General features: G+C 71.0%; 49 protein-coding genes, 1 tRNA gene and 1 pseudogene (2 of these 51 cut by a window edge). 30 read left to right on the top strand and 21 right to left on the bottom strand.

The window, feature by feature from the left end:
• The 13 genes from tsf to lpxB form a co-directional block, all read left to right on the top strand.
• Positions 1-580: the 3' portion of a translation elongation factor Ts gene (gene tsf, locus DA075_RS02530; RefSeq protein ID WP_099951863.1), read on the top strand. Its footprint begins 344 nt before the window's first position; the window shows 580 of its 924 coding nt (coding positions 345-924); its start codon lies beyond the left edge, outside the window; its stop codon occupies positions 578-580.
• Positions 581-808: 228 nt separating this feature from the next.
• The gene (gene pyrH / locus DA075_RS02525) at positions 809-1,567 is read left to right on the top strand and encodes a UMP kinase (RefSeq protein ID WP_099951862.1); all 759 of its coding nucleotides are present in this window, start codon (positions 809-811) and stop codon (positions 1,565-1,567) included.
• A 141-nt stretch (positions 1,568-1,708) separates the two neighbouring features.
• Positions 1,709-2,272, top strand: a complete 564-nt coding sequence (gene frr / locus DA075_RS02520; RefSeq protein WP_099951861.1) for a ribosome recycling factor — start codon at positions 1,709-1,711, stop codon at positions 2,270-2,272.
• Positions 2,273-2,429: 157 nt separating this feature from the next.
• A complete protein-coding gene (locus DA075_RS02515) occupies positions 2,430-3,185 on the top strand; it encodes an isoprenyl transferase (RefSeq protein ID WP_414468181.1) in 756 nt (251 codons plus the stop codon).
• Positions 3,185-4,078: a phosphatidate cytidylyltransferase gene (locus tag DA075_RS02510; protein WP_099951860.1), complete on the top strand. Its 894-nt coding sequence runs from the start codon at positions 3,185-3,187 to the stop codon at positions 4,076-4,078. Before DA075_RS02515 ends, DA075_RS02510 begins: the two co-directional genes overlap by 1 nt.
• Positions 4,075-5,238 (top strand): 1-deoxy-D-xylulose-5-phosphate reductoisomerase, encoded by a 1,164-nt coding sequence (dxr, locus tag DA075_RS02505; protein ID WP_099951859.1) that lies wholly within the window; start codon positions 4,075-4,077, stop codon positions 5,236-5,238. The genes DA075_RS02510 and dxr overlap by 4 nt, the downstream gene beginning before the upstream one ends.
• Before the next feature lie 141 nt (positions 5,239-5,379).
• On the top strand, positions 5,380-6,540 hold the full coding sequence (gene rseP, locus DA075_RS02500; protein ID WP_099951858.1) for an RIP metalloprotease RseP: 1,161 nt from the start codon (positions 5,380-5,382) through the stop codon (positions 6,538-6,540).
• A 357-nt stretch (positions 6,541-6,897) separates the two neighbouring features.
• Positions 6,898-9,438, top strand: a complete 2,541-nt coding sequence (gene bamA, locus DA075_RS02495) for an outer membrane protein assembly factor BamA (protein WP_099951857.1) — start codon at positions 6,898-6,900, stop codon at positions 9,436-9,438.
• A 185-nt stretch (positions 9,439-9,623) separates the two neighbouring features.
• Positions 9,624-10,679: a UDP-3-O-(3-hydroxymyristoyl)glucosamine N-acyltransferase gene (gene lpxD, locus DA075_RS02490; RefSeq protein ID WP_099956353.1), complete on the top strand. Its 1,056-nt coding sequence runs from the start codon at positions 9,624-9,626 to the stop codon at positions 10,677-10,679.
• 216 nt (positions 10,680-10,895) lie between these two features.
• Positions 10,896-11,351 (top strand): 3-hydroxyacyl-ACP dehydratase FabZ, encoded by a 456-nt coding sequence (gene fabZ / locus DA075_RS02485; RefSeq protein WP_414468182.1) that lies wholly within the window; start codon positions 10,896-10,898, stop codon positions 11,349-11,351.
• The gene (lpxA, locus tag DA075_RS02480) at positions 11,348-12,166 is read left to right on the top strand and encodes an acyl-ACP--UDP-N-acetylglucosamine O-acyltransferase (protein ID WP_099951855.1); all 819 of its coding nucleotides are present in this window, start codon (positions 11,348-11,350) and stop codon (positions 12,164-12,166) included. The genes fabZ and lpxA overlap by 4 nt, the downstream gene beginning before the upstream one ends.
• Positions 12,167-12,179: 13 nt before the next feature.
• Entirely contained in the window at positions 12,180-13,064 is an 885-nt protein-coding gene (locus tag DA075_RS02475) for an LpxI family protein (protein WP_099951854.1), read from the top strand.
• Positions 13,061-14,248 carry a lipid-A-disaccharide synthase gene (gene lpxB, locus DA075_RS02470; RefSeq protein ID WP_244936486.1) on the top strand — a complete coding sequence of 396 codons (1,188 nt, stop codon included), beginning with the start codon at positions 13,061-13,063 and terminating at the stop codon, positions 14,246-14,248. The genes DA075_RS02475 and lpxB overlap by 4 nt, the downstream gene beginning before the upstream one ends.
• A gap of 7 nt (positions 14,249-14,255) precedes the next feature.
• Here lpxB and DA075_RS02465 read toward each other — a convergent pair whose 3' ends face one another.
• Positions 14,256-15,368, bottom strand: coding sequence for an aldo/keto reductase (locus tag DA075_RS02465; RefSeq protein ID WP_099951853.1), 1,113 nt, complete (start codon positions 15,366-15,368; stop codon positions 14,256-14,258).
• Positions 15,369-15,510: 142 nt separating this feature from the next.
• Between DA075_RS02465 and DA075_RS38480 the strand changes: the two are divergent.
• Together DA075_RS38480 and DA075_RS37340 are read left to right on the top strand one after the other, a co-directional pair.
• Positions 15,511-15,930, top strand: a pseudogene (locus DA075_RS38480) (LysR family transcriptional regulator); the annotation flags it as partial.
• Between the two features lie 83 nt (positions 15,931-16,013).
• On the top strand, positions 16,014-16,397 hold the full coding sequence (locus tag DA075_RS37340; RefSeq protein WP_164712192.1) for a LysR substrate-binding domain-containing protein: 384 nt from the start codon (positions 16,014-16,016) through the stop codon (positions 16,395-16,397).
• 2 nt (positions 16,398-16,399) lie between these two features.
• Here the strand turns inward: DA075_RS37340 and DA075_RS02450 are convergent, their stop codons facing one another.
• Positions 16,400-16,927, bottom strand: coding sequence for a peroxiredoxin (locus DA075_RS02450; RefSeq protein ID WP_099951850.1), 528 nt, complete (start codon positions 16,925-16,927; stop codon positions 16,400-16,402).
• A gap of 525 nt (positions 16,928-17,452) precedes the next feature.
• Here DA075_RS02450 and DA075_RS02445 point away from each other — a divergent pair.
• On the top strand, positions 17,453-19,075 hold the full coding sequence (locus DA075_RS02445) for a hybrid sensor histidine kinase/response regulator (protein WP_099951849.1): 1,623 nt from the start codon (positions 17,453-17,455) through the stop codon (positions 19,073-19,075).
• A 116-nt stretch (positions 19,076-19,191) separates the two neighbouring features.
• Here the strand turns inward: DA075_RS02445 and DA075_RS37070 are convergent, their stop codons facing one another.
• Positions 19,192-20,130, bottom strand: a complete 939-nt coding sequence (locus tag DA075_RS37070) for a GNAT family N-acetyltransferase (protein ID WP_099951848.1) — start codon at positions 20,128-20,130, stop codon at positions 19,192-19,194.
• Positions 20,131-20,372: 242 nt separating this feature from the next.
• Complete coding sequence (locus tag DA075_RS02435) at positions 20,373-21,281, bottom strand: DUF6662 family protein (protein ID WP_099951847.1); 909 nt, start codon at positions 21,279-21,281, stop codon at positions 20,373-20,375.
• 307 nt (positions 21,282-21,588) lie between these two features.
• On the opposite strand from DA075_RS02435, the gene DA075_RS36335 reads away from it, so the two are divergent.
• Complete coding sequence (locus DA075_RS36335) at positions 21,589-21,753, top strand: hypothetical protein (RefSeq protein WP_164712191.1); 165 nt, start codon at positions 21,589-21,591, stop codon at positions 21,751-21,753.
• A gap of 172 nt (positions 21,754-21,925) precedes the next feature.
• Here DA075_RS36335 and DA075_RS02430 read toward each other — a convergent pair whose 3' ends face one another.
• The 3 genes from DA075_RS02430 to DA075_RS02420 form a co-directional block, all read right to left on the bottom strand.
• The gene (locus DA075_RS02430) at positions 21,926-22,468 is read right to left on the bottom strand and encodes a cyclase dehydrase (protein WP_099951846.1); all 543 of its coding nucleotides are present in this window, start codon (positions 22,466-22,468) and stop codon (positions 21,926-21,928) included.
• A gap of 39 nt (positions 22,469-22,507) precedes the next feature.
• The gene (locus DA075_RS02425) at positions 22,508-23,680 is read right to left on the bottom strand and encodes a zinc-dependent alcohol dehydrogenase (protein WP_099951845.1); all 1,173 of its coding nucleotides are present in this window, start codon (positions 23,678-23,680) and stop codon (positions 22,508-22,510) included.
• A 163-nt stretch (positions 23,681-23,843) separates the two neighbouring features.
• The gene (locus tag DA075_RS02420; protein ID WP_099951844.1) at positions 23,844-24,761 is read right to left on the bottom strand and encodes a 50S ribosomal protein L11 methyltransferase; all 918 of its coding nucleotides are present in this window, start codon (positions 24,759-24,761) and stop codon (positions 23,844-23,846) included.
• Positions 24,762-25,049: 288 nt separating this feature from the next.
• On the opposite strand from DA075_RS02420, the gene DA075_RS02415 reads away from it, so the two are divergent.
• Positions 25,050-25,229 carry a hypothetical protein gene (locus tag DA075_RS02415; protein WP_099951843.1) on the top strand — a complete coding sequence of 60 codons (180 nt, stop codon included), beginning with the start codon at positions 25,050-25,052 and terminating at the stop codon, positions 25,227-25,229.
• A gap of 95 nt (positions 25,230-25,324) precedes the next feature.
• Here the strand turns inward: DA075_RS02415 and DA075_RS02410 are convergent, their stop codons facing one another.
• The 4 genes from DA075_RS02410 to DA075_RS02395 all read right to left on the bottom strand — a co-directional run bounded on the left by DA075_RS02410 (position 25,325) and on the right by DA075_RS02395 (position 28,293).
• Entirely contained in the window at positions 25,325-26,101 is a 777-nt protein-coding gene (locus tag DA075_RS02410) for an SDR family oxidoreductase (RefSeq protein WP_099951842.1), read from the bottom strand.
• A 185-nt stretch (positions 26,102-26,286) separates the two neighbouring features.
• Positions 26,287-27,471, bottom strand: a complete 1,185-nt coding sequence (gene argE / locus DA075_RS02405; RefSeq protein ID WP_099951841.1) for an acetylornithine deacetylase — start codon at positions 27,469-27,471, stop codon at positions 26,287-26,289.
• Between the two features lie 157 nt (positions 27,472-27,628).
• Positions 27,629-27,970, bottom strand: coding sequence for a DUF1491 family protein (locus tag DA075_RS02400; protein ID WP_099951840.1), 342 nt, complete (start codon positions 27,968-27,970; stop codon positions 27,629-27,631).
• A gap of 119 nt (positions 27,971-28,089) precedes the next feature.
• Entirely contained in the window at positions 28,090-28,293 is a 204-nt protein-coding gene (locus DA075_RS02395) for a hypothetical protein (protein ID WP_099951839.1), read from the bottom strand.
• Positions 28,294-28,751: 458 nt separating this feature from the next.
• On the opposite strand from DA075_RS02395, the gene DA075_RS02390 reads away from it, so the two are divergent.
• Together DA075_RS02390 and DA075_RS02385 are read left to right on the top strand one after the other, a co-directional pair.
• Positions 28,752-29,918, top strand: coding sequence for an MFS transporter (locus tag DA075_RS02390; protein ID WP_099951838.1), 1,167 nt, complete (start codon positions 28,752-28,754; stop codon positions 29,916-29,918).
• Between the two features lie 28 nt (positions 29,919-29,946).
• A complete protein-coding gene (locus DA075_RS02385) occupies positions 29,947-31,017 on the top strand; it encodes a spore photoproduct lyase family protein (protein WP_099951837.1) in 1,071 nt (356 codons plus the stop codon).
• Between the two features lie 22 nt (positions 31,018-31,039).
• Here DA075_RS02385 and DA075_RS02380 read toward each other — a convergent pair whose 3' ends face one another.
• Complete coding sequence (locus DA075_RS02380) at positions 31,040-31,348, bottom strand: ETC complex I subunit (protein ID WP_099951836.1); 309 nt, start codon at positions 31,346-31,348, stop codon at positions 31,040-31,042.
• 26 nt (positions 31,349-31,374) lie between these two features.
• Positions 31,375-31,451 (bottom strand) — tRNA-Pro (locus DA075_RS02375).
• Positions 31,452-31,974: 523 nt separating this feature from the next.
• Between DA075_RS02375 and DA075_RS02370 the strand changes: the two genes are divergently transcribed.
• The 3 genes from DA075_RS02370 to DA075_RS02360 all read left to right on the top strand — a co-directional run bounded on the left by DA075_RS02370 (position 31,975) and on the right by DA075_RS02360 (position 36,528).
• Positions 31,975-32,937 (top strand): hypothetical protein, encoded by a 963-nt coding sequence (locus tag DA075_RS02370; RefSeq protein ID WP_099951835.1) that lies wholly within the window; start codon positions 31,975-31,977, stop codon positions 32,935-32,937.
• 536 nt (positions 32,938-33,473) lie between these two features.
• Positions 33,474-34,631 carry an ISAs1 family transposase gene (locus tag DA075_RS02365; protein ID WP_167456062.1) on the top strand — a complete coding sequence of 386 codons (1,158 nt, stop codon included), beginning with the start codon at positions 33,474-33,476 and terminating at the stop codon, positions 34,629-34,631.
• Between the two features lie 472 nt (positions 34,632-35,103).
• Positions 35,104-36,528, top strand: coding sequence for a phosphohexomutase domain-containing protein (locus DA075_RS02360; RefSeq protein ID WP_099951834.1), 1,425 nt, complete (start codon positions 35,104-35,106; stop codon positions 36,526-36,528).
• 199 nt (positions 36,529-36,727) lie between these two features.
• Here the strand turns inward: DA075_RS02360 and DA075_RS02355 are convergent, their stop codons facing one another.
• Together DA075_RS02355 and DA075_RS02350 are read right to left on the bottom strand one after the other, a co-directional pair.
• On the bottom strand, positions 36,728-37,738 hold the full coding sequence (locus DA075_RS02355) for a TRAP transporter substrate-binding protein (RefSeq protein ID WP_099956351.1): 1,011 nt from the start codon (positions 37,736-37,738) through the stop codon (positions 36,728-36,730).
• A 158-nt stretch (positions 37,739-37,896) separates the two neighbouring features.
• Positions 37,897-38,832, bottom strand: coding sequence for a LysR family transcriptional regulator (locus DA075_RS02350; RefSeq protein ID WP_164712190.1), 936 nt, complete (start codon positions 38,830-38,832; stop codon positions 37,897-37,899).
• Positions 38,833-38,937: 105 nt separating this feature from the next.
• Here DA075_RS02350 and DA075_RS02345 point away from each other — a divergent pair, with 105 nt between their 5' ends.
• Positions 38,938-39,615, top strand: a complete 678-nt coding sequence (locus tag DA075_RS02345) for an NADPH-dependent F420 reductase (protein WP_099951832.1) — start codon at positions 38,938-38,940, stop codon at positions 39,613-39,615.
• Between the two features lie 4 nt (positions 39,616-39,619).
• Here DA075_RS02345 and DA075_RS02340 read toward each other — a convergent pair whose 3' ends face one another.
• Positions 39,620-40,870: an alpha/beta hydrolase gene (locus tag DA075_RS02340; protein ID WP_414468069.1), complete on the bottom strand. Its 1,251-nt coding sequence runs from the start codon at positions 40,868-40,870 to the stop codon at positions 39,620-39,622.
• Positions 40,871-41,212: 342 nt separating this feature from the next.
• On the opposite strand from DA075_RS02340, the gene DA075_RS02335 reads away from it, so the two are divergent.
• On the top strand, positions 41,213-42,004 hold the full coding sequence (locus tag DA075_RS02335; RefSeq protein WP_099951830.1) for a glycosyltransferase family 2 protein: 792 nt from the start codon (positions 41,213-41,215) through the stop codon (positions 42,002-42,004).
• A 222-nt stretch (positions 42,005-42,226) separates the two neighbouring features.
• Here the strand turns inward: DA075_RS02335 and DA075_RS02330 are convergent, their stop codons facing one another.
• The gene (locus tag DA075_RS02330; RefSeq protein WP_167456062.1) at positions 42,227-43,384 is read right to left on the bottom strand and encodes an ISAs1 family transposase; all 1,158 of its coding nucleotides are present in this window, start codon (positions 43,382-43,384) and stop codon (positions 42,227-42,229) included.
• Positions 43,385-43,640: 256 nt separating this feature from the next.
• On the opposite strand from DA075_RS02330, the gene DA075_RS02325 reads away from it, so the two are divergent.
• From DA075_RS02325 to DA075_RS02315, 3 genes are all read left to right on the top strand, one after another.
• Positions 43,641-47,336, top strand: coding sequence for a CheR family methyltransferase (locus DA075_RS02325; RefSeq protein WP_210207042.1), 3,696 nt, complete (start codon positions 43,641-43,643; stop codon positions 47,334-47,336).
• Positions 47,326-48,093, top strand: a complete 768-nt coding sequence (locus DA075_RS02320) for a Crp/Fnr family transcriptional regulator (RefSeq protein ID WP_099951829.1) — start codon at positions 47,326-47,328, stop codon at positions 48,091-48,093. The genes DA075_RS02325 and DA075_RS02320 overlap by 11 nt, the downstream gene beginning before the upstream one ends.
• Before the next feature lie 403 nt (positions 48,094-48,496).
• Positions 48,497-48,754 (top strand): hypothetical protein, encoded by a 258-nt coding sequence (locus DA075_RS02315; RefSeq protein ID WP_099951828.1) that lies wholly within the window; start codon positions 48,497-48,499, stop codon positions 48,752-48,754.
• 320 nt (positions 48,755-49,074) lie between these two features.
• Here the strand turns inward: DA075_RS02315 and DA075_RS02310 are convergent, their stop codons facing one another.
• The 3 genes from DA075_RS02310 to DA075_RS02300 form a co-directional block, all read right to left on the bottom strand.
• Positions 49,075-50,796 carry a sensor domain-containing diguanylate cyclase gene (locus DA075_RS02310; RefSeq protein WP_164712189.1) on the bottom strand — a complete coding sequence of 574 codons (1,722 nt, stop codon included), beginning with the start codon at positions 50,794-50,796 and terminating at the stop codon, positions 49,075-49,077.
• A gap of 118 nt (positions 50,797-50,914) precedes the next feature.
• Positions 50,915-51,154 (bottom strand): hypothetical protein, encoded by a 240-nt coding sequence (locus tag DA075_RS02305; RefSeq protein WP_099951826.1) that lies wholly within the window; start codon positions 51,152-51,154, stop codon positions 50,915-50,917.
• Between the two features lie 161 nt (positions 51,155-51,315).
• Positions 51,316-52,854 (bottom strand): tannase/feruloyl esterase family alpha/beta hydrolase, encoded by a 1,539-nt coding sequence (locus DA075_RS02300; RefSeq protein WP_164712188.1) that lies wholly within the window; start codon positions 52,852-52,854, stop codon positions 51,316-51,318.
• A gap of 121 nt (positions 52,855-52,975) precedes the next feature.
• On the opposite strand from DA075_RS02300, the gene DA075_RS02295 reads away from it, so the two are divergent.
• On the top strand, positions 52,976-54,613 hold the full coding sequence (locus tag DA075_RS02295) for a GMC family oxidoreductase (RefSeq protein WP_099951824.1): 1,638 nt from the start codon (positions 52,976-52,978) through the stop codon (positions 54,611-54,613).
• A 16-nt stretch (positions 54,614-54,629) separates the two neighbouring features.
• Here the strand turns inward: DA075_RS02295 and DA075_RS02290 are convergent, their stop codons facing one another.
• On the bottom strand, positions 54,630-54,920 hold the full coding sequence (locus tag DA075_RS02290; RefSeq protein ID WP_099951823.1) for a ribbon-helix-helix domain-containing protein: 291 nt from the start codon (positions 54,918-54,920) through the stop codon (positions 54,630-54,632).
• A 202-nt stretch (positions 54,921-55,122) separates the two neighbouring features.
• Between DA075_RS02290 and DA075_RS02285 the strand changes: the two genes are divergently transcribed.
• On the top strand, positions 55,123-56,397 hold the 5' portion of the coding sequence (locus tag DA075_RS02285; protein ID WP_099951822.1) for an amino acid permease. It continues 198 nt past the right edge of the window; the window shows 1,275 of its 1,473 coding nt (coding positions 1-1,275); its start codon is at positions 55,123-55,125; the stop codon falls past the right edge of the window.

Here is a 56,397-nt window from a genome sequence, read left to right as displayed (position 1 = left end):
CCCGGGCGCCGAGACCACCGTGAAGGACAAGCTGCAGGAGCTGATCGCCACCATCGGCGAGAACATGACTCTGCGCCGCGTCGCCAAGCTCTCGGTCGAGAAGGGCGTCATCGCGACTTACGTGCACAGCCAGGTCTCCGAGGGTCTCGGCAAGATCGGCGTGCTCGTGGCCCTCGAATCGGCCGGCGACGTGACTGTCCTCAGCCAGCTCGGCCGCCAGATCGCCATGCATGTCGCGGCGACTAACCCGGTGGCGCTCGACGCCTCGGGCGTCGACGCGGCCACGGTCGAGCGCGAGAGCAACATCCTGCGCGAGAAGAACGCCGGCAAGCCCGACCACGTGATGGCCAAGATCGTCGAGAGCGGCCTGAAGAGCTACTACAAGGAGGTCACCCTCCTCGAGCAGCCCTTCGTGCACGACTCGTCGAAGACCGTCTCCCAGGTGCTCAAGGAGTCCGAGGGCAAGGCCGGCGGCCCGGTCAAGCTCACCGGCTTCGTCCGCTACGCCCTGGGCGAGGGCATCGAGAAGGAAGAGGCCCCGGACTTCGCCGCCGAGGTCGCCGCCGCGGCCAAGGGCTGATCAAGGGTTGAGCACGCGCTGAGCGGCTTCGCTGCCCATCGCCCGAGGATTGAGGAGGGGGTCCGCCCGGCGGGCCCCCTTTTCTCGTGCCCGGATCCCGGCCATCGCCGGCCGATTCAAGGCCGGCAGCGCCTCGACGGGCCGGGATCGACAGGCTAGAACCCGGCCGACTTGACACGATACCCGACGCCGACAGCCGTCGCCCCGCGGGCGGCCAGAGGAGCGCCCATGCCCGAACATCCGTTGTCGGAAAAGCCGCTGCCGGAGCAAGGCCCGCCCCCCTTCCGCCGCGTGCTCGTGAAGCTCTCCGGCGAGGCGCTGGCCGCGCCCGACGGCTACTGGCTGCACCCGCCGACCCTGGCAGCCCTGGCCGACGACATCGTCCGGGCCGTGAGCGAGGGCTTCCAGATCGCTCTCGTGGTCGGGGGCGGGAACGTGATCCGGGGCGCCCGGGTCTCGGCGGCGGGCTGGATCGACCGCGCCACCGGCGATTCCCTCGGCATGATGGCGACGGTGATGAACTCGCTGGCGCTGGAGACGGCGCTGAACGCTGCGGGCGTGACGGCCCGCACCATGTCGGCGGTGTCGATGCCGACGATCTGCGAGACCTATGCCCGCCAGCCGGCCCTGCACCATCTCGACAAGGGCCAGGTCGTGGTGCTCGCCGGTGGCACCGGCAACCCGTACTTCACCACCGACACCGCCGCGGTCCTGCGCGCCGCCGAGCTGAAATGCGACGCGGTGCTGAAGGCCACGCAGGTCGACGGCGTCTACTCCGCCGATCCGAAGACCAACCCCGACGCCGTGCGCTACGACCGCCTGAGTCACGACGAGGCGATCGCCCGCGACCTCAAGGTGATGGACACCGCCGCCTTCGCGCTCGCCCGCGACGGCGGGCTGCCGCTGATCGTCGGCTCGGTCCACGCCCCGAGCTCGGTGACGGCGATCCTCACCGGACGCGCGCCCTCGACCCTGGTGGCGCCGTAAACGGCGTCGCACCCGGGCCGCTGCCGCGCCGGACGATTTGCGGCAGGTCAGGTTTTGGTTCATTGAAGCCGGATCAGGGCGGACCCGGCACGGGCGCGCCCTAACTCCCATTCTCCTCCAGACGCTTCGGGACGCGCAGGAATGGCCACTCCCAACTTCGACCTCAACGACATCAAGCGGCGCATGCAGGGCGCGCTGAACTCCCTGAAGCACGACCTCGGCTCGCTGCGCACCGGCCGGGCCACGCCTTCGCTCCTCGACCCGATCCAGGTCGACGCCTACGGCGCCGCCATGTCGATGGCGCAGGTCGCCACGATCAGCGTGCCGGAGCCGCGCCTGCTCAGCGTCTCGGTCTGGGATCGCGGCATGGTGACGGCGGTCGAGAAGGCGATCCGCGAATCCGATCTCGGCCTCAACCCGATGACCGAGGGCCAGACCATCCGGCTGCGCATCCCCGAGATGAACGAGCAGCGCCGCAAGGAGATGGTCAAGGTCGCGCACAAATACGCCGAGGAGGCCCGCGTCGCGGTCCGCCACGTCCGCCGCGACGGCCTCGACCTGCTGAAGAAGCTCGAGAAGGACGGCGCCATCAGCCAGGACGACGAGAAGCGCCAGGCCGATCAGGTGCAGAAGGCGACCGACCAGCACATCGCCGAGGTCGACCAGACCCTGGCGGCCAAGGAGAAGGAGATCATGCAGGTCTGACGAAGGCCGGCATGACGGAAACGAGCGCGTGGGGAGCGCGGAGCCGGGCAACGGCTCCGCCGGGGTCGGGGCCAGCATGGCAGGCGACAGCGAGACGGTGACCCTGCTGGAGGCAGGCCGGGACGAGGGCCAGGACCAGGGCCGAGATCAGGTCCACCTGGCACCCTGCCCGGCCCCGGCGAGCGGGTCCTCCCCCGGCGGGACGATGCCGACCCACGTCGCCATCATCATGGACGGCAACGGCCGCTGGGCCGCCCGCCGGGGGCTGCCGCGGGTCGAGGGCCATCGCCGCGGGGTCGAGGCGGTGCGCCGGGCCGTGCGCTCGGCGATCGACCTGCGGATCCCCTACCTCACCATCTACAGCTTCTCCTCCGAGAACTGGCGCCGGCCCGCCGCCGAGGTGGCGGACCTGATGGGCCTTTTGAAGCTGTTCGTGCGCCGCGACCTCGCCGACCTGCACGCCAACGGCGTCCGGGTGCGGATCATCGGCGAGCGCGACGGCCTGCCGGGCGACATCGCCGGTCTCCTGCGCGAGGCCGAGGAGCGCACCGCCCGCAACACCAAGCTGACGCTCGTGGTGGCGTTCAACTATGGCGGGCGCCAGGAGATCCTGCGCGCGGTGAGAAAGCTCGCCGCGGCCGTCGCCGAAGGACGCTTGGCGCCCGAGGCGATCGACGCCGCGGCGCTCACGGCCGCGCTCGACACCGACGGCATTCCCGATCCCGACCTCGTCATCCGCACCTCGGGCGAGCAGCGGGTGTCGAACTTCCTGACCTGGCAGACCGCCTATTCCGAGTTCGTGTTCGTGCCGGATTTCTGGCCGGATTTCGACCACGCCACCTTCCTCGCCGCGATCGGCGAGTTCCAGAACCGCGACCGCCGCTTCGGCGGCCTCAGCGCCCGGGCGGGGTGATGGCGGGCGACAATACGAAGGCGCCGGGCACCGGAGCACCCGGAACCGGCACCCCCGTGACGGGCCGCCCAGCCTGGCCGGCGACGGAGCTCGGCGCCCGCACGGTCTCCGGCATCGTGCTCGGCCTCCTGGTGCTCGGCGCGACGCTGAACGGCGGCTGGATCTTCGCGGTGGTCTGGTTCCTCGCCGGCCTCGCGGTGGTGGGCGAGTGGCTCGCCATCACCCGCACCGCGCCCCACCGGCCGCTCCTCGCCATCGCGGGCCTCGTCCTTCTGGGTGTCATGGCCGGCGCGCGGCTCGCCGCTCCCCTCCCCTGGCTCGCCGGGGCGGCGATCATAGGCCTCGCCCTCCTGGCGCTCCTCGCCCGGCCGGCCGCGGGGCGGATCTGGGCGCCGGCCAGCCTCGCCTGCGCTCTCGTGGTCGCCCTGGTGCCGGTCGCCTTGCGCGACGATCCCCGCATCGGGCTCGCCGGCCCGCTCTGGCTGTTCGGCGTGGTCTGGACCACCGACATCGCCGCCTACTTCACCGGCCGCTCCCTCGGCGGGCCGAAGCTGTGGCCCGCGGTGAGCCCGAAGAAGACCTGGTCGGGCTTTTGCGGCGGGTTGATCGGGGCGACGATCGTCGGTGGCGCGGTGGCCGCCGGCGCGCGCCATCTCGGCGCCACCGAGGCCCTGCCGCTGCCGCTGGCCTGCGCACTCTCGGCCCTCGGCTCGGTGATGAGCCAGGGCGGCGATCTCGCCGAATCGGCGCTCAAGCGCGCCTACGGCGCCAAGGATTCCGGCCGCCTGATCCCGGGCCATGGCGGCGTGATGGACCGCCTGGACGGCTTCTTCGCCGCGGCCCTCCTCGCCGGCCTCCTGCTCGTCGGCCTCACTCTCGCGGGATCCTCATGACCCTCACCGTCTCCGTCCTGGGCGCGACCGGCTCGATCGGGCGCTCCACCGCCGACCTGCTCGACCAGCACCGGGACCGCTTCCGGGTCGGCGCCGTGGCGGGCGGCCGCGATGCGCAGGCGCTGGCCCGCGTCGCCCGCGAATTGAACGCCGAGTTCGCGGCGATCGCCGATCCCGATTCCGGTCCGGCCTTGCGCGACGCGCTGTCGGGGTCCGGCATCGCCTGCGGCGCCGGCCCCTCGGCGGTGATCGAGGCCGCGACCCGGGACGCCGACCTCGTGGTGGCGGCGGTGAGCGGGGCTGCGGGCCTGAGCCCCACCTGCGCGGCGATCCGCCAGGGCCGCACCGTGGCGCTCGCCAACAAGGAGAGCCTGGTCTGCGCCGGCGACGCCTTCATGCGCGACGCCAAGCGATACGGCGCCCGCCTCCTGCCGATGGATTCCGAGCACAACGCGCTCGAGCAGTCGATCGGCACCGGCCGCATCGACGACATCACCCGGATGACCATCACCGCCTCCGGCGGACCGTTCCGGACCGCGACCCGGGAGCGGATCGCCGCGGCGAGCGCCGCCGACGCGGCCGCCCACCCGACCTGGTCGATGGGCATGAAGATCAACATCGATTCGGCCACCCTGATGAACAAGGGGCTGGAGCTGATCGAGGCTCACCACCTGTTCGGCATCGAGGCCGAGCGCCTCGACGCCGTGGTGCATCCGCAATCGATCGTCCACGCCCTCGTCACCTGGCGCGACGGCGCCGTGACGGCCGGGCTTTACGTCCCCGACATGCGGGTGCCGATCGCCCATTGCCTCGGCCTCGGCGAGCGCCTGTCGATCGCCCGCGGCAAGCCTCTCGATCTCGCGGCGACCGGCAGCCTGACCTTCGAGCGTCCGGACGAGGAGCGCTTCCCCTGCCTGCGGATCGCCAAGGCCGCGCTCGCCGCCGGCGGCGCGCAACCGACGGTGATGAACGCCGCCAACGAGATCGCGGTCGCGGCGTTCATCGCCGGCGGGATCGGCTTCTACGACATCGCCGCCCTGGTCGAGCGGGCCTGCGAGCATTTCGCGGCGCGCTTCCCCGCCGCTCCCGCCGACGTCGAGGAGGCCCTCGCCATCGACGCCGAGGTGCGGGACTGGAGCCAATCGGCCCTGGCCGCCTGACCGAGCGTTGACCTTCCGTTAAGTTAACCCTCGGCCGTTTCACGCTCTGTTCGCGAGCCCGCGGACTCTGTATGGTGGGGGGATCGGCAAGGCGGCCGCGCCGGGTCACGACAAGGCCCGCCGCGCCGCATCGAGGTGACCATGGATCTGCTCAACGTCGTCGGCGGTGCGACGACGAACCTGCTCGGCTACATCGTGCCGTTCCTGTTCGTTCTCACCGTCGTGGTGTTCATCCACGAGCTCGGCCATTTCCTGGTCGGGCGCTGGTGCGGCGTCGGGGTGACCAGCTTCTCGATCGGCTTCGGGCCCGAGCTCGTCGGTTTCAACGACCGCCGCGGCACCCGCTGGAAGCTCTCGGCGATCCCGCTGGGCGGCTACGTCAAGTTCGTCGGCGACATGAACGGCGCCAGCGTGCCGGACGCGGACGCGATGGCGCGCATGAACCCGGCCGAGCACGCGATCAGCTTCCACACCCAGAACGTCTGGAAGCGGGTCGCCATCGTGGCGGCGGGCCCGATCGCGAATTTCCTCCTCGCCATCGTGGTCTTCGCCGGCGCCGTCTACGCCACCGGCCGCTACGAGGTGGCGCCCCGGGTCTCGGCGGTGCAGGCGGGCAGCGCGGCCGAGCGCGCCGGCTTCCAGGCCGGCGACGTGGTGCTGACGATCAACGGCAGCCCCATCCACAACTTCGCCGACATGCAGCGCACCGTCTCGGGCGCTGCCGGCGACCGGCTCGACTTCACGGTGGAGCGCGGCGGGGTCCCCACCCCGCTCACCGCGACGCCGGACGTCTACGAGGACAAGACCCCGTTCGGCACCCAGCGCATCGGGCGGCTGGGGATCCAGGGGCCGCGCGACGCGGCCGACGTCAAGCTGGTGCGCTACGGCGCGCTCGATTCGCTGAAGATCGGCGTCACCGAGACCTACTTCGTCGTCGATCGCACCTTCAACTACATCGGCAAGCTGATCACGGGCCGCGAATCCGCCGACCAGCTCTCGGGGCCGATGGGCATCGCCCGGGTCTCGGGGCAGGCCGCCAAGGTCGGCGGCATCAGCGCCCTGGTGGGGCTGATCGCGGTCCTGTCGGTCTCGATCGGGCTCATCAACCTGTTTCCGGTGCCGATGCTCGATGGCGGCCACCTGATGTTCTACGCCGTCGAGATCGTGCGCGGCCGCCCCTTGAGCGAGCGGGCGCAGGAGATCGGCTTCCGCATCGGCCTCGCCCTGGTGCTGATGCTGATGCTGTTCGCGACCTGGAACGACATCCTGCATATCGGCGCCGCCTTCAACCGCGGCACCTGACGCTAGGGAATTTCTCCGGCTGCCGAGAGCCGCCCGCCTCGCGCGGGCGGCTCTTTTTCGTGGATCCCCCCAAGGGCCTCGAATCCCTCCAATTTTCGTAAAATGCGTGCCATTCCGGGGCGTTCGCGCCCGCGGGCCCTTCATCGCGCGCTGACTCTGGCTGGTGAAAAGCGTGGCCGTGGCCCGTGACAGGAAGGCAACGTCTGGGCAAAATCCCTGTCGGCTGGGAGCGTGGCGTTTGCTTCGCCAGGGATTCCCGATAGAAGCGGGGCTAGGACCAGGGGCCTTCGCCTTTGCAAGAGGGTGATCGTCTGCGGGTGTGAACCCGTGCCGACAAAAAATGAGACGGGCCATTTGATGATGTCGATGACGGGTAAGCGCCGGCGTGCGTCGGCGAAAGGCGCCATTGTCATGGCCGCCACCATCGCCGCCAGCGGCAGCGCCTTCGCGCAGCAGATTGTCGTTCAGGGCAATTCCCGGATCGACGCAGAGACGGTCCGTTCCTACGTGGTCGGCGTGTCGCCCGAGGAGGGCCGCCGCAACCTGATCGCCAGCGGGATGTTCTCCGACGTGCGCGTGGCGCACAATGGCGGGCGCATCATCGTGTCGGTGCGTGAGAACAACACGATCAACCGCGTCTTCTTCGAGGGCAACAAGAAGGTCGAGAAGGCGACGCTCGAGGGCATCGTCGAGTCGAAGGCGCGCGGGCCCTACAGCCAGGCGACCGTCAACTCCGATCTCGAGCGCATCCGCGAGGTCTACCGCCGCGCCGGCCGCGGCCTCGCCAAGGTCTCGGTCCGCACCGTCGACCTGCCGAACGGCCGCGTCGACGTCGTCTACGCGATCGACGAGGGCGACAAGACCGGCGTCAAGGAGATCCGCTTCGTCGGCAACCAGGTCTATTCGGACGGCCGGCTCAAGGACCTGATGACGCTGTCGGAGATGAACCTCCTCAGCTTCGTCAAGACCTCGGACGTCTACGATCCCGACCGGCTCGCCAACGACCTCGACCTGATCCGGCGCTACTACCTGAAGAACGGCTATGCCGACTTCCGGGTCGCCTCGGCGGATTCGCGCTTCGACGACGCTGCCGGCGGCTGGATCATCACCATCACGGTCGAGGAAGGCCAGCAGTACCGCGTCGGCGCGGTCTCGGTCGATTCCCGCATCCCCGGCGTCGACGGCACGGTGCTGCGCGACGAGCTGCGCACCGGCGTCGGCGACGTCTACAATGCCGAGGACGTCGAGAAGACGCTGACCGGCGTCACCACCTCGGTGGCCCGGTCCGGCCACCCCTTCGCCCAGGTCCGCCCGACCGGCGAGCGCGACCGTGCCACCGGCACCGTCGCCCTCGGCTACATCGTCGAGGACGGCCCGAAGGTCTACATCGAGCGCATCAACGTGCGCGGCAACACCCGCACGCGCGACTACGTGGTGCGGCGCGAGCTCGACCTGACCGAGGGCGACGCCTACAACCGCGTGCTGGTCGACCGGGCCGAGCGTCGGCTGAACGGCCTCGGCTTCTTCAAGAAGGTGCGGTTCTCCAACGAGCCCGGCTCGGCCCCCGACCGCGTCATCGTGAACATCGATGTCGAGGATCAACCGACCGGCTCGTTCTCGGTCGCCGGCGGCTACTCGACGGCGGACGGGATCATCGGCGAGGTCTCGGTCTCGGAATCGAACTTCCTCGGCCGCGGCCAGTATGTCCGCCTCGCCGGCACCGCCGGCCAGTATACCCGCGGCGTCGATTTCTCGTTCACCGAGCCGTACTTCCTCGGCTACCGCCTCGCGGCCGGCTTCGACGTCTTCAACAAGTACAGCGACCAGACCCGCTACTCGCGCTACGTGACCGACGTGGTCGGCGGCCAGCTCCGCCTCGGCCTGCCGATCACCGAGGAGTTCGGCATCACGCTGCGCTACTCGATCTACAACACCGACCTGAAGATCCCGAACACGATCAAGCGGCCGTACAACGACTGCTCGTTCCCGATCCCGGGCTACACCAAGACCTACGATCCGGGCACGATCCTCAACGGCCGGAACGTCGGCGGCCTGGCCCAGTACCCGAACTGCGCCTATGACGGCGAGGCGTCGATCGCCCTCAAGGAGGCGGTCGGCTCGACGCTGACGTCGCTCGCCGGCGTCACCCTGGCCTATTCGACCCTGGACAACCTGCAGCTGCCGCGCAACGGCTTCTACGGCGAGATCAAGCCCGAATATGCGGGCCTGGGCGGCGACTCGAAGTTCTTCCGCGTCACCGGCGAGGCCCGGTATTACAAGGAGCTGTACGAGGATGTCGTCGGCTTCGTGAAGTTCCAGGGCGGCCACGTCAGCCCGACCGAAGGCAATTCGCTCCGCGTCACCGACCAGTTCTTCCTCGGCCCGTCGCTGGTGCGCGGCTTCGCGCCGAACGGCATCGGCCCGCGCGACGTCGGCTCGGGCGATGCCCGCTCGAATGCGATCGGCGGCACGACCTATGTCGGCGCCTCGGTCGAGGTGCAGTTCCCGATCTGGGGCCTGCCCCGCGACCTCGGCCTGAAGGGCGCGGTCTTCGCCGATGCCGGTACGCTGTTCGGCTACAAGGGCCGCCGCGCCTTCGACGTCAACGGCGACGGCTTCATCAACGGCACAGCACCGGGCGGCGCGTGCAACTTCAACGCCCTCACCGTCGGCGTCGAGCCGGAATGCGTGAACGTCCGCGACAAGGCGACGATCCGTTCGTCGGTCGGTGCGTCGATCCTGTGGAACTCGCCGCTCGGCCCGATCCGCTTCGACTACGCCTACGCCCTCACCAAGGACGAAGGCCAGAAGGTCTTCGGTGCCGACGGCACCTATTTCGGCAAGGTCGGCAAGGACCAGACGCAGGCCTTCCGCTTCTCGGGCGGCTCGCGCTTCTAACAGAACCCACCCGGCGGGCGCCGACGGCGCCCCCGCTTCGTTCGACGGCCGCGGAGCGACGAGCTTCCGCGGCTGTTTTCGTTTGTGCCCCCCGGCTCAACCGGTTAGTCCGGGCGCCCTCCCCTCGACGGGAGGATGGCGGTCCGGCCCGAGCCGGCCCGTCGGGCCTTAGGCGGATGCAGGCGATGTCGGAACCGGTCTTCTTTCCCCTCGCGGGTCCCGTCAGCTTACGCGAGGTCGCTTCCCTCTCCGGCGCGGCCCTGCCACCGGAGGCCGACGGCGAGGCGGTGATCCGCGCCGCGGCGCCCCTCGAGAGCGCCGGTCCCGACGACCTCGCCTACATGGACAACGCCAAGTATGCGGACGCGCTCGGCACCACGCGGGCCCGCGCCTGCCTGGTCACCCCGCGCTTCGCCGCCCGGGTGCCCGAGGGCACGGTCGCGCTGGTGACGCCCCAGGCCTACCGGGGCTTCGCGACTGTGCTCGCCCGCCTGTTTCCGAGCGCGGCGCGCCCGACCTCCCTGTTCGGGGCCACCGGCGTGTCGCCCGGCTCCTTCGTCCACCCGACCGCCCGGCTCGAGCCCGGCGTGGTGGTCGATCCCGGCGTGGTGATCGGGCCCCAGGCCGAGATCGGCGCCGAGACGGTGCTGGCGGCGGGCTGCGTCGTGGGCCCGAGCGTGCGGATCGGGCGGGGCTGCGCCATCGGGCCCAATGCCTCGGTGCTGCACGCCTTCCTGGGCAACAGGGTGATCGTGCATGGCGGCGCCCGCATCGGCCAGGACGGGTTCGGCTTCGCCATGGGACCGGGCGGTCACCTCAAGGTGCCGCAAGTCGGCCGGGTCATCATCCAGGACGACGTCGAGATCGGCGCCAACACCACCATCGACCGGGGCGCCAGCCGCGACACGGTGGTGGGCGAGGGCACCAAGATCGACAACCTGGTGCAGATCGCCCACAACGTCGTCATCGGCCGCCACTGCGTGATCGTCGCCCAGGTCGGCATCTCGGGCTCGACGACGCTCGAGGATTACGTCGTGCTCGGCGGTCAGGTGGGCGTGGTGGGCCATCTGCGCATCGGCATGGGCGCGCAGGTCGCCGGATCGAGCAACATCAACAAGGACGTGCCGGCGGGTGCCCGCTGGGGCGGCACGCCGGCGAAGCCCGTGCGCGAGTGGTTCCGCGAGATGACGACGCTCAAGAACCTCGCGGCGCGATCCCGCGACGAGGCCGGCGAGGGCTGAGGTCCATGTCCCGGACTCGTGTCCCGCGAGGCTGGCCGGGCGCCGGACGTCCCGATCCCGAGCCGGGATATCCAGGGACACCGCCGTTGCCGTGCTCCCGCCGCAAATCGCTTGCATCCGCGCCGCTTCTCGCCAAAGACGGCGCACCGATGATCCGAGACCGATGCTCCGCGTGCGACTGGGGCAGCCATGAGGGAGCCTGACACCATGACCGAGATGCCTGCCGAGCTGGGCACGGCCGACATCATGCGGGTGATGGAGCTCCTGCCCCACCGCTACCCGTTCCTGATGGTCGACAAGATCGTGCAGATCGATCGGGACGAGAGCTGCATCGGCATCAAGAACGTCACGATCAACGAGCCGCACTTCACCGGCCACTTCCCGGCCGCCCCGGTCTTCCCGGGCGTGCTCCTGATCGAGGGCATGGCCCAGACCGCAGGCGCGATCTGCTGCGCCCACAAGCTCAAGGGCGACGCCAAGCCGAGCAAGGTCTTCTTCATGACCATCGACAAGGCGAAGTTCCGCAAGCCGGTCCTGCCTGGCGACGTGGTCGAGTACCACATGCGCAAGACCAGCAACCGCCGCTTCATGTGGTGGTTCAAGGGCGAGGCCAAGGTGAACGGCGTGCTGGTGGCCGAGGCCGAGATCGGCGCGATGCTGGTGACGGAATGAGCGACGACCGCGAGACCCGCATCCACCCGAGCGCGGTGGTCGAGGACGGCGCGGTGCTCGGCGCCGGCGTCGAGATCGGGCCGTTCTGCCATGTCGGGCCGCAGGCCGTGCTCGGGGACGGGGTGCGGCTGGTGAGCCACGTGGTCGTGGCGGGCCGCACCACGGTCGGGCCGCGCACCCGGATCTATCCGTTCGCATCGATCGGCCACCCGCCGCAGGACCTGAAGTTCCGCGGCGAGGACTCGACGCTGACGATCGGCGCCGATTGCCAGATCCGCGAGGGGGTGACGATGAACCCCGGCACGGCCGGCGGCGGCCTCGCCACGGTGGTGGGCGATGCCTGCGCGTTCCTGGCCAACAGCCATGTCGGCCACGATTGCCGGGTCGGCAACCACGTCGTGTTCTCCAACAACGTGATGCTGGCCGGCCATTGCCAGGTCGGCGACTACGCGATCCTCGGTGGCGGCGCCGCGGTGATCCAGTTCGCCCGGGTCGGCGCGCATTCCTTCGTGGGCGGCCTCTCGGGGCTGGAGAACGACCTGATCCCCTACGGCATGGCGGTGGGCAACCGCGCCCACCTGTCGGGCCTCAACATCATCGGGCTGCAGCGCCGCGGCTTCTCCCGCGAGGAGATCCACGCCCTGCGCAAGGCCTACCGCCTGCTCTTCGCCCTCGAAGGCACGCTGATGGAGCGGGTCGAGGACGTGGCGGCGGAGTTCGACCAGCACCCGATCGTGCAGGAGATCCTCGCCTTCATCCGCGAGGGCGGCAAGCGCTCGGTCTGCACGCCCCGCGAGGCCCCGGGTCCTGCCTGATGAGTCCCGCGTGATGGCCGCCGCGGCGGCACGCGCCGAGACCGAGGCGGGCCCGGTCGCGATCGTGGCCGGGGCCGGCCGGCTCCCGCTCCTCATCGCCGCCTCCCTCGACCGGGCCGGCCGCTCCTGCCGCGTGCTGGCCATCCGGGGCTTCGCCGATCCGGCGACGAGGCGGCGGGCCGACGCCACGATCGACCTCCTCGACGTGCGCGGCGCCCTCGACACCTTGAGCGCCTGGGCGCCCGTCGGCGTGACCCTCGCCGGCGCCGTGGCGCGGCCGAGCCCGGCGGCGCTCCTCAACACCCTCGCCGCCTATCGCAACCGCGAAGCCTTGCGCTCGCTCGCCTCGGGCGGCGACGACCACCTGCTGCGCGGCGTGCTCGCCCTCCTCGAAGAGCACGGCCTGGCGGTGCTCGGCGTGCGCGATCTCGCGCCGCACCTGATGGCGCCGCAGGGCCGACTCGGTGCCCTCGGTCCCGACGAGGCGGCGGAGGCCTCCGTCGCGGCCGGCCGGGCGCTGCTCGCCAGCCTGTCGCCGCACGATGTCGGCCAGGCCGCCGTGGTGGCGAGCCGGCGCGTGCTGGCGGTCGAAGGGCCGGAGGGCACCGACCGGATGCTGGCGCGCGCCCGGGCGCTGGCCCGCCGGCCCCTCGGCCTCGGGCGCCCCCCCGCCGGGATGGTGCTGGTCAAGCGCGCGAAGGACGGCCAGGACCTGCGCGTCGACCTGCCGGCCATCGGCCCGCGGACGGTGAAGCACGCGGCGGAGGCCGGCTGCCGCGGCATCGCGGTCGGGGCCGGCGACACCCTGGTGCTCGACCGGGCGGAGACGGTGGCGCTCGCCGACCGCCTCGGCCTCTTCCTCCTCGGCCTGCCGCCCGATCCGGAGCCCTCCCGTTGAGCGAGCGTCCCGACACGCAACGTCCCCTTGCGATCTGGCTGGTGGCCGGCGAGGAATCCGGCGACCAGCTCGGCGCCAAGCTGATCCGCTCGCTGCGCGCCCTCTCGGACCGGCCGCTCACGCTCGCCGGCGTCGGCGGCGACGCCATGGCGGCGGAGGGAATGGAGTCGCTGTTCCCGCTCGAGGACGTGGCGGTGATCGGCTACCTCGCGGTGGCGGCGCGCATCCGCCTCCTGATGCGGCGCATCCGCCAGACCGTGCGGGCCTGCGTGGCGGCCCGTCCCGACGTGCTCGTCATCATCGACAGCCCGGGCTTCACCCATGCGGTGGCGAGCCGGGTGCGCCGGCAGCTGCCGGATCTCCCCGTGGTCGATTACGTCAGCCCGAGCGTCTGGGCCTGGCGCCCGTGGCGGGCGAAGACCATGCGCGGCTACATCGACCACGTCCTCGCCCTGCTGCCGTTCGAGCCCGACGCCCATCGCCGCCTCGGCGGGCCGGCCTGCACCTATGTCGGCCACCCGTTGATCGAGCGCCTGGGCGAGCTGCGCCCCGGCCCCGCCGAGAGCGAGGCCCGCCAAGGCCCCTCGCCGGTCCTGGCGGTGCTGCCGGGCTCGCGCCGCAGCGAGATCGAGCGGCTGATGCCGATCTTCGGCGCGACGCTGGCCACGGTGCAGGCGCAGGGCCACGCCTTCACGGTCGAGCTGCCGGCGGTGTCGCGCCATCGCGCCCTGATCGAGCGCCTCGCCGGCACCTGGCCGGTGCGCCCGCGCCTGATCGACGGCGAGGCCGACAAGCTCGCGACCTTCCGGCGGGCCCGGGCGGCGCTCGCCGCCTCCGGCACGGTGACGCTCGAACTGGCGCTCGCCGGCGTGCCGATGGTGGTGGCCTATCAGGTGCCGAAGATCGAGGAGGTGATCGTGCGCCGCCTGATCCAGGTGCCGACGATCGTGCTGCCCAACCTGATCCTGGCCGAGAACGCCATTCCCGAGCTGATCCAGGCCGAGTGCACGCCCGAACGGCTGGCGGCGGCGCTCGGCCCGCTCCTGCCCGAGGGCCCGGCCCGGGCGGCGCAGGAAGCGGCCCTCGCCCGGCTCGACGCCACGATGCGGCTGCCCGACGGCGACGATCCGAGCCGCAGCGCCGCCCGGATCGTGCTGGAGGCAGGGCGGCACCGGCCGGCCTGAGCTCTCGTCAGGCGGGCCAGCCCCGGATGTCGGCGCCGCCGAACACGACCTGGTCGCGCAGGGGCGGGCGCGACAGCCCGTAGAGCATCGGCTCGCGCCCGCCGCTCGCGGCCTCGAGCGCCGCCAGGTGCTCGGCCGACAGCGTCAGACCGAGCGCCGCCACGTTGTCGGTCACCTGCCCGTCCCGGCTGACCCCCATCAGGGTCGAGGCGACGCCCGGGCGTCCGATCACCCAGGCCAAGGCCACGCGGGCGGGGGTTTCGCCGGCCTCCGCGGCGACGCGCGTCACGGCATCGACGATCCGCCAGTTCCGCTCCGTGAACAGGTTGTCGCCGAAGGGATTGTCGCCGTCGAGCCGCCCGCCTTCCACGAGGCCCGCCGGCCCGTGTCCGGTGGCCTCGTTCGGCGGGCCGCTCCGACGCGGCGGGCCCGCCTCCACGGCGGCCCGATCGTACTTGCCCGTCAGCAGGCCGTAGGCGAGCGGGCTCCAGGGAACGAGGCCCAGGCCGAAGGCCCGGCCGAGGGGGACGTGCTCGCTCTCGACCCCGCGCTCGACGAGGGCGTAGAAGTATTGCAGCCCGATCGGCCCCGGCCGGCCGCGCAGCCGCGCCAGGGTGGCGATCTCCGCCACGTACCAGGCCGGCGTGTTCGACAGGCCCCAGTAGCGGATCTTGCCCGCCCGGATCAGGGCCGTCATCGTCTCCAGCAGCTCCTCGGCCGGCGTGATGCCGTCCCAGACATGGACCCAGTACAGGTCGATGAAGTCGGTGCGCAGCCGCGCCAGCGAGCGGTCGAGCGCGGCGCGGACGTGCCGGGCGCCGTTGCCGCCCTCGTGCGGACCCCGGCCGGTCGCGAAGCCGGACTTCGTGGCGAGCACCAGGCGGTCGCGCAAGCCGCCCTCGGCGACGAAGCGGCCGACCATCTCCTCCGAGCGGCCGCCCGCATAGACGTCGGCCGTGTCGATGAAATTGCCGCCGAGCGCGACGTAGCGGTCGAACACCGCGCGGCTGCCGGCCTCGTCCAGGCCCCAGCGCGGCGTGCCGAAGGTCATCGTGCCGAGCGCGAGCGGGCTGACGAGGAGCCCGGACTGGCCGAGGGGGCGGAGGGATCGAAGGTCCATCGAAAGGTCCTGTCTCGTCGGGACGGTGCTCCGGCCGCGAGGGTCCGCGGCCGGTCACCCGGAGGGCGCACCGAGGATGGACCGGCGGAGGGCCGCGGATTAGACGGGGCAGGCCGCACGGGTTGCTGAAGGATTCTCAGCCGTGGATCGTGATCTCTGGTCCGGGCTCGCCGTCTTCGCGGCCATCGTCGAGGCCGGCAGCTTCGCGCGGGCCGCGACCCGGCTCGGCCTGTCGGCCTCCGCGCTCAGCCATGCCATGCGCACGCTCGAAGCGAAGCTCGGCACCCGCCTTCTCGACCGGACCACGCGGTCGCTGGCGCCGACGCAGGCCGGCGCGGACCTTTTGCTGAGCCTTCGCCCGGCCATGGCCGCCGTCGACGATGCGCTCGGCGCCCTGGACTCGACCCGCGCGCGGCCCACCGGCCGCGTCCGGGTCAACGCCCATCGGCCGGCGGCCATGCACGTCGTCCTGCCGCGCCTTCCCGGCTTCGCCGCCGCCTATCCCGACGTCGCGGTCGAGCTCGTCGTCGATGACGGCCTCGTTGACATCGTGGCCGGCCGGTTCGATTGCGGCGTCCGGCACGAGGGCGAAGTCCAGCGGGACATGATCTCGGTCCGCATCAGCGACGCCTTTCCCTCGCCTTCGTGGCCGCCCCCGCCTACCTGGCGGCAAGGGCGCCGCCGGAGGCGCCCGACGATCTCGGCCGGCATTGCTGCCTCTGCTACCGCTACACCTCGTCCGGGACGATCCACGTCTGGGAGTTCGCGAAGGACGAACACCGTTTCGCCCGCACCGTGCCGGGCTCGTTCGTCACCAACGACGTCGACCTGATGCGGGATGCCGCCGTCTCGGCCCTCGGCGTCGCCTGCCTGCCGCGGCCTTGCGTCGATCGCCAGATCGAGAGCGGCGCGCTGGTCGAGGTTCTCTGCGGATGGGCGCCGGTCCTGCCGCCGAACCAGCTCTACTATCCGAGCCGGCGCCAGCCGACCGCCGCGTTCCGCGCCTTCGTGGAGGCGCTGCGGATCTGACCCTACCGGCTCCTCAGGTAGTCGAGCATCGTCCCGGCATCCGAGACCGTCAGGCCGACCCCGGGCGGGTCATCGCGAAAACCTGGCTCGGCGAAGATCTTCCGGATCGTGCCGTCCTCGACATGCATGGAGTAGCGCCAGCTGCGCATCCCCATGCCCTGGCGGCCGCGCTTGACCAGCATGCCCATCTGGCGCGTGAAGTCGGCATTGCCGTCGGGCAGCATGAACACCTTCTCGATGCCCTTCGAGCGCGCCCACTGGTACATCACGAAGGCGTCGTTGACCGACAGGCAGATCACCTGATCGATGCCGAGCGACGCGAAGGCGTCGGCCTGCTGCTCGTAGCCCGGCAGGTGGTCGTCCGAGCAGGCCGGCGTGAAGGCGCCGGGCAGCGCGAACAGCACGATGTTGCGGCCGCCGAACACCTCGGCGGAGGTGAGGTCCTTCCACTCGAACGGGTTGGGACCGCCGAGGGCCTCGTTCCTGACGCGGGTATGGAAGGTCACGTCCGGGACGCTGGCGGGCTGCATCGAAACCTCTTGGGTGCGGGGAATCTTGGGCGAAACGTGTCTCGGGCGAGAAGAATCGTGGACGAGCGAAACGTGTGCCGCGAGCCTAAGCATCATTCGCCGAACTGGTCACCGGTTCGGCGGCAAAAATGATGCAAAAACCAGGAACTGAGCAGAGTTGCCCCGTGCACCTCTGCATAGCCCCGCGACGGGCCGGCGGTCACGGCGAAAATCGCCCTTGGCCGACGGCGGGCCGCGCGCCGGATGGCCGGTCCCAAGCAGCGGTCATCCCGAGACCGGAGCGCAGACGAAGCGGACATCCAGGGTTGAGGCGGACCCGTCGCCGCCAGACGAGTTCGGCCGCTGCCCGGTCACGTCCCGGCTCAATGCGTTCCGCGATGCGGCCGCGACATAGTCGCGCTTCTGGAAATCGTGCACTATCCTTTGGGGCCGGTTGATATCGGTCGCCGGCGCCTATCTGATCCCGGGCGACTGAGACCGGACCGCGGTGCCGCGTGGCTCAGCCGGCGGCACGGGGGCTCCTGAATGGCGGACATCGCAGAGAAACCGGATCTCGGCGGCCTCGGGCCCGCCGTCACCGGGCGCGGTCCGCGCGCCGTCCACGACACCCATTCGGACATCTTCTTCGCCGCCGTCGAGACGACGCGGATGCCGATGATCGTGACCGACCCGCACCAGCCGGACAACCCGATCGTTTTCGCCAACCAGGCCTTCCTGCGCATGACCGGCTACCGGCCGGAGGAGCTGGTCGGCACCAATTGCCGCTTCCTGCAAGGACCCGAGACCGACCGCGAGACGATCTCGGAGGTGCGCCGCGCCATCGCCGAGCGGAAGGAGATCGCCACCGAGATCCTGAACTACCGCAAGGACGGATCGACCTTCTGGAACGCGCTGTTCATCTCGCCGGTCTACGACAAGAAGGGCGAGCTGGTCTATTTCTTCGGCTCGCAGCTCGACGTGTCGCGCCGCCGCGACGCCGAGCTGGCCCTGCACCAGGCACAGAAGATGGAGGCCCTGGGCCAGCTCACCGGCGGCATCGCGCACGACTTCAATAACCTGCTCCAGGTCATCAGCGGCTATACCGACGTGGTTCTGGCGCTCGCCGAGCATCCGAAGATCGACGCGACGCGGCTGACGGGTGCCGGCGCGGCGATCCGCGCCGCGACCGACCGGGCCGCCCGGCTCACCCACCAGCTCCTCGCCTTCGCCCGCAAGCAGCGTCTCGACGGACGGGCGCTGAACCTCAACAACCTCGTGCGCGGCATGAACGAGATCACCGGGCGCACCCTCGGCGACCACGTCGTGGTGCGCACGGACCTCGCGCCCGACCTGTGGAACTGCCGCATCGACCCGACCCAGGCCGAGGTGGCGTTGCTCAACGTGCTGCTCAACGCCCGCGATGCGATGCCGGGCGGCGGCACGGTGACGATCCGGACCGAGAACCTGACCATCGACGACGAGATGGCCCTGCTGCTGATGCTGCGGCCGGGCCCCTACGCGGTGGTGCACATGCAGGATACCGGGCTCGGCATGCCGCCGGAGATCCTGGCGCGGGTGATGGAGCCGTTCTTCACCACCAAGGAGGAGGGCCGCGGCACGGGTCTCGGCCTCGCCATGGTGTACGGCTTCGCCAAGCAATCCGGCGGCACGGTGCGGATCACCTCCGAGCTCGGCCACGGCACCACCGTGCGCCTGCTCTTCCCGGCCACCGACCAGGCGGTCGCCACCGAGCGCCGCCCGGCGCCGCGGGCCACCGACCGGACCGGCACCGAGACCATCCTGGTGGTCGACGATCGCCCGGACGTCGCCGCCACCGCCAAGGTGATCCTGGAGGATTTCGGCTACACGGTGCTCGTCGCCCATGGCCCCCAGGAGGCGCTGGACCTCCTCGACGCCGGCGGCAAGGTCGACCTGCTGTTCTCCGACCTGATCATGCCCGGCGGCATGAACGGCGTGCTCCTCGCCCGCGCGGCCCGCGAGCGCCAGCCGCGGATCAAGGTGCTGCTGACCACCGGCTACGCCGAGGCCTCGATCGAGCGCACCGATGCCGGCGGCAGCGAGTTCGAGATCATCAACAAGCCCTATCGGCGGATGGAGCTGGCGCGGCGAGTGCGCCTGACGCTCGATGGGCCGACGGGGGTGGGGTGACGGCACGGACGAGAATGCGTGGGCGGCGAGAGAGCGTGGGCGGCGAGAGAGCGTGGGCGGCGAGAGAGCGTGGGCGGGAAGGCGGGCACGGCGCGATGCCGGGCCCGCCTCCCGGCTCAGAGCGTCTTGGAGAGATAGATTCCGACCCCGCCCCTGAACGGCTCCTCGCGCTCGACGACGAAGCCAGCCCGCCGGTAGAAATCGACGTTGCCGGCGAAGGCCTGGTTCGTGCCCAGCCTGACCGTCATATGTCCGAGCGCCCGCGCCATGTCCTCGGCGTGCCGCAGCATCCGGCGGCCGAGCCCCTGCCCGTGACAGGCGGGAGAGACCGCGAGGTTCTCGATCCAGAGGTGATCGGCACGCGGGATCGTCTCGACCAGGGCGACGAGCGCACCGTCCCGCTCCAGCAGGTCGAAGCGGTTCGTGCGGACCGCGAGCGCGTAATCGGCGGTCATCGGCGTGGGCTCCCGCCCGATGATCGGGACCCATGTCGCGTAAGCCGTCTGCACCAGCGCCTCGATCCGCGGCACGTCCTCCTTCGTGGCGGACCGCAGCCTGTCAGGCACGTGCCCATCCGGATCGGCCGCGACCGCCGTCACCTCGACTTCGACCAGCGCGTCCGGACGCGCCAGGCCCGCCACGACGAGGACGGTCACGGCGGCGGGCGCCTCGGAAGCCCAGCGCGCCCGGCGCACCTGGCCGAGCATCGGCAGGTCGCCGGCACGGGTCAGGAAGAACGTCGCCTTGGCGACGTCCGGCAGCCTCATCCCGGCAGCAGCGAGCGTCGCCTCGACGTTGTCCATCGCTCGGGCTAGCTGATCGGCGAAGCCCTCGTGCATTCGCCCGTCCGGGGCGACGCCGAACTGGCCGGAGACGAACAGGGTACGGCCGGGCTGAGCCGCGCGGGCATGGGTATAGATCGTGCGGAACGGCTCCGGCACGGTCCAGACGGTCGGCGGGTTGATGATCGTCACGGTCGTTCGCTCGGCCTTGAGCCCCGGCCCCGAGAGATCGGGCTCCGCCGCACGGGGCAGGTGACGCCCCGCCGCGCCCATGGCCGCGAGGCTCGGGAGGACGCGATCTGGTGTGGGTCGCCGAGCGAGCGGCGCGAGGACCGCTCAAGCTGGCAGGGAGCTACACGCCCCCGTCACGCCGACCGCGTCGAACGCGGCGTCGGCCTCGGACGATCATCGTCTGACGGGTCGGGCTCATGCGGCGATGCTAGGGGCAATCTCTCCCAAGGGCAACCGAAACCGGTCGCGCGGCCCGCGCCGCGACACGCTCGATCCACGGGGCTTCAGAAATTGTAGCCGACCCGGAGACGCATCTGGTGCCGGTCGAAGCTCGACAGGTCGAGGGGGCCGGGCTCGTCCGACGCCCGGCCGGCGACCTGGACGTTCCAGGTGAACGAGGCCCAGGCCTGGGGCGAGAGGGTCGTGTAGAGCGTCGGCCCGAGATAGACCGCCTCCCCGGCGAGACGGCCGAAGGCCAGGCCCTCGTAGGTCCGGGCGTAGCGGGCCTCGGCCCCGACGAAGAGGCCGGGCCGGACCTGATAGGCCAGGGCGCCGGCCGCCTCGAGCCCCGATCCGCGGATCGGTTCGTCCAAGGCACCGAGCCGCGTCGAGGAGACGCCGAAGCCCAGATTGACCGCTGCGACCAGCCTGCCGGGGATCAGCTCGCGGTCGGCCAGGAGGCCGAGATCGGTCCCGACGCTGCGCGCGGGGGCACCCGAGCCGCCGTCGACGGAGCCGTAAGCCGGCACGATGCTGAGCGTGAGGCCGACCGGTGCGGCGCGGCGGTCGAGCAGGCGCAGGCGGGACTCGAGGAAGCCGCCGTTGAAACCGCCCGTGGTGCGGGCGGGGGTGCCGATGTCGTAGGCGTTGAAGGTGACGCCGGGGGCGAGGCGAAGATCGGCCGTCAGCGGCATCTTCAGGGCGAGGCCGCTATCGACCGCGAGGAAGCGGCCGAGGCGCTTGCCGAGCCGTCCGCTCGTCTCCCATTCCAGCTCCATCTCGCCGGGCACGCCGAGGTCGCTGCCCTCGGTGAAGCCGAACAGATGCTCGCTGTCGAGGTCGCCGGGCGTCAGGTTCTCGGCGGCCGTGGGCAGGGATTGGGCCTGCACGGGCGGGACCGCCGATGCGGCCGCGAGGCAGCCAAGGACGAGGCTGGCGGCGCGGAACGGGAGCGGGGAACGGGCGCGATGCATCGCAAGGGCTCATCATTATAGCTTGTGCTATAATTAATAGGTATGGCCATTTCCCCCGTCAACGGTCTCGCTCCGGATGAGATCGATGGCGTCAGAGCCGCCGCCAGGGTTCGTCCTCGTTCCGTGGCGGACCATGGACCGTGGCTCGACACCAAGATCTGTCCATTGCCCTGCGACAACGAACAGCGCCTGACGGAATGTCGCGCTCCGGTCCGCGCAGTCGTGCAATTCTCACAGGAACCCGCATTCGGATCATATGTTATCGAACCACTCACCGCGGCGCGCCGCAGATCATGGAGATACGGACATGGCGGACAAGAAGCAGCAATCTCAGTCGAACAATACTGACGATAACACCCGCCACAACCATAAGAACCCGGATACCCCGAACCAGGGCACCGTCCAGCACTCGGATGACGGCCGCCTGAAGGAGAACCGCGACAAGGGCATCCATCGCGGCGACAAGGAGTGAGGTTTCTCCCTTGACGGGAACGGGAGGACCGCCGCGAGGCGGTCCTTTCGCTGCGTGCCTCACGGTTTTTGCTTGACCAGCTCGAACAAAGCGCGGGCGCGCCTCCCCTCTCCCGTGTCGGAGAGGAGAGCCAGCGCCCTATTTTTCTTGCGCAAATCAAGTGGAGATGACGTCAGGCCGCTGGCCGCCCGTCGCGCCAGGGGCGCAGCGGGCCGGGGATGCGGAAGTCCCGCGGCACCGCGAAGTCGCGGGCGGCGCCATGGGCGGCGGCGAGGCCGCGGGGATAGCCGCTGCGGTTGTGGTACTCGTAGGTCCCTCGCGGCGCCGGGCGCTTGTCGGCCGTGAGGCCCTGGACGCAGACGATGTCGGCCAGCGTCACGCCGGCCACTGCCGCGGTGGCGAGCGCCAGGGTGCCGGCGCGAGGATTGTCGCCCTCGAAGCCGGTCGCGAGCGTGGCGAGGTCCAGGGCATCGCCCGCGACCCGGCCCCAGATCCACGGCGTCGGATCGTGGCTCATCAGGATCGCAGCGCCGGTGGCGACCTCGCGGGCGCCGTAGGCCTGGATCAGGGCCTCGCGGCCCTCCAGGCCCAGCGCCCGGCACAAAGCCCGGGGCGCCAGGATCTCGGCGAGGCCGAGGCCGATCGAGAACCAGCCGAGGCCGCGGGCGAGGGCGTCGTGCGCGGAGCGGGAGCGGGGATCGACGGTGCGTGTCATGGCTGAGTGACTCATGGTTGGATCCTCATCGCTGGATCGTCATGGCCGGATCATCACCTTGATGCAGCCGTCCTGCTTGTCCCGGAACGTCCGGTACATTTCCGGCCCCTGCTCCAGACCCACCGTGTGGGTGATGACGAAGGACGGGTCGATCTGCCCCTCCTCGATCCGCCGCAGCAGGTCGTCGCTCCAGCGGTTGACGTGGGTCTGGCCCATCCGGAAGGTCAGGCCCTTGTTCATCGCCGCGCCGAACGGAATCTTGTCGATCAGGCCGCCATAGACGCCCGGAATCGACAGCACGCCGGCCGGGCGGCAGACCATGATCATCTGGCGCAGCACGTGCGGTCGGTCGCTCTCCAGCATCACCGCCTGCTTGGCGCGGTCGTAGATCGCATCGAGCGAGGTGGTGGCGTGAGCCTCCATCCCGACCGAATCGATGCATTTCTCCGGCCCCTTGCCGTCGGTCATGTCGTTGAGCCTGGCGACGACGTTCGACTCCTCGGTGAGGTCGATCGTCTCGGCGCCGCCGGCCCGCGCCATGGTCAGGCGCTCCGGCACCCGATCGATGGCGATGACGCGCTTGGCGCCGAGCAGGATCGCCGAGCGGATCGCCATCTGGCCGACCGGGCCGCAGCCCCAGATCGCCACATTGTCCTCCGGCTGGATGTCGCACTGCACCGCCGCCTGCCAGCCGGTCGGGAAGATGTCGGAGAGGAAGAGCAGCTTCTCGTCGGGGATGCCCTTCGGCACCTTGATGTGGGTGGCGTCGGCGAAAGGAACCCGCAGGTACTCGGCCTGACCGCCGGCATAGCCGCCGGTGAGGTGGGTGTAGCCGAACAGGCCTGCGGTGGTGTGGCCGAAGGCGGCCTCGGCGAGCTTCTTGTTGCGGTTCGAGCGCTCGCAGACCGAGAAGTTGCCGCGCTTGCACTGCTCGCACTGGCCGCAGATGATGGTGAACGGCACCACGATCCGGTCGCCGACCTTGAGCGCCGTGTTGTCCCGGCCGACCTCGACCACCTCGCCCATGGTCTCGTGGCCCATGATGTCGCCCGATTTCATGCCCGGCATGAAGTGGTCGTAGAGGTGCAGGTCGGAGCCGCAGATGGCGCAGGACGTGACCTTGATGATCGCGTCGCGCCCGTCCTCGATCGTCGGATCGGGAACCGTGTCGCAGCGGATGTCCGCAGTGCCGTGCCAGACGAGGGCCTTCATCGCTGATCGGTCTCCGGGGCTCGTCGTGCCGCGGAGACCGGGATTGGCAGCCCGCGCGCACGGACCGTCCGCCGGCCGGGATGCTCATACTCCCTACCGGTAGGCGGCTGTGCTCGGACAACCGATCAGCGTCGGGGCTGTTCCTTGAACGATGATGCGCGGCTCAGCGCGGGCGGGCGGCGCCGCCGCCGCGGCGCAGCTCCAGGGTGGCCCAGCCCTCGATCAGGCGGCGCCGGCGCAGGCGGAACCCTTGAGCGGCATAGGCCGAGAGCACGCCCGGCACGTCGCGGGGGATCAGGCCGGAGAGCACCAGGGTGCCGTCCGTCGCCACCGCGCGGGCGAGGCTCGGCGCCAGCCGGGTCAGCGGCCGGGCCAGGATGTTGGCGAAGACGAGGTCGAAGGCGCGGGTATGGCGGGCGAGCGGGTGTCGCAGGCCCGGCGCCTCGTAGAAGGCCATCAGGTTGGCGAGCCCGTTGAAGGCGGCGTTGGTCCGCGCGGTCGCCACAGCCTCCGGGTCGAGGTCGCCGGCGACGACCGTTTTGTGCAGGAGGCGCGCGGCGGCCAGGCCCAGGATGCCGGTGCCGGTGCCGACATCGAGGATGCGGTGGGGCCGGCGCCGTTTCACCTCGTCGACGAGGGCCATGAGACAGCCGAGCGTGGTGCCGTGGTGACCGGTGCCGAAGGCGAGCGCCGCCTCGATCTCGATCGGCAGGTCGTTCGGCTGCACCCGCCCGCGGTCGTGCGAGCCATGGACCAGGATGCGCCCGGCCCGCACGGGCTTCAGCCCCTCCAGGGAGGCGCGCACCCAGTCCTGCTGGTCGATCGCCGCGAAGGTCGCCCCGTCGGCGGCGTCGCCGAGGATCGGGCGGATCAGCTCGCGCACCGCCTCCTCGTCCGGCTCCTCGGAGAAGTAGGCTTCGAGGTGCCAGGTCTTGCCGTCCTCGGCCTCGAAGGCCGCGACCGCGGTCTCGGTCGGGTCGAACACCTCGCCGATCAGGTCGGTCATGGCGCGGGCCGCGCGCTCGTTCGTATCGAGACGCAGCACGTGGGTCGGGCGGTGGGGCGGCAGGCCTTCGAGCATGTCCGCGCCAATAGCATCCGGGCCGGCCGCCGTCACCGCCCCGTCACGCCCGCGCGGCATCTCTCTTGCGGCGCGATGCCCTCCGCCGCCCTCGCCCGGTGTGGCAAGGGCGACGCGGTCGGTCTGTCGCGACGGAATCGTCGCTCAACCCCGCGGAACCGGCGCGGCGGGTCGGCGTTCATAGCGGCGCCGGTCGCCAGAAGCCGGCCGTTGAAGGATCGTACGATGCGTACCCGAGTTCGCGAGCAGGGTCGGCCGGATGCCTCCGCCGGGTCGGTTCAGACTCCCGTGCGGGAACTTCCCGTCCTGCGGGACACCACCCTCTGGCGCCGCGCGGCGCCGCTCACCGCCGAGGATACGGCCCTGCCGGGCCGCATGCTCATGCTGCTCAGCCGGCTGCACCGGAACGAGATGCAGCGGATGGCCGAGTCGGACGCGGCCGGCGCCGCCCCATCGCAGGGCGCCTGAGCGCGATCCGCGCCGGCCCACGGCTTCGGGCGACCGCCCGGCGATCTCCCGAAGCCATCGACCCGGATCGGGTCCGAGGGTCACACCCTCGAAAGTCACGCACCCAAGCGCGATCCCAGGCGGGCATCCGGCACGTAGCCGCGGTTCCAGGTCGGGCTGATCACCACCTCGTTCAGGCAGACATGCTTCGGGCGCGTCGCCACGAACAGGATCAGCGCCGCCATGTCGTCGGGCTGGAGCATGCGGGCCCGGTCCTCAGGCGTCACCGGCACCGGGCGCTTGTCGAGGATCGGCGTCGCGACCTCGGCCGGGCACAGGACCGTCGAGCGGATGCCGTTGACGCATTCCTCCATGTTGATGCTGTGGCTCATCGCCACCACGGCGTGCTTGGCCGCCGTGTAGGCCGGCCCGCTGACCGGGCTGACGAACCGCCCGGCCCAGGAGGCGGTGTGGATCAGGACGCCGTCGCCTTGGCCACGCATCAGCGGCAGCACCGCGAGGGAGGCGTAGAAGGCGCTCGACAGGTTGGCCTGGATCACTTCTTGCGCGCCGTCCGGCGACAGGGCGTCCCAGCGCCGCTCGCGCACGTTGCTGCCGGCATTGCTCACCAGCACGTCGAGCCGGCCGAACCGCGCCGCGATGCCCTCGACGATCGCCCCGATGCGGGCCGCATCGGTGACGTCGCCGGGCTCGACCACGGCCTCGGCCCCGGATTCCGCGATGCGCGCCGCCAAGGCGCGGAGCGGCTCCTCCCGGCGGCCGGTCAGCACCACCCGGGCACCCGCCCCCGCAAGGGCCAGAGCCGCCGCCTCGCCGATGCCGCTGCCCGCGCCCGTCACCCAGGCGACCTTGCCGGCCAGATCCTGCGTCATGTCCCGTCTCCTCCCCGTTCGGCGGTCCTTCGCCCGTGCCAAGGAACCCTTCGCAAGGGACCCTTGCGAAGGGTTCCTTGGCAAAGAGTCCCTTGCAAAAGGTCGGGCCGCCCGTCGCCCGTGTCTGCCAAGGTCCGGCGGCGCGGCGCAAGAGCGGGACCGAGGAGGTGTGGCGGAGGGATGTCCTACGCGCAGCTCTCCGCGATCAGCCGGCGCAGGAAGGCGGCGCATTCCGCGAGTTCCGCCGTCTCGACATACTCGTCGGCCTTGTGGGCGCGGGCGATGTCGCCGGGGCCGATCACCACAGAGGGGATGCCGCCGAGGCTCTGGAACAGGCCGGCCTCGGTCCCGAAGGACACCTTGGCGTGAGCGTTGCGGCCAGCGAGGCGCTTGGCCAGGGTCACGAGGGGCGCGTCGGGGGCGATGTCGAGGCCAGGATAGTCGATCACCGGCTCGACCGTGAGGCCGCAGGCCGGATCGCGCGCCTGCATTTCCGGCACCAGCACGTCGCGGGCATGCGCCAGCACCGTTTCGGCGAGGGCGCGGGGATCGTCGGCGGCGATGGCCCGGAACTCGAACCCGACGGTGCAGCGGTCCGGCACGATGTTGAGCGCCGTGCCGCCCTGGACCAGGGCGGTGAGCCCGGTCGTGTGGGGCACGTCGTAGAGGTCGTCGCGGGCGCCGTCGCGGCCGAGGCCCTCGGCGGTCAGCCGCACCCGGTCGATGAAGCGGGCCGCGTACTCGATGGCGTTGACCCCCGTGGGGGCCAGCGCCGAGTGGCAGGCCTTGCCCCGGAAGGTGGCCTTCGCGCCGTACTTGCCCTTGTGGCCGATCACCACCGCCATGCCGGTCGGCTCGCCGACGAAGCAGCCGAGGGGCTGAACGCCCCGCTCGCGGAGATGGGCGATGAGCGGCCGGACGCCGAGGCAGCCGATCTCCTCGTCGTAGGAGATGGCGAGGTGCAGCGGGCGGGTGAGCGGGGCCGCCGCCATCTCGGGCAGGAGCGCCAGGCAGACGGCGAGGAACCCCTTCATGTCGGAGGTGCCGCGGCCGTAGAGGCGCCCGTCGGTCTCGGTCAGCCGGAACGGATCGTGCGTCCAGTCCTGACCCTCCACCGGCACCACGTCGCTGTGGCCCGACAGCACGTAGCCCGGCCGATCCTGCGGCCCGACGGTGACCCACAGGGCCGCCTTCTGCCCCGTCGCGTCCACGACCCGCTCGACCGCCGCGCCGTGGCGGCGGCAATAGGCCTCGACGTGATCGACGAGGGGCAGGTTGCTCGCGGAGCTGACCGTCTCGAAGCCCACCAGGGCGGCGAGGAGATCCGTGATGGCAGACAGCGTGGCGGCGTTGGGTTCGGAGGACGTCATGGGAAGCGTGCGGGCCTGACGGAGCAGTGCGGGGACGACGACCCCGCAAGGCGGGCAGGGCCGATGCCACCGCGTGACGGGTGGCCCTTCCTTATGCCCCGTTCCGGCGCCGGCGGACAGCGGGCCGTCCGATCCCGACAGGCTCGCCCAAAGGGGGCTACTCCGTCAGGTCCAGGAAATGCCGCCCCTCCCGGTCGTCGATCTCGACGATCCAGAGGTCGGAATCGAACCGGATCTCACGCGCGAGGCGAGCCTCGACGTCGGGCGGCAGCGCCTCGCGCATCAGGGTCTCGAAGCGGCGGACGCCCTCCTCCGCTCCCTCGAACAGGGCCTGGGGCGCCGGACCGTAGAGGTCGGCGCGTCCGTCGAGGCGGTCGACCTTGACGAAGATCGCGCCGGCCTCCGACGCGCCGCGGCGGCGCTGCACCGCACTCACCCCTTCGACCGCGCAGCGGCGCAGATGGGCGGCGACCCAGAAATCGGAGCGCAGGCGTGCCATCGGGCGGGGCGTCCTCAAGATGTCCGGTCGTCGCCGGACCCTCATAGGACAGCGCCCGATCGCGGGGCAATCGGGCGCTGCGTCGAACGGTGAATGGGCGGCGGTCCGCCGTGCCGAGGTCAGGAGGCCTGCGCGGCGACCCCGTCGAGCTCGGCCAGGTCGGCCCGCTCGCGCCAATCCTCGACGCCGTGCTGGCGCGCGAAGCGCAGGGCAGCGGCGCGCATCGCCCGCTCCGGATCGCGGGCGCGGGTGATCTCCACGGTCCCGACGGTGAACGGGACCCCGAGGATCTGCTTGGCGAACAGCACGCGGTACTGCGACATCGTCCGTCTCCCTAGGCGGTGGATCGCGTCGATGGCGGGATGAATCACCGCTGACAGGCCCTGAGACGAACCCGGCTCCCGAGGCGACCGCGCCACGGCCATCGGCCGGGACCAGGGACGACGAACGCCTCCGTACGTCGTCCCGATTCGCGCTTCGCCCGTCAGGGAGCCGATCGACCGCGATCGGAAAAAAATATCGGCGCGTTCCACGCCGAAGCAAGCCGGCATTTCCGGCCTACCCGATGCACCATGTGGCGATGATCCCCGCTCACGGAAGGTGCCTCACGGGCGTGTGATCGCGCCTCCGCCCCACGAAGCGGCATGTCCGCAGGGCGGATCTCCCGTGCGGGCAGGCCCCATGCTGCAGCGCGGAAACCCGCTATGTCGGACCCGCATCCGCCCGAGATGGGCCCGTCCCGGACGGGCCTCTTCAAGCCGCGCTCACGCAGGACGCGTTCATGCCGCCCCTCTCCGCCGCGACCCGCCTGAGCCTCAGCCTGATCGCCGGCGGGGCGGTCGCCAACATCTACTACAACCAGCCGCTGCTCGGGCTCCTGGTTCAGGTCTTCGGCCACGACGCCTCGGTGCTGGTGCCGACCGCGACGCTCGCCGGATACGGGCTCGGCATCCTCGGCCTCGTCCCGCTCGGCGACGCGCTGCCGCGCCGCACTCTGATCGTCGGGCAGCTCCTGCTGCTCGCCGCCGTGCTGGTCCTGGCGGCGACGAGCACCAGCCTGACCGTCCTGGTATCGGCGAGCTTCCTGATCGGGGTGCTCTCGACGGCGGCGCAGCAGGCAGTGCCCTTCGCCGCCGAGCTGGCGCCCGACGCGGTGCGCGGCCGGATGGTCGGCCAGGTGATGACCGGCCTGCTGCTCGGCATCCTGCTCGCCCGGACCCTGAGCGGCTTCATCGGCGCGTGGCTCGGCTGGCGGGCGGTCTTCGTCGGGGCGGCCGGGCTCTCGGTGGCGCTCGCCGGCCTCGCCTGGCTCGGGCTGCCGAGGACGCCGCCCACCGCGCGCATCGGGTACGGCGCGCTGATGGGCTCGATCCTCGACCTGGTGCGCCACCAGCCGGTGCTGCGCCGGGCTGCGCTCGCGCAGGCGCTGCTCTTCGCCGCCTTCAACGCGTTCTGGACCACCCTGGCGCTCCTCGTCGAGGCGCCGCCCTTCGGGCTCGATCCCGCCGGGGCCGGCCTGTTCGGGCTGATCGGCGCGGCGGGCGCACTCTGCGCGCCGGTCGCCGGGCGTTTCGCCGACACGCGCAGCCCGCGGCCGGTGCTGATCGGCGGGGCCGCGCTGACGCTGGCCGCCTTCGTGGTGTTCGGCCTGTTCGGCGGGGTCTCGCTGGTCGCGCTCGCGGTCGGGGTGCTGCTCATCGATATCGGCATCAACACCGCGCTCATCGCCAACCAGACCCGGGTCTACGCGCTGGCCCCCGGCGCCCGCGGGCGGATCAACACGGTGTTCTTCACCGCGATCTTCGCCGGCGGGGCGCTCGGCGCCTCGGCCGGCACCCGGGCCTTCGCGGCCGGCGGCTGGCCGGCGCTCTGCGCCGTCGGCGGCGCCTTCGCGGCGGCGAGCCTGCTCGTGCCCCTGCTGGAGCCCCGCGACCGCCCTAGATCCTGAGGCCCGTCCCCTCGGCCGAGCCCGTCCTCTGTCTCATTCACCCGCCCGACTTCTCGCCATCGACACGATCTACCACGAGCCCGCGATCGAGACATTCGCCCGCGGCCGGGAGATCCTGGGGCGCTTCCCCGGCGCACGGCGGATCGCGGTGCCCTCGCACTGGAACATCCCGGAGCTGCACGGCAATGCCGGCTCGGTCGAGGACTGGGTGCGGATCAAGCGCTCGACCCTGGTGCTCGGCGTCAAGAAGGGCCTGACCTCGCGGCCGAACGGCCGCAGCGCCCATTTCATCGCGCCGTCGAGCTCCAACGGCTGCGCCATGGCCTGCGCCTATTGCTACGTGCCGCGCCGCAAGGGCTTCGCCAACCCGATCACCCTGTTCGTCAACACCGAGGCGATCGGCCGGGCGATCCGGCGCCACGCCGCCGCGCAGGGCCCCCTCCCCGCCCCCGACCAGATCGACGACCGGTTCTGGGTCTACGACATCGGCGAGAACGGCGACCTCTCGGTCGATGCCCTGGCCTGCGACAGCGTGCGCGACCTCGTGGCGCTGTTCCGCGACACCCCGAACGCCAAGGCGTCGTTCGCCACCAAGTTCGTCAACCGCGACCTGCTCGCCTACGCGCCCGAGGGCAAGACCCGGATCCGCTTCTCGCTGATGCCCGAGCGCATCGCCCGGGTGGTCGACGTGCGCACCTCACCCATGCCGGAGCGGATCGCGGCGATCGACGACTTCGTGGCGGCGGGCTACGAGGTCCACGCCAACTTCTCGCCGGTGATCCTGTACGAGGGCTGGGAGGACGATTGGCGGGCGCTGTTTCGCGCCCTCGATGCCGGGATCGGCCCGGCCGCGAAGGCGCAGCTCAGGGCCGAGATCATCTTCCTTACCCACAACGCCGCGCTGCACGACGTGAACCTGCGCTGGCACCCGAAGGCCGAGGCGCTGCTGTGGCGCCCCGACATCCAGGAGACCAAGCGGTCCGAGGGCGGGATGGAGAACCTGCGTTACCGCAGCGGCTGGAAGGGCCGCTGGCTCACCCGGTTCGAGGCGCTGCTCGCCGAGGAGCTGCCGTATTGCGGCGTGCGCTACGCATTCTGAGGCGGGCGCCGCATCGCCCGCCTCAGTGCGTCCAGGGCGCGGTGCGGTTGTACTTGAAGTTGTCGGAATAGGAGAGGCCGCGGCGCAGGGGCACCTGCGGCTCCTCGACCCGGTAGGCGATCCCCTCGCGTGTCGCGTAGGCGATCGCCTCCTCCTTGGTGTCGAACTCGAGCCGCACCTGCTGCAGCATGTCCGAGGACGAGGTCCAGCCCATCAGCGGCTCGGTCTCCCGCGGGCTCGTCTGCTCGAACTCCAGCGTCCACTGCTTGGTCCGGGCGAGGCCGGACTGGGTCGGGTCCTTGGCAGGGCGGAAGATGCGGGCGGTCGACATCGCAGGCTCTGATCCGTGGAGGTGGATGGTCGGGGCGGCCGGATTCGAACCAGCGACCCTCTGGTCCCAAACCAGATGCGCTACCAGACTGCGCTACGCCCCGACAGGCTCTAAGGCCGTTGGTTCTCTAGCGATTTGACGGGTCATGTGCAAGCCGCAACGCTGGTCGGAATGCCAGCGGAAGGGGCTCGTCGGGACTGCGTCGGGACACCGGTCTCCGACGACATCACCGACGGACGTTCTCCAGCTGTTCGCATGGCATGAGGCCGTGTGGCTTCTTCCCTTCCACCACCCTCCTCGCATGGCCTCGCGACCTCGCCATCCTCTCGCCCGGTGCGCCACCCTGTCCCGACCTCCACCCGGACGAGCGGGCCGAGACGCACCGGCGCTGCTGCGAGGTTGTCGACCGATGGGGTGCGCGAGGCGTGAACGGAGCCCGAATGCGCCATTCCGCAGGGATCGATCGGATTTGGAATGACGCGGGGTGCGGTCGATCCGAGCGAGATGGTCAAGGGACGGTAAGGCATGGCGGCCGAAGCCCGGCTGCTCCAGTTCGAACGGTAAGAGTCCGTTCACATCGAACCTTTCGCTTAGGCAGCATGACCTAGCTCCAGGCGACCGCCCTCATGCGCTTCCTTCTCGCACCGGCCCTGCTCGTGGCCGCATGCTGCTCCTCCCTTGCCGCCGCACCCTCGCCGTTCCGCGCGGCCCTCGCGGCAGCCGGCGGCTGCGGCGCGCACCGCGCCCTCGCGGAGGACAGGCTCGGCCGGCTCAGCGCCGCCACGGCGGCGGCCGTGCCGCAGGGCGAGGCCGACCTGTTCGGCAAGCCGGCCGGGGAGTGGACCGAGGACGAGATCCGCGACGCCCTGTCCGCCTTCGCAGCCTGCGAGATCCGCTCCGGGCCTGCCGGCACTGGCCGGAGCGAGCGCCTCGCCCGCGACCTGCGCGGCCTCGACACGGCCCTGCGCCGGGCCATCGTCGTCGCGCACGCCCGCGCCCCCGTCGAGGCGGGCGCGGAGCGGGCGCCGCACGGGTCCGGCCGCGGTGGTGCGCCGACCGGGTCCGTCCGGCTGCGGCAGGGCCCGGCCTTCGCCCCCTCCCTGCGGAGCGGCGGCGGCGCAATGGAAGTCCTGCGACCCGGCGCGGCATCCGGCGACACCCCGCCCGCGGACGCGCCACACGCGCTCGCCGTGCCGGCCGCCCTCCCCGATGCATGGGATGACGCCCCGACCGTCCGGACCTGGCGCACGCAGCCGCCGGCCGCCGATCCGGCGCTGGCCGCGCCGCCCCGCTCCGCGCTGGCGCCCGTCGCCGCGCACCGGCCGCCGACCCAGCGGACGCAGTGCCCGGTCAGCCTCGGCGCCTTCGATCTGCTCCAGGCGGAGATGCGTCTCTCCGAGGTCGAGGACCTGCTCGGCTGCCGCGGTACCATCGACGCCACCGCGATGATCCCCGGGCTCGGCACCTTCGAGACGTATCTCTGGTCGGACCGCGGCAGCGGCGCCACGGTCACGCTGGTCTTCCAGAACAAGCGCCTGCGCTCGAAGGCGCAGCGCGGCCTCGGCGCGGAAGCCGGACGCGGCGGCTGAGGGCCTGGGCGGGATCCCGGGCGATCGCTTCCACGACAACCGGCACACGGCCGCGACACGGATTCTGCGGGCTTCCGGCAACCTGACATCGCGAAGGAATTGCTGCGCCGCGCCAGCCCCGGCGCGACAGCGGCGAACGCGCACGTGATGCGGAGCGACGCGATGGAGGCGATGGAGCGGGCAGCGCGAGCGGGCGCAGCTGCGACATCGATCCCCGACGACGCAGCCACGGGGAAGAAGAAATCCTGATCTATCAGGGCCTTGCAAGGGTCGCCCCATGGGGGCCGAACCCGATGCGCGACGAGGCTGCGCGACGCCCCGACGCGGGCAGATGCCCCTGCCCCTGGGTTCCTCGTGAAAATCCCCCGGACACGCAGGCGGCGCGGCGGGGACGGAGCGCCCAAGGTGCTCGGAACGCCGCTTCGAGGCAACGGATCCCGGGAACATCCCCAGGGCAATCGGGTGAATGCGGGAGGTGACAAGGACCGGAAGCTCTGAATCGGTCGTCCGCCACGACGTGGTTTAGGAGGCGGGCGATGGACGAGGCGAGCGAGCCGGTAGCGGCGGTGTTCGAGGCGACGGTGTTTCTCGATCATTTCGCGGACCTGCCCGATCCGCGCCAGCCCGGCAAAGTCGCCTATCGCCTGGACGAGGTTCTGCTGCTGGCGTTGCTGGCCATCCTGGCGGGGGCTGAAGGCTTCACCGATATCGCCCGGTTCGGTCACACGAAACTCGACCTTCTGCGCCGATTTCTGCCGTTCCGGAACGGCACGCCGAGCCACGATCATCTCGGTGACATCTTCGCGGCGCTCGATCCCGTCGCATTTCGACGCTGCTTTGCGGCCTGGGCCGCGACGCTGACGCAAACGCCGCTCGACGTGATCGCGATCGACGGCAAGACCTCGCGGCGCTCGGGCCGGGCCGGTGCGCGAGATGCCCTTCACGTCGTCTCCGCCTTCGCCGCACGCCAGCGGTTGGTGCTGGCCCAGACCAAGGTGAGCGGAAAGTCCAACGAGATCGCGGTAATCCCGGCCCTGCTCGACCTCCTGTCGATCGAGGGGGCGATCGTCACCATCGATGCGATGGGCTGCCAGCGTGCCATCGCCCACAAGATCCTCGACAAGAAGGCCGACTATGTCCTGGCGCTCAAGGGCAACCAGGGCACGCTGCACGAGGACGTCACGCTCTTCGTCGAGGAACAGAAAGCTCGGGACTTTGCCGATTGCACCGTCAGCACGCACGAGACCGTCGAGGGCGATCACGGGCGGATCGAGACCCGGCGCGTGACTGTCATCCATCAGGTCGCCTGGCTCCAGGCGCGCCACGCCTGGCCGGGGTTGAAGAGCCTCATCGTCGTCGACAGCACCCGTGACTTGAGCACCCGTGACCCGGTAAACAGGATCGAGCGTGAGACGCGCTGCTATCTGACCTCGTCACCGCTCGGCGCCGACCGCCTCGGGCCTGCCGTCCGGCAGCATTGGGCGATCGAGAACGGCCTGCATTGGATCCTCGACGTCACCTTCCACGACGATCAGTCTCGCATCCGTACTGCTCATGCCCCCGAGAACATGCTGACGGTCCGCCACATCGCGGTGAACGTCGCAGCCCGCAAAAAGGGCAAGGATTCCATGCGCCTCGCCCTCAAAACCGCAGGCTGGGACGACGACTACCTCGTCAGGCTCGTCGCACCATGACCCTTCACCCGATTGCCCTGGGAACATCCCGGAGCGGGTTGCGCAAAAGCCTGATGCGCGCGTGCTCGGATTCGCGATAGGGAGAATGCCATGTCCCCTGCCCGCCCCGCCGCACTCCTCGCCCGGTTCCGCGGCCTCGCCAGCCTTTCGCCCGGCGTTCCTCCCCGTCCCGGCCTCCGCACCGACGAGTGGGCCAAGGCACGCCGGCGATGCGGTGAGTGCGTCGAGGGCGGGCGGTCCATGGGCGAGACGTGGCAGGTCGCGGCCGGCGTAGCGCGGCCAAAACCGAGTGGGACGCGATGATCTCGATCCGAGCGACCTCAGCCAGGGCTTGCCCTCCGGCTCCTTGCGCGGTCACCACGATGGCGCCCTCCTCACGACAACATGGAGCGACACGCACGCACGTCGCGGGTCGAAGCGGCAGCGAACCCCGACATCGCGTTCTATTTCGTCATTCCGCAGGTGGATATTCATGAGCAGCTTGAAATTCGGAACGTCTGGACTGCGCGGCCTGGTGACGGATCTCGTCGGCGGGCCCAGTTACGCCTATGCGGCGGCGTTCTTCGCCTCCGTGGGCGGAGAGGCCGGCGCGGCCCGCGAGGTGGTGATCGGACGTGACCTGCGCAGCAGCAGCGCGGAGATCGCCGCCACCGTGGCCACGGCCGCCGCCGCGGCCGGCCTCGCCGCGATCGATTGCGGCCCGCTGCCGACTCCCGCCCTCGCGCTCGAGGCGCGGCAGCGCGGATGCTGCGCCGTCATGGTCACCGGCAGCCACATCCCGGAAGATCGCAACGGATTGAAGTTCTATCGCCCCGACGGTGAGATCACCAAAGCCGACGAAGCCGCGATCCTGGCAGCACTCGGCACTGTCGCGGCGGGCGCTCCTCTTCCTCCGGCCGTTCCTGCCGAGCCGGAGCCGGATGCCATCGCGCGCTATCGCCGTCGGTACCTCGATGCGTTCAAGGCGGACACCCTGTCCGGTCAGACGATCGCCGTCTACCAGCAGAGTTCCGTCGCCCGCGACCTGCTCGTCGACCTGCTCGAGGCCCTGGGAGCCGACGTCTCACCGATCGGCCGGTCCCAGACGTTCGTCCCGATCGATACCGAGGCCCATCGGCCGGAGGATGTCGCGTTCATCCGCGACGTCATGGCGTCCGGCCAGTTCGACGCCCTCGTGACGACCGACGGCGATGCGGATCGCCCCCTGATCGCGGATGGGACGGGCCGCATCGTGCGAGGGGATGTTCTCGGGCTCATCACTGCCCGGTACCTCGGCGCCGATACGGTCGTCGTTCCCGTCACGGCCGGCTCCGCCATCGAGCGCGCCGGTGGCTTCCGGCAGGTGCTGCGCACCAAGGTCGGCTCCCCCTTCGTGATCGCCGGCATGGAGCAGGCGCAGCTGGACGGCGCGACGATCGTCTGCGGCTTCGAGGCCAATGGCGGGTTCCTGCTCGGGTCGGACAGTCCCGTCGGCGACAAGATCCTTCCGGCCCTGCCGACGCGCGACGCGGTCCTCCCGATCCTCGCGACCTTGGCCGCGGCACGCCAGGCCGCCATGCCGCTCGCCGACCTCGTGGTCACGCTCGATGTGGGCGAGACGGCCAGCAACCGGCTCCCCAACGTCGCCGCGGAGCGCAGCGGCGCTCTCCTTGGGCAGCTCAAGGACGAGGCGTTCCGCCGCGATTTCCTCCGCCCGGTCGGGGAGCCGCGCGCGGTCGACGAGCAGGACGGGGTCAGGATCGAACTCGACGGCGAGCGGACGATCCACTTCCGCCCCTCGGGCAACGCGCCGGAACTCCGCTGCTACGCGGAGGCGAAATCCGCCGAGGAGGCCGAGGACCTGGTGAGGTGGGGCCTCGCGGCGGCCGCCGCCGCGATGGAGCGAAACGCGGGATAGCGTTGCTCCGGCCGCCCGATCCCGTGCAGGAGCGACAGCGACGTCGCATGCGAGGGACGCACCCGGCCTCGGCAACCTCGGGCATGCCGCCGCCTCGGACGGTGCGAGCCGGCGGCATCCTTCCGTTGCATTCTCCGACCGAACGGCGTGACGCACGGGCCTGCACCGCACGGCCGGCTCGTACGGTCGTGCGGCGTCGTCAGGACACCGCCCCGGCGAATTTTTCCAGGTGGCTCCACGCCTCCGCGCCGTACTTGCCCTTCCACTCGGTGTAGAAGCCGGCCTTGCGCAAGCGGTCCTGGAAGGGTGCGGCGGGCGCGTCGTTGATCGCGAAGCCGGCCTTGCCCAGAGCCTCGCGCATCGCCACCCCCTGGCCCTCGATGTCCCGGCGCTGGTCGAGGGCCGCCTGGTCGAAGTGGCGGGCGAGCACCGCCTTCACGTCCTCCGGCAGGCGCGACCAGGTCCGGTGGCCGGACATCAGCCAGAACCCGTCCCAGATGTGGTTGGTGAAGGAGAGATACTTCTGCACCTCCGCCAGCTTGAAGCTCGTGATGATGGCGAGCGGATTCTCCTGGCCGTCCACCACCTTCGTCTGCAGGGCCGAATAGGCCTCCGAGAAGTTGAGCGCCACCGGGGCGGCCCCGAGCGCCCGGAAGGCGGAGGTGAACAGCGCGCTGTTCGGCACACGGAGCTTGAGGCCCTCGAAATCGGCCGGGCCGGTGATCGGGCGGACGCTGGTCGTGGTCTGGCGGAAGCCGTTGTCCCACATCCGATCGAACGGAACGAGGCCGGCCTTCGTGATCTCGGCGCGGATATAGGCGCCGAGCTCGCCGTCGACCGCCGGCCAGACCTTGTCGTAGCCGCTCCACGCGAAGGCGATGTTGATGAGCGAGGCGCGGGGCACCAGCGTCGCCAGGTTCGAGGAGGATTGCGCGAACATCTCGAGCGCGCCCGAGCGCAGCTGGCTCAGCATGTCGGTGTCCGAGCCGAGCTGGCCGTTGGGGAAGACCGCGACCTCGACCGCCCCGTTCGTCTCCCTGGCGACCCGCTCCGCCGCCTCGCGCAGGCGGATCGTCGCCGGATGGGTGTCGGGCGTCACCACCCCGCATTTCAGCCGCAACGCCCCGCTCTGCGCCCGGACCCACGGGGCGGGAAGGATCGCGGCGGCAGTGGCGCCGGCGAGCAGGCTGCGGCGGGTGACGTGGTGCATGGTGTTCCCCTCGACGTGCCCCACCTCCACGCTCCGGAGCCGGTGCGAAGCGGGGCGGTTCTTCGGCGGCACCCTAAGCGGACTTGCGTCGGCAGGCCAACGCTTCGCCCGCCCGAGGGTGTGCCGCCGATCCGGCAGGCGCTTGGTTCGAAACCTGCTCAGGCGGGTCCGCGGGCCAGCGCCCCCGTCCGGACCGCCATTCCGTCCGGCCCGAACTCCTCCAGCATCATCTCGACGAAGCGGCGCAGCTTGGCGGTCGGGCGCCGGTCGCGCATCGTCAGGAGGTGCATCGGCCGCGACGGCGCCTCCCAGTCCGGCAGGACCCGGACGAGGCGGCCGGCCGCGAGGTCGTCCCGCAGGGCGGTGTCGACGCCGAGCACGATGCCGAACCCGTCGCGGGCGGCGGTGAGCAACGCGCGGAAGTCGTTGATGTGCAGCCGCCCGGCCGCGGGTGCCTCGACGGTGGTCCCTGCCCGGGTGAAGCGCCAGAGCGAGTCGCGGCCGCGGGGCCAATGCGAGAAGTCGAGGCATTGATGCCCGGCTAGGTCCTCCGGCGAGGCCGGCACGCCATACGCCGCGAGATAGGCCGGCGCCGCGCAGGCCACCAGCCGGTAGGGCGCGAGCGGGCGGGCGACCAGGCTCGATTCGGCCAGCGGCCCTAAACGGATCACCGCCTCGAACCCCTCCTCGACGGGCTCGACCATGCGGTCGGTGAGGCTCAGATCCACCTCCACTTCGGGGCAGTCCCGCAGGTAGCGGGTGAGGAGCGGCACGAGGCCGTGGCTGCCGAAGGTCACCGGCGCATTGAGCCGCAGCGTGCCGCGCGGATGGGCCCGCACCGTCTCGGCGAGCGCGTCCGCCGCCTCGGCCTCGGCCAGGACCGCCCGGCAGCGCTCGCGATAGGTGCGGCCGAACTCGGTCAGGCTCTGGCGACGGGTGGTGCGGTTGATGAGGCGCATGCCCAGCCGGGTCTCCAGGGACACGACGTGCTTGGCCACCATCTGGGGCGACATCCCGAGGGCGGCCGCCGCCGCCGCGAAGGAGCCGAGATCCGCAGCCGTGACGAACACCGCCATGCTGGTGAGCCGATCCACGATTGCCCCCTGGCGGTTGGGAATGCCACGCCGGAAGCGCGATTTATCGCCGAATGCCGTCCAGTTACGCAAGACGCGGCGCTTGAGAGCGTGAGGAGAGACGTCATGCGGATCGGAATCATCGGGGCCGGCTATGTCGGCCAGGCCGTCGCCCGCCACGCCATCGCCCGGGGGCACGACGTCCTGGTGGCCAATTCCCGCGGGCCGCGGAGCCTGTTCAGCCTCAGCGTCGAGCTCGGCTGCCGCACCGGGACGGCTCTGGAGGCGGCGGAGTTCGGCGAGGTCGTGGTGGTGGCGATCCCGCTCCACGCCTATCGGGCCCTGCCGGAGACGGCTTTGGCCGGCAAGATCATCCTCGACGCCATGAACTACTACCCCGAGCGGGATGGGCCCATCGCGGCGCTCGACGCGCGGCAGGCGACGACGAGCGGGCTCCTGGCCGAACACCTCCCGGCGGCCCGGGTCGTCAAGGCATTCAACGCCATCCGGGCCCGGGACCTGGAGACGGAGGGCCGGCCGGCGGGCGCGCCGGGGCGCCGGACCCTGCCGCTCGCAGGCGACGATCCCGCCGCCAAGGCGGTCGCGGCGGAGCTGATCGACCAGTTCGGCTTCGATCCGGTCGATGCCGGGGGCCTGGCGGAGAGCTGGCGCTTCGAGCGGGGGAAGCCCGCCTATTGCGTCCCCCTCGACCGCGACGGCCTGCATCGGGCCCTCGCGGCGGCCGTGCGGGACGGCGAGGTCGCGCACGGCTCCTGGCGGCGGGCGGCGCCCCCCATCGGCTGAGCCCTCACCGCCCCCCGAGTGCCCGGGCCGGCGCGGTGGCGAGATCCACCGCCCCCTCGGCCGTGTCGCCGATGCCCTGGCCGAGGTTGCGCAGGTGCTCGCCATAAGTTTCGCGGCTCTGGGGGTCGATCACCGCGACCGGCGCCGAAACCGCGAGGCCGGCGGCGGTGCCGACGGTGGCGGCAGCGCCCGCGGTCATCTGGACGATGCGGTCGCCGAGGCCCACGCGGGAATCCGTGATGGTCTGCCCCTGTGCCAGCCGGTTGCCGAGAAGCGCCACGAGCTGCGGGCTCCCGGCGAACTTGCCGTGGTTGAGGGCGTCGCTGCCCTTCATGGCGGTGAGGTTGAGGACCGCGATGTTCTCGCGGGCGAGCTCGCTGCGATAAGGTTCCGCGCTCGGATCGATGGCGCCGAGCCGGGCGCCGGAATTGCCCCAGACCAGGCGCGAGACCGCGAGCGCGTTGTCGTCCTGGGAGACGAACAGGCTGAGCCGCGGCCGGGCCGGGCCCATATCGCGAAACGCCTCGCGGGCCAGATCCACGTCGACGTCGGGGGCGGCCAGCACCACGTCGCGGATCTTTGGCGCGACGCGTCCGTCGCGGATCGCCATCTGGCGCAACGATTCGAGCACCAGCCAATTGCCCATCGAGTGGGCGAGCACCGTGATCTCGGCCACGTCCGGGTTCTGGGCGAGGCGCCGCAGCACGCCCTCGAGAGCGTTGCGCGAGTAGTTGGTGCTCTCCCGGTCGTAGCCGTAGGCGAGCACGCTGCCGCGCGACGGCCAGGTGAACAGCACCGGCACCACCTCGGCCTTGGTGTCGTGCACGATCTGGGCGAAGCGGTACACCGCGTCCTCGAAGCGGTTGTTGAAGCCGTGGACGAAGACCAGCACGTGGCGCTTGCCCGCGCGCGCGGTGTGGCGCAGGCGCGCGGCCGCCTCCGGCCGGTCCAGGGTCTCCGCCCTGAGGGTCACGAAGTCGGTGGCGGGGTTGCCGGGCAGCTCCTTCGGCCACTGCACCGTGCCGGGCTGGCGCACCGAATCCGGCGGGATCGAGACCGTGATGTCGGCATAGGACAGGGCCGGCCCGCGATCGCCCGAATACATCTCGCCCGGATTGGCGGTGGTCTTGCGGGTGGTCGCCACCAGCATGTCGACGCGCGAAGCTCCCGGCACCGTCGCGGCCACCGGCGCCAGCACGCCCTTCGGCGTGCCCGCGCAGGCGCCGAGCCCGGCCGCGACGAGGAGGATCCCCAAGGTCCGACTCCGCACGAGACACCCCATCACCGTCAAGACCGCTCCCCGCGCCGCGCCTCGAGGGAAAAACCCTGCGGCAGCCGGCGATGCCTCGCGCCCGATTCCTTGCGCCCGATTCTCCCGGGCACTCCTTAAGGATGAGCCAAATCGGTGCGGCGCCAATGGGGCAGCGGGGTCGAACCACGCTTCTGCGGCCGGCCGTGGCCGCCAGGGCACGCCCCCGCCCGCCGGCGGGCTCATCCGGCCCGAGCCGGTTTCCAGGGATGGCCAAGATGCTCTAGAGGCTGCTCGATCCTCACCGGCGCTCGTCCGAGCGGGCCGGATCCTCGCCGCCGTCGGTCCATGGTCTCCCCCCTCCCCCTCTCGATCTTCCTCATCGCCCATAACGAGGCCGACCGGATCGGCGCCACGCTCGCAGCGGTGCGCGACCTGACCGACGACCTGATCGTGGTCGATTCCGGCTCCACCGACGGCACGCGGGAGCTCGCCGCGTCCTTCGGCGCGCGGGTGATCGAGCGGGGCTGGCCCGGCTACGGGCCGCAGAAGCGCTTCGCCGAGGAGCAGTGCCGGCACGTCTGGATGCTGAACCTCGACGCCGACGAGGTGGTGCCGCCAGACCTCGCCGCCGAGATCCGGCGGCTGTTCTCGGCCGGCGAGCCGCCGCACCCGGCCTACGCGCTCGGCATCGCCGAGGTGTTTCCCGGCGAGGCGCGGCCGCACCGCCTCGCCTACACGCTGTGGCCGGTGCGGCTCTACCGGCGCGACCGCGGCCGCTACTCGCCCTCGCCGGTGCATGACCGGGTCGATCTCGACGCGAGCGCTACCGTCGGGCGCCTGCGGGCGGTGATCCACCACTTCTCGGTCCGCTCGCTCGGCGACCAGCTCGACAAGCTCAACCGCTACTCCGACCAGCAGGCCGACGACCTCGAGGCGCGGGGCGTACGGATCCCGACCTGGCGCCTGTTCGTCGAGCTGCCGGGCAACTTCCTGAAGGCCTATATCGGCCGGCGCCACTGCGTGCGCGGCGCCTACGGCTTCCTCACGGCGATGAACTACGCGATCTCGCGCCACCTGCGGGTCGCCAAGCACTACGAGCGCCGGATCGGCGGCCGGACCGGGACGCGCGGCCGCTGAGGCGGCGGGCGGCGGCGTCGCCCCGCTGTCCGCTCGGCCCGGCGGTGCGTGCGACTTGGCAGTGCGCTCGATTTGGCAGTGCGTTCGATTTGGCAGTGCGTTCGACCGGTCAGCCCGGCGGTTTGACCTGTGTTGAAGCGGGGCGTTGCCGGGGGAACCGAAGCTGAGGATCGGGAGGCCCGGATGAAACCTCGGGATTGCCCAGGGCAATCGGGTGAAGGGTCATGGTGCGACGAGCCTGACGAGGTAGTCGTCGTCCCAGCCTGCGGTTTTGAGGGCGAGGCGCATGGAATCCTTGCCCTTTTTGCGGGCTGCGACGTTCACCGCGATGTGGCGGACCGTCAGCATGTTCTCGGGGGCATGAGCAGTACGGATGCGAGACTGATCGTCGTGGAAGGTGACGTCGAGGATCCAATGCAGGCCGTTCTCGATCGCCCAATGCTGCCGGACGGCAGGCCCGAGGCGGTCGGCGCCGAGCGGTGACGAGGTCAGATAGCAGCGCGTCTCACGCTCGATCCTGTTTACCGGGTCACGGGTGCTCAAGTCACGGGTGCTGTCGACGACGATGAGGCTCTTCAACCCCGGCCAGGCGTGGCGCGCCTGGAGCCAGGCGACCTGATGGATGACAGTCACGCGCCGGGTCTCGATCCGCCCGTGATCGCCCTCGACGGTCTCGTGCGTGCTGACGGTGCAATCGGCAAAGTCCCGAGCTTTCTGTTCCTCGACGAAGAGCGTGACGTCCTCGTGCAGCGTGCCCTGGTTGCCCTTGAGCGCCAGGACATAGTCGGCCTTCTTGTCGAGGATCTTGTGGGCGATGGCACGCTGGCAGCCCATCGCATCGATGGTGACGATCGCCCCCTCGATCGACAGGAGGTCGAGCAGGGCCGGGATTACCGCGATCTCGTTGGACTTTCCGCTCACCTTGGTCTGGGCCAGCACCAACCGCTGGCGTGCGGCGAAGGCGGAGACGACGTGAAGGGCATCTCGCGCACCGGCCCGGCCCGAGCGCCGCGAGGTCTTGCCGTCGATCGCGATCACGTCGAGCGGCGTTTGCGTCAGCGTCGCGGCCCAGGCCGCAAAGCAGCGTCGAAATGCGACGGGATCGAGCGCCGCGAAGATGTCACCGAGATGATCGTGGCTCGGCGTGCCGTTCCGGAACGGCAGAAATCGGCGCAGAAGGTCGAGTTTCGTGTGACCGAACCGGGCGATATCGGTGAAGCCTTCAGCCCCCGCCAGGATGGCCAGCAACGCCAGCAGCAGAACCTCGTCCAGGCGATAGGCGACTTTGCCGGGCTGGCGCGGATCGGGCAGGTCCGCGAAATGATCGAGAAACACCGTCGCCTCGAACACCGCCGCTACCGGCTCGCTCGCCTCGTCCATCGCCCGCCTCCTAAACCACGTCGTGGCGGACGACCGATTCAGAGCTTCCGGTCCTTGTCACCTCCCGCATTCACCCGATTGCCCTGGGGGATTGCCGCCGCTCGGCCTGACAGCGCGTCGCCGGACGGGTATGGTCACGAGCCGCGGACCCGACCCCCTCGGACATAACACGCACCGGAGGCGACGACCCTTGGCGAGGAAGATCCGTCCCGAACCGGGCACCGACGGCGCGGGCCGCCGGTCGCCGGAGCGGCCGATGATGGTCGGCGTCGGCGCGTCGGGGCTCGCGATCGACTCCCTGGAGCGCCTCCTCGCCCACGCGCCGGAGATGCCGGGCGTCGCCGTCGTGGTGTCGCTGCAGCAGCGCGAGGCGATCGACGAGGCGCGCTGGCGCACCGTGCTGGCGCGGGCCGTCGCCCTGCCGCAGGCGCCGGTCGAGGACGGCGCCGCGGTCGAGGCCGGACGTCTCTACCTCCTGCCCGAGGGCGGCACCGTCACCCTGGCGCAGGGACGGTTCCGCCTCGCTGCGGAGCCGGGCGAGCGGGGCGGCCTCGACACCTTCCTGGTCGCCTTGGGCGAGGATCAGGGCGCCTACGCCGTGGCGGTGGTGCTCGCCGGCACAGGCAGCGACGGCACGCTCGGCGTCACCGCCATCAAGGCGGCGGGCGGCCTGACCCTGGCCGAGCCGCACGGCGAGGAGGGGCTCTCGGGCAGCACCGCCGTGTCGCTCGCCGACCACGTCGTGATCCCCGAGCTGATGGCGGACCGGATCCTGGCCCATGCCCGCCACCTGCACCGGGGCGCCGAGGCCCGGCCGGCGGAGGCCGAGGCCGCGAGCGACTCGCTGATCCGCATCGCCACCATCCTGCGCAACAAGACCGGGCACGATTTTCACGGCTACAAGCAGAATACCTTCCTGCGCCGCGTCCATCGCCGGATGCAGGTGGTGCAGGTCGAGACGATCGATGCGTATGTCGAGCACCTGCGCGGCGATCCGGACGAGGTCCAGAACCTGTTCAACGACCTGCTGATCGGGGTGACCCAGTTCTTCCGCGATCATCGCGAGTTCGAGCTGCTGGAAGCCGAGGTGATCCCGCGGCTGTTCTCCGGCAAAGGTTCGGGCGACCACGTGCGGATCTGGGTGCTCGGCTGCGCCACCGGCGAGGAGGCCTACTCGATCGGCATCCTGCTGCGCGAGCACATGGCCAAGCTCGACGCGGTGCCGCAGGTGCAGATCTTCGCCACCGACATCGACGGGCGCGCGCTCGCGACCGCCCGCGTCGGCCGCTATACCGATGCGGTGGCCCGCCAGATCCGGCCCGACCGCCTCGGCCGCTGGTTCGTCAAGGAGGGCTCGACCTACTGCATCGTCAAGGAGCTGCGGGAGATGTGCATCTTCTCGCAGCACAACGTGATCAAGGACGCCCCGTTCTCGCGGCTCGACCTCGTGTCCTGCCGCAACCTGCTGATCTACCTCAACGGCGAACTGCAAAATCGGGTGATCCCGCTGTTCCACTTCGCCCTGCGGCCGGGCGGGTTCCTGTTCCTGGGCAATTCGGAGAACGTCACCCGGCACGCCAAGCTGTTCTCAGCCGTCGACCGGCGCTACCGCATCTTCCGCCGCCTCGAGAGCGCCACCCGGGTCCTGCCGGAATTCCCCCTCACCGTGGTCGCCGACCGGCGCCAGGCGGAGAGCGGCGGGGGCTTGCGGCCGCGGGCGATCGAGGGCGGCCTCGCCCGCCGGGCCGAGCAGGTGGCCGAGCGCTATGCCCCGGCCTACGTGGTGGTCGACGAGGCCTACGACGTGCTGCATTTCTCCGGCCGCACCGGGCGCTACATCGACCCGGCGACCGGCGCGGCGAGCCTCAACCTCCTCAACCTCGTTCACCGCGACCTGCGCCTCGACCTGCGCGCCGCGCTCCTCAAGGCGGGCGCCGAGAACCGGACCGTCAAGGCCGAGCGCACCGCCATGGGCACCAACGGCGAACGGCGCCTCGTCACCCTGGTGGTCGAGCCGGTGCCCGGCGGCGAGGGCCCGACGAGCTTCGTCATCCTGTTCCAGGAGGGCGAGGCGCTGGAGAGAGACGGCACCGAGGAGCCGACCCCGTCCTTCCTGCGCGACGAGCACGTCCAGCGGCTCGAGAGCGAGTTGCGCCTGACCCGCGAGCGTCTCCAGGCCACGATCGAGGAGCTGGAGAGCACCAACGAGGAGCTGAAATCTTCCAACGAAGAGTATCAGTCGATCAACGAGGAGCTGCAATCCGCCAACGAGGAACTCGAGACCTCCAAGGAGGAGCTGCAATCGGTCAACGAGGAATTGCAGACCGTCAACGGCGAACTCGGCCACAGGGTCACCGACCTCGGGCGAGCGAACAGCGACCTGAAGAACCTGCTCGAGAGCACCCAGATCGCCACGGTGTTCCTCGACAACGAGTTCCGGGTGAAGAATTTCACGCCGGCGGTGACCGACATCTTCCATCTGATCGATTCCGACCTCGGCCGGCCGATCACCCATATCGCAGCGCGCATCAACTATCCGGAGCTGCCCGAGGACGTGCGCAAGGTGCTGCGCACGCTCGGCACCATCGAGCGCGAGGTCGGCAGCCCGGAGAGCGGCGCACGCTATCTCGCCCGGGTGCTGCCCTACCGCTCGATCGACAACTTCATCGCCGGCGTGGTCATCACCTTCCTGGACATCACCGCCACCGCCCGGGCCGAGCGGGCCCTGCGCGCCAGCCAGGAGCGCTTCCGCCGGATGGAGCGCATCGTCCCGGCCTTCCTGTTCACCGCCGATGCCGAGTTGAATTGGCTCTACGTCAATCCGCGCTTCTACGAGTATACCGGCCTGGAAGACGGCAAGGCGCTCGCCCTCGGTTGGCTCACCGTGATGCACCCGGAAGACGTGGAGGAGAACCAGCGCCGCTGGCAGCGGGCGGTGGCCAACCGCGAGCCCTTCGAGCACGAGTTCCGCTTCCGGGCCGCCGCCGGCACCTATCGCTGGTTCACCGTCCGGGCCGAGCCGATGGCCGATCCGGAGGGCGGCGGCGTCACCTGGTTCGGCTCCTGCACCGACAGCCACGAGCGGCGGATGGCCGAGGACCGCCAGCGCCTGCTCCTCACCGAGTTGCAGCACCGGGTGAAGAACATCCTGGCGGTGGTGCGCTCGGTCGCCAACCGCACCGCCGAGGGCCAGACCTCGCTCGCCGACTTCGTGATGCATTTCGACGGCCGGCTCGGGGCGCTCGCCCGCACCCAGAACATCATGACCCGCAGCGCCGATGCCGCCACCGACCTCGCCGAGCTGATCGGCGAGGAGGTCCTGTCCCACGCGGTGCGGGATGAGGGCCAGGTGACCCTCGACGGCCCCGAGGTGCGCCTGCCGCAGAAGACCGCCGAGACCCTCGGCCTGGTGCTGCACGAACTCGCCACCAACGCGATCAAGTACGGGGCCCTCGCCCGGCCGGAGGGACGGATCGCCATCGCCTGGCACGTCTACGGCGCCGGACCGGAGCGCCGCTTGCGGCTCGAATGGCAGGAGAGCGGCGTCACCCTGCTCGCGACCGCACCGTCCCGCCGGGGCTTCGGGCGCGAGCTGATCGAGCAGGGCCTGGTCTACGAGTTCGGTGCCACGACCGCCCTGGAATACCGCCCGGGCGGCGTGCGCTGCCTCATCGAGATGCCGGTCCGGCCGCCGCGATCGCCGGGCAACGGCTTGCAGGAGGCGGGCGCGTCGTCGCGCGTTGCAAGCTCGGAAGCACGTCCCGCGGGCTCGAAATCGCGTCCCGCGGGCTCGGACTTGCGTGCCGCGGGCTCGGACTTGCGTGCCGCGGGCTCGGACTTGCGTGCCGCGGGCTCGGAATCGCGTGCCGCGGGCCTGGAAGCACGTGCTGCGGGCTTGAAACCGCGTGCCACCGCCGGAGACCCGCCCGCGGAGGCCGACGATGCCGGTTGAGTCCCTCGCCCGCGCTCCCGGCGCGCCGGACGCGGTCCTGCGCCGCCTCTCCGGCTATGCCCCGCTGGCGCCCGACGAGGCGGCGCTGCTGCGCCAGGTCACGGCCCGCCCGGTCCTGGTGCCGGCCCGCACCGAGCTGATGCGCGACGGCGAGGCGGCGCCACGGCCGCAGGTGTTGCTGGAGGGCTGGGCCTGCCGCCAGCGGCTTCTCGCCGACGGCCGGCGCCAGATCATCGTCGTGCTGCTGCCCGGCGACCTTGTCGGCCTCGACCAGCGCCGGCGCCCGCTGCCCTTCGGGTCGGTCACCACCCTGACGCCGGCCCAGATCTGCGAGGCGGGCGCCTTGCGCGAATGCGCCGCCGCAAGCGGGACCGCGCAAGGCGGTGAGACCGGCGGACGAGAGACGGGCTTGGCGGCGGCGCTCCGGCAGGCCCGGGAGATGGAAGAACTCTGGCTCGTCAACCAGGTGGTGCGCCTCGGGCGCCAGACCGCCTACGAGCGCGTCGCCCATTTCCTGTTGGAGCTGCGCGAGCGGCTAGCGGCGGTGGACCGGGTTCAGGAGAACCGCTTCACCTTTCCGATCACCCAGGAGATCCTGGCCGATGCCCTCGGCCTCAGCGTGGTGCACATGAACCGCACGATGCAGCAATTGCGCCGGGACGGCCTGGTCGAGCAACGCGCCACCGCCATCACCCTGCGCGACGTCCCGGCCCTCGTCGCGATCGCGGATTATGCCGGGGCCCATGATCTCCCATGAGGGCTGACCATGAGGGCTGACCATGACGGCCGACCGCCGGCGCCATGCCCCGCGCGCCATGTCCCGCGCCACGCCACGCACATCGTGGATTTTCACATAAGTGATGGAACGGTGCGAAAAAGACCAGCAACATCACAAGTGTTGCGGCAATTCTTGCCCGACCGTCCCTGCTGGCCCGGTCTCGACCGGGTGGACGACCATCAGGGATGTTGCTGAGGCCCCCAAGTCGACTTCACCGCCCTGCTCGCTCCCGCCGGCAGGGCCTCTTTTTGTGTGGTCCACAACGCCTTTCGCCCGCAGGCGACGATGCCGCGTTGCCACCGCCGCATGATCTTCCCATCCTGCCTTCGTCGGCGCGACGAGCGGCGTCTCCTTCAGACGGACGAGCGAGGGGGGATCAGAGGTGGAGGATTACCGGGCCGAATTGCTGCGCCAGGTCCGCCTCGGCGACATCGCCACCGGCGAGGCGGCAGGCGCCTGCCTTCCGGGTCTGCTGCGCCGCTTGGCGCATCACGAGACCCGGGCCGGCCAGGCCCCGCACCCGTTCCGGCTGTACCATCTGTGGCGCCGCAACAGCCTGCGCCGGCAGGTGGCCGATGCGCGCTGGCACGTCGAGCAGGGCCGCGCCGCCCAGATGGGCGAACTCGCCCCGCGGCGCTGACTCCTCGTCGAGCTGCACGGCTCGGCCGCTCAAGTCGAGAAGCCTCTCGCGCGGCTGCGAGCCCGGCGAGAGCCGACCAGATCGGGCGTTCGCACCGATCATGTTTCGCTCCCGGCAGTTGCCTGTCAATCCTGTCAGTGCAGATAGCCCAGGAAGAACAGGATCAGGATGATCGGAATCGGTATGCCGATCAACCAGAGCAGCCCACCCTTCAACATTGTCGCCTCCATGACTCCGTGAATACTCTTCTGGGGTAGTAACGGAGCTTGGCGCGATCCGGTTCCGCCGATCGGTCGTCCGGCTTCGCCGGGCCGGGGGGCTCACGCTGCCCGCTCGATCTCCTCGATCCCCGCCGCGACGCAGATCCGGTCGCGGCCCCGCGCCTTGGCCTCGTAGAGGGCCGCGTCGGCACGGGCGATCGCCGCCTGGATGTCCGGGTCGCGCGCCGCCACCGTCGCGACCCCGATGCTGACCGTGACGGCGATGACGCCGCCGCCATGCGCGATCTCGGCGCCCCGCGCGGCGACGCAGAGGCGCTCGGCGATGAGCGCAGCCTCGGACCCGCCGAGGCCGACGAGCAGCACCACGAATTCCTCGCCGCCGAAGCGGGCGACCGTGTCGGAGCTGCGCACGATCTCCGCCAGCAGGGCGCCGACATGGCGGATCACCGCGTCGCCGGCATCGTGGCCATGCTGGTCGTTGACGCGCTTGAAGTGGTCGATGTCGACGACCAGCACGGCGACCCCGCAGCGGCCGCCCCTCGCCTGCGCGAAGGCCGCCTCCGCCGGCGCGGCGAAGCCGCGCCGGTTGAGGAGCCCGGTGAGCACGTCGGTGCCCGCGACGTGGCGCAGGTCCTCGATCTGGCGCCGGTAGAAGGCGGCGACCCGGGTCGAGCGGATCGTGGCGTCGTTGAGTTCGCGCTCGGCGGTGCCGATGCGCCGCAGCAGCGAGCGCAGGGCGGCGGAGAGCGCCACGAATTCCCGGGCACCGTCGAGGCGCGGCAGCGTGGTGGCCTCGGCCTCGCGGCCGATCCGGTCCGCCGCCGCCGTCATCCGCCGCAAAGGGGCCGCTGCCTGACGGCCGAGGCACCAGGCGAGCGCGATGCCGATCACGGCCGCGGCGCCGCCGAGGGCGAGCAGGGCCTGGATGGAGTGCTGCACCGGCGCGAGGGCCTGTGCCTCCGGCCGGGTCGCCACCACGATCCAGCCGAGGCCGGGATCGCCGCTCGCGATCTCGCCCCGCTCGCCCTTCGCCGCCGAGGCGAAGCCCGCCAGCAGCGTATCGGCCCCGATCATCGCCGCGAACCGGCCATGGCCCTGCTCGATCATGGCGCCGACCCGGGCCGGCCCGAACGGCGTCGTGCCGAGCCGCGGGCCCAGGATCACGCGGCCGCGCCGGTCGAGCACCCAGAGGTCGGTGCCCGGCAGCCCTTCGTCGAGAAGGCGCCGCCGGGCGCGGATCGCCCAATCCCAGCTCAGATGCCCGCCGAGCACCCCGATGACCCCGCCCGAGGCGTCGCGCACCGGCGCCGCGAGGTCGACGAGGCGCAGAGACTCGGCCTCGGCGCGGACGAGGAGGCGGCTCAGCAACACCGCTTCGTGCACATCGCCGACATTGGGTCGCGTGAGGCCGGTCTCGAACCAGGCCTTCCCGTTCATCGCCAGGCCTTCGAGCATACCTTCCGTGCCGACGCGGATGCGGCCGTCCGCCGCGACGAAGCCGAGCCAGGCATAGTCCGGCGCCGTCGTGCGCATGGCGGTGAGGACGCTGCGGACCATCGTCGCGTCGCTGCTCCAGCGCTCGCGCAACGGTTCGAGGGCGGCGACGACCTGGATCTCGCGGAAGCGCTCGCGCAACGTGGCGTCGAGGGTCTCGGCCATGCCGGCGGCGAGGCGGGCGAGGCGCGCCTCGGCGAGGCGGACGGCGCTGCGCCGCTCGAGCCAGACGGCGCCGCCCACCGTCGCCCCCACCAGGGCGAGGCAGAGCAAGCCGACCAGCGCGGCGAGCTGGTGCTCGAACCGCAGTCGATTCCTGAACGACACGACGCACCTCCGCGACCGAAGGCCGTTCTCGCCCGCCTCCCTGACCAATCGGTTCAGCCGATCGACGGCATTCGACCGAACAGCCATTCCCCTGCGGAAACTCCGAAGGTGCCTGGCCTCACGCTTCCGGAACCGGGCGGGGCCCCTGGCTGTGCAGGCGCCGTTCCTGCGCGCCGCGCTCGGCGGCGTCGGTGAGCTGGGTGATGAGCGCGCCGGCCGCGCCGAGGGGAATCAGCAGGAACACCGTGCCGCCATCGGGTCCGCTCACCTCGGCCGCCAGCGTATCGCCGCCGTCGATCGTGCTGACGGCGGTGACACTGGTGATCGAGAGGACCCGGGGTCGTGCGTCGTCGGTCATGCCTGCCACTCCTGCGGCACAGATGCCACGAAAGCGGCCCTGAACAATTGCTAACACGTTACACTACAGGGAATTTCTCCCTACCGTCGCGAGACAATCGTCTTAAGCCGACCGGCCGAGGCCGGCCGGGATCGGAAACCCCGGTCCGGTCGCGTCCGCCATCACGGCGCCGCGCAGGAGAGGCCGGCGCCGTCCTGGCGAGGAACCTGCGGATAGGCGCAGACCGGCCGCGACCAGGACACCGCCCCGCCGGCATCGCGCTTCGTCGCGACGAGCTCGCGCGGCGCCTCGCCGGCCTCGACCCAGCGCTCCAGCGCCGTCAGCGGATCGATGCCGGTGTCGCCGATGCCCGGCCCCTCGGTGCCGATGCCGCAATGGTCCATGCCCGGCACCATGAACAGGCGCGCGGTCATGGCCAGGGATTCGAGGCCGCCCGCACCCTTCGCCAGCGCCTCGTAGAAGGCGACGCTCATGAACGGCGTGACCAGCGGATCGCCCCAGCCGTGATAGATCAGGAGCTTGCCGCCCGCGTCGCGGAAGGCCGAGAGATCGGCCGCCGGCTTCACCATCCCGGCCGCGGCGTCGTAGGTGGCGGCGTTGTAGACCTGCGCCTGCGGCGCCATCCGGGCCGGATCGGCGGAGAAGTCGAAATCCGCGACCCGGTAGGCCGGCCCGGGCGAGGGCCAGAACGCCATGTAGCGCAGGAAGTCGGCGGAGAAGAGCGGCAGGATCGCCGGCGCGTTGCCGAGGCCCGTGAGCCAGCGCGGCCAATGCGCCTCGGAGCCGAGCGGGATGCCGCCGGGATAGAGCGCCCGGCCACCGGCATCCGTCGGGCCGGCATACCATTTCTCCAGGACTCCGACCTCGGCCTCGCTCAGGCAATCGGGCGACGCCGCACCGGTGCAGCGGAGCGACGCCGGCTTGAAGCCGCATTGCCGCGGATCGGCGACGAGGCCGGCCTGGTCCTTCGTCCCGCAGGACGCCGCCACCGCATCGGCCACCTGCTTGACCCGGGGCGTGGTCAGGATCGGCTTGCCGTCGGAGCCGGTATTCGCCTTCGTCACCCAGGCGAAGGTCGTGGCGACGAGCCCCGTATAGTCGAGGGCGGGCGCCCCGCTGATGATCCCGTCGAAGTCCTTCGGGTATTTCAGCGCCTCCATCGCCGCCATGCGGCCGCCGGTGGAGCAGCCGGCGAAGTAGGATTTCGCTTGCGGCCGGTCGTAGAAGGCCCGCACCAGCACCTTCGCGGCCCGGGCGGTCTCGGTCACGGCGCGCTGGCCCCAATCCATCCGGGCGACGAGGTCGCCGGCGGCCCAGCGCCCGTCGACCGAGCCGGTGCCCCAATGGCCCGAATCCATCGTCGAGGCGGCATAGCCCCGGCGCAGGCCGTAATTCATCGCGTTGGTGAAGCCGGGTGCGTCCGCGTTGAGGGTGCCGCAGAAGCCGCCGCAGCCGGTGCCGTAATACTTGCCGTTCCAGTTCTGAAGCGGCAGCCTTACCTCGAAGCTGATCGCCGGCCGCACCGTGCCGAGCACCCGGCAATAGGCCGGCAGGTCGCCGGAAGCCGGCACCTCGGCGGCGGAGTGGAGGTTCACCGCCTCGATCTTGAGGGTGGCGAGCGCCCCGCACTCGCCGGCGAGCGCCGGGGCCACCATCAGGCCGACGGCGAGGCCCGCCGCGATTCCCACTCTCCGCCCCATCTGCCGCTCCCCGAACATGCCTTGTCCCGGCGTTTCGGCGGAGCTTAACCGCAACCCCTTGCGCCGTCGCCAGCGGAATGCGCTAAACCCGCCGGAACGACAGATGAGGGCGGGAAGCGCGATGGCAGGAACCACGGCCGGCGGCGGCCTCGAGGATTTCGGCACCTACGACTACATCGTGGTCGGGGCGGGCTCGGCGGGCTGCGTGCTCGCCAACCGCCTCTCGGCCGATCCGCGCCGGCGCGTGCTGGTGCTGGAGGCGGGCGGGCGCGACAACTGGATCTGGTTCCACATCCCGGCCGGCTACCTCTTCGCCATCGGCAACAAGCGGGCGGACTGGCTGTTCACGACCCAGGCCGAGGCGGGACTGAACGGCCGCCAGCTCGCCTATCCGCGCGGCAAGGTCATCGGCGGCTCGTCCGCCATCAATGCGATGATCTACATGCGCGGCCAGGCCGCCGATTACGACGGCTGGCGCCAGCTCGGCCTCGAAGGCTGGGGCTGGGACGACGTGCTGCCCTACTTCCTCAAGCACGAGGACCACATCGCGCCGCCGAACAGCTTCCACCGCTCCGGCGGCGAGTGGCGGGTCGAGCCCCCCCGGATCCGCTGGGCGATCCTCGACGCGATCCGCGACGCCGCGGAGGCCGCCGGGATCCCGAAGATCCCGGATTTCAACACCGGCGACAACGAGGGTTCTTCGTATTTCCAGGTCAACCAGCGACGGGGCCGGCGCTGGAGTGCGGCCCGCGGCTTCCTCAAGCCGGCGCTCAACCGGCCCAACCTGCGGCTCGAGACCGGGGTGCATGTCGAGCGGGTGCTGATCGAGGACGGCCGCGCCGCCGGCGTGGTGTTCGGCCGCGGCGGGCAGCGCTACCTCGCCCGGGCGAATGGCGAGGTGGTGCTCTCTGCCGGCGCCGTCGCGACGCCAAAACTCCTCGAACTCTCCGGCATCGGTGACGGGGCGCGGCTCCAGGCCCTCGGCATCGGAGTCGCGCACCATGCCCCCGGCGTCGGCGAGAACCTGCAGGACCACCTGCAGATCCGGCCGGTCTACAAGGTCACCGGCGTCCCGACCCTCAATCTCTCGTATGCCAACCTGGCGAAGCGCGGCTGGATGGGGGTGGAATACGCGCTGTTTCGCACCGGGCCGCTCACCATGGCGCCGAGCCAGGTCGGCGTGTTCACCCGCTCCTCAGCCGATTACGCGACCGCCAACCTCGAATACCATTTCCAGCCGCTCTCGCTCGACAAGTGGGGCGAGGGCCTGCACCGGTTCGGCGCCTTCACGGCCAGCGTCTGCAACCTGCGCCCGTCGAGCCGCGGCAGCGTGCATGCGGGCAGCCCCGATCCGCTGGCACCTCCGGAGATCCGGCCGAACTACCTCTCGACCGAGGAAGACCGCCGGGTCGCGGTGGACTCGCTGAAAGTGACCCGCCGCATCGTCGCCCAGGCGCCGCTGGCCCGCTACCGCCCGGAGGAGCACCTGCCGGGGCCCGGCATCACGAGCGACGCGGACCTGCTCAAGGCCGCAGGCGATCTCGGCACCACGATCTTCCATCCCGTCGGCACCGCCCGGATGGGCGCCGACCACGATGCGGGCGCGGTGCTCGATGCGCGCCTCCGGGTGCGCGGGGTGCGGGGCCTGCGGGTCGCCGACGCCTCGGCGATGCCGCGCATCACCTCGGGCAACACCAACTCGCCGACGATCATGCTGGCCGAGAAGGGCGCCGCGATGATCCTGGAGGAGGCCGGGTGAGGGCGCGGGCCTCGCGCTACTCCGCCGCCATCAGCACCGGGGCGCGGCTCCCCTCGGACAGGTAGATCAGGCAGGAGCAGCGCAGCAGCGAGGCGAAGTTGCGCACCTCGCCGTGGCGCTCCAGCACCTCGTCATGCAACTTGGTGGCGAATTTCGCGACGCTGAGTCCCTCCTGGCGGGCGATCTCCTCCAGGATGGTCCAGAACGCGGTCTCGAGGCGCAGAGAGGTGCAGTGCCCGCCGATCCGCAGGGAGCGCGTCTCGTAGGCGTAGCGCTCCGGCGTCTGCTCGGCGAAGATCCGGCACATGGGGGCTCCTCCAGTGTCTGTTGCGGGAATCATATTGAAGCGGAGGACGGGTCGGCAAGCGGCCGATGCGTCGCGGGCGAGGGGATCGCGGCCCATCCTTCCCCGGGTCGGTGCCCGGCACCGGGGACGCCACGTTCGTCGATCGCCATTGCAGCCTTGGCCGTGACGTCGCGTTGAGGACCAAACACCCTGGGAGGGCGCGATGGCGCAGGAGAGCGTGGCGGACGGGCTGATGCGGACCAAACCGATCGACCGCCTGCGACAGGATGCGGAGAGCGGCGGCCACACCCTCGAGCGCACGATCGGCCCCCTGAGCCTGATCGGGCTCGGCATCGGGGCGATCATCGGTGCCGGGCTGTTCTCGCTCACCGGCATCGCGGCGGCGGAGAATGCCGGGCCCGCGGTGGTGATCTCCTTCGCCATCGCGGCGATCGGCTGCGCCCTCGCCGGCATGTGCTACAGCGAGCTCGCCAGCATGATCCCGGTCTCGGGCAGCGCCTATACCTACGCCTATGCCACGATGGGCGAGTTCGTCGCCTGGATCATCGGCTGGGACTTGGTGCTCGAATACGCGGTCGGCGCCGCCACCGTGTCGGTGAGCTGGTCGAAATACGTCGCCACCCTCCTGCAGGACTGGGGCATCGCGCTGCCGCCGCGCCTCCTGCACTCGCCGTTCGAGACGGTGCAGCTCGCCGACGGTTCGACCGTCCACGGCTTCGTCAACCTGCCGGCAGTGCTGATCCTGTGCCTGATCTCGCTGCTGCTGATGCGCGGCGTGCGCGAATCGACCCGGGTCAACAGCGTGATCGTGGTGGTGAAGGTCGCGGTGGTGCTGATCGTGGTCGGGGTCGGCCTGTTCTACATCAAGGCGCAGAACTACGTTCCGTTCATCCCCGACAACACCGGCACCTTCGGCGAGTACGGCTGGAGCGGCATCATGCGGGCGGCCGGGGTGGTGTTCTTCGCCTATATCGGCTTCGACGCGGTCTCGACGGCAGCGCAGGAGGTGAAGAACCCCCAGCGCACGATGATGATCGGCATCCTCGGCTCCCTCGCGGTCTGCACCGTGCTCTACATCGCCTTCGCGGCGGTGTTGACCGGCCTCGTCCCCTACGCGTCGATGAAGGGCGACGCCGCCCCCGTCGCCACCGCCATCAAGCAGACGCCGTTCCCCTGGCTCCAGACCCTGGTGACGCTCGGCGTCATCGCGGGCTTCACCACCGTGATGCTGGTGCTGCTCTACGGCCAGTCGCGGGTCTTCTTCGCCATGGCGAACGACCGGCTACTGCCGAAATTTTTTGCGGCGATCCACCCGACCTGGCGCACGCCGTACCGCTCGAACCTGTTCTTCATGGTGTTCGCGGCGCTCCTCGGCGGGCTGACACCGATCAGCACGCTCGGTCACATGACCAGCATCGGCACGCTGCTCGCCTTCATCATCGTCTGCGCCGGCGTCGTCATCATGCGGCGCACACAC

This window comes from Methylobacterium currus, assembly GCF_003058325.1.
Taxonomy (GTDB): Bacteria; Pseudomonadota; Alphaproteobacteria; order Rhizobiales; family Beijerinckiaceae; genus Methylobacterium; species Methylobacterium currus.
The sequence above is the reverse complement of the archived record's forward strand: the minus strand, read 5'-3'. Positions and strand labels throughout refer to the sequence as shown.

Excerpts from the sequence above, each read along its gene's own strand:
- pyrH (WP_099951862.1), top strand. The coding sequence starts at position 809 with ATGCCCGAACATCCGTTGTCGGAAAAGCCGCTGCCGGAGCAAGGCCCG.
- frr (WP_099951861.1), top strand. The coding sequence starts at position 1,709 with ATGGCCACTCCCAACTTCGACCTCAACGACATCAAGCGGCGCATGCAG.
- DA075_RS02510 (WP_099951860.1), top strand. The coding sequence starts at position 3,185 with ATGGCGGGCGACAATACGAAGGCGCCGGGCACCGGAGCACCCGGAACC.
- dxr (WP_099951859.1), top strand. The coding sequence starts at position 4,075 with ATGACCCTCACCGTCTCCGTCCTGGGCGCGACCGGCTCGATCGGGCGC.
- rseP (WP_099951858.1), top strand. The coding sequence starts at position 5,380 with ATGGATCTGCTCAACGTCGTCGGCGGTGCGACGACGAACCTGCTCGGC.
- bamA (WP_099951857.1), top strand. The coding sequence starts at position 6,898 with ATGATGTCGATGACGGGTAAGCGCCGGCGTGCGTCGGCGAAAGGCGCC.
- lpxD (WP_099956353.1), top strand. The coding sequence starts at position 9,624 with ATGTCGGAACCGGTCTTCTTTCCCCTCGCGGGTCCCGTCAGCTTACGC.
- fabZ (WP_414468182.1), top strand. The coding sequence starts at position 10,896 with ATGCCTGCCGAGCTGGGCACGGCCGACATCATGCGGGTGATGGAGCTC.
- lpxA (WP_099951855.1), top strand. The coding sequence starts at position 11,348 with ATGAGCGACGACCGCGAGACCCGCATCCACCCGAGCGCGGTGGTCGAG.
- DA075_RS02475 (WP_099951854.1), top strand. The coding sequence starts at position 12,180 with ATGGCCGCCGCGGCGGCACGCGCCGAGACCGAGGCGGGCCCGGTCGCG.
- DA075_RS02465 (WP_099951853.1), bottom strand. The coding sequence starts at position 15,368 with ATGGACCTTCGATCCCTCCGCCCCCTCGGCCAGTCCGGGCTCCTCGTC.
- DA075_RS02450 (WP_099951850.1), bottom strand. The coding sequence starts at position 16,927 with ATGCAGCCCGCCAGCGTCCCGGACGTGACCTTCCATACCCGCGTCAGG.
- DA075_RS02445 (WP_099951849.1), top strand. The coding sequence starts at position 17,453 with ATGGCGGACATCGCAGAGAAACCGGATCTCGGCGGCCTCGGGCCCGCC.
- DA075_RS37070 (WP_099951848.1), bottom strand. The coding sequence starts at position 20,130 with ATGGGCGCGGCGGGGCGTCACCTGCCCCGTGCGGCGGAGCCCGATCTC.
- DA075_RS02435 (WP_099951847.1), bottom strand. The coding sequence starts at position 21,281 with ATGCATCGCGCCCGTTCCCCGCTCCCGTTCCGCGCCGCCAGCCTCGTC.
- DA075_RS36335 (WP_164712191.1), top strand. The coding sequence starts at position 21,589 with ATGGCGGACAAGAAGCAGCAATCTCAGTCGAACAATACTGACGATAAC.
- DA075_RS02430 (WP_099951846.1), bottom strand. The coding sequence starts at position 22,468 with ATGACACGCACCGTCGATCCCCGCTCCCGCTCCGCGCACGACGCCCTC.
- DA075_RS02425 (WP_099951845.1), bottom strand. The coding sequence starts at position 23,680 with ATGAAGGCCCTCGTCTGGCACGGCACTGCGGACATCCGCTGCGACACG.
- DA075_RS02420 (WP_099951844.1), bottom strand. The coding sequence starts at position 24,761 with ATGCTCGAAGGCCTGCCGCCCCACCGCCCGACCCACGTGCTGCGTCTC.
- DA075_RS02410 (WP_099951842.1), bottom strand. The coding sequence starts at position 26,101 with ATGACGCAGGATCTGGCCGGCAAGGTCGCCTGGGTGACGGGCGCGGGC.
- argE (WP_099951841.1), bottom strand. The coding sequence starts at position 27,471 with ATGACGTCCTCCGAACCCAACGCCGCCACGCTGTCTGCCATCACGGAT.
- DA075_RS02400 (WP_099951840.1), bottom strand. The coding sequence starts at position 27,970 with ATGGCACGCCTGCGCTCCGATTTCTGGGTCGCCGCCCATCTGCGCCGC.
- DA075_RS02395 (WP_099951839.1), bottom strand. The coding sequence starts at position 28,293 with ATGTCGCAGTACCGCGTGCTGTTCGCCAAGCAGATCCTCGGGGTCCCG.
- DA075_RS02390 (WP_099951838.1), top strand. The coding sequence starts at position 28,752 with ATGCCGCCCCTCTCCGCCGCGACCCGCCTGAGCCTCAGCCTGATCGCC.
- DA075_RS02380 (WP_099951836.1), bottom strand. The coding sequence starts at position 31,348 with ATGTCGACCGCCCGCATCTTCCGCCCTGCCAAGGACCCGACCCAGTCC.
- DA075_RS02370 (WP_099951835.1), top strand. The coding sequence starts at position 31,975 with ATGCGCTTCCTTCTCGCACCGGCCCTGCTCGTGGCCGCATGCTGCTCC.
- DA075_RS02365 (WP_167456062.1), top strand. The coding sequence starts at position 33,474 with ATGGACGAGGCGAGCGAGCCGGTAGCGGCGGTGTTCGAGGCGACGGTG.
- DA075_RS02360 (WP_099951834.1), top strand. The coding sequence starts at position 35,104 with ATGAGCAGCTTGAAATTCGGAACGTCTGGACTGCGCGGCCTGGTGACG.
- DA075_RS02355 (WP_099956351.1), bottom strand. The coding sequence starts at position 37,738 with ATGCACCACGTCACCCGCCGCAGCCTGCTCGCCGGCGCCACTGCCGCC.
- DA075_RS02345 (WP_099951832.1), top strand. The coding sequence starts at position 38,938 with ATGCGGATCGGAATCATCGGGGCCGGCTATGTCGGCCAGGCCGTCGCC.
- DA075_RS02335 (WP_099951830.1), top strand. The coding sequence starts at position 41,213 with ATGGTCTCCCCCCTCCCCCTCTCGATCTTCCTCATCGCCCATAACGAG.
- DA075_RS02330 (WP_167456062.1), bottom strand. The coding sequence starts at position 43,384 with ATGGACGAGGCGAGCGAGCCGGTAGCGGCGGTGTTCGAGGCGACGGTG.
- DA075_RS02325 (WP_210207042.1), top strand. The coding sequence starts at position 43,641 with ATGATGGTCGGCGTCGGCGCGTCGGGGCTCGCGATCGACTCCCTGGAG.
- DA075_RS02320 (WP_099951829.1), top strand. The coding sequence starts at position 47,326 with ATGCCGGTTGAGTCCCTCGCCCGCGCTCCCGGCGCGCCGGACGCGGTC.
- DA075_RS02305 (WP_099951826.1), bottom strand. The coding sequence starts at position 51,154 with ATGACCGACGACGCACGACCCCGGGTCCTCTCGATCACCAGTGTCACC.
- DA075_RS02300 (WP_164712188.1), bottom strand. The coding sequence starts at position 52,854 with ATGGGGCGGAGAGTGGGAATCGCGGCGGGCCTCGCCGTCGGCCTGATG.
- DA075_RS02295 (WP_099951824.1), top strand. The coding sequence starts at position 52,976 with ATGGCAGGAACCACGGCCGGCGGCGGCCTCGAGGATTTCGGCACCTAC.
- DA075_RS02290 (WP_099951823.1), bottom strand. The coding sequence starts at position 54,920 with ATGTGCCGGATCTTCGCCGAGCAGACGCCGGAGCGCTACGCCTACGAG.